Source organism: Streptomyces sp. NPDC055632 (genome assembly GCF_053618675.1).
In genome coordinates this window covers 1-49,373 of sequence record NZ_JBSHHY010000043.1, presented here as the reverse complement: position 1 = coordinate 49,373, position 49,373 = coordinate 1, and the positions used below count along the sequence as shown (strand labels likewise).

Genomic DNA, 49,373 nt, shown 5'->3' with positions numbered 1-49,373 from the left:
CCGCCGCACCGATCCGGTGCGGCGGCCTCCTGCGTGAGCGGCGGGGCGACGTCAGTGGACGTTGCCCATGAGGCTCTGGACCTTCTTGCGGTACATGAAGACCGCGATGCCGGCCAGGACGGCGAGGGACGCCTGCATGGCGATGATGCCCGTGCCGTTGAGGTCGACGCCCGCGATGGAGAGCAGACCCGTGGTGCAGTCACCGGCGGTGACCGCGAGGAACCACACGCCCATCATCTGGGAGGCGTACTTCTGCGGCGCCATCTTCGTGGTGACGGAGAGGCCGACCGGGGAGAGGCACAGCTCGCCGATGGTCTGGATCATGTAGATCGAGACGAGCCACATCGGGGAGACCATGGTGCCGTCGCCCGCCATGCCCATCGGGACGACGAAGACGAAGAAGGACGCGCCGACCAGGACGAGGCCCATCGCGAACTTCACGACGGTGCTCGGCTCCTGGTTCTTGCGGGCCAGCCACAGCCACAGCCAGGCGAAGACCGGGGCCAGCGTCATGACGAACAGCGGGTTCAGGGACTGGTACCAGGTGGCCGAGAAGCCCAGGCCGAAGATCTTGTCGGCGGTCTTGTCGTCCGCGAACAGCGACAGGGTCGAGCCGCCCTGGTCGTAGATCATCCAGAAGATGGCGGCGGCGACGAAGAACCAGATGTAGCCGTTCATCTTCGACTGCTCGGTCGCGCTGAGGTCCTTGTCGCGCTTGATGCGGGCGAGGACGGTGACCGGGATGGCCAGACCGGCGACGGTGAGCGGGATCAGGGCCCAGTTCAGGGTGAACAGGTCGAGGGCCACGACGACGCCGTAGAAGACGGCGACGAGGGCGGTCACCAGGGCGACCTTGGTGAGGATCGCCTTGCGCTCCTCGGCGGAGAGCGGGTTCGGGACCTCGCTGCTCTTCGGGTTCAGGCTCTTGCCGAAGCCCAGGAAGACGGCGAGGCCCAGCGCCATGCCGACCGCGGCGAGCGCGAAGCCGATGTGCCAGTTGACTTCCTTGCCGATCGTGCCGATGACGAACGGGGCGACGAAGGCGCCGAGGTTGATGCCGATGTAGAACAGCGTGAAGCCGCCGTCACGGCGCGGGTCCTCGGGACCGTCGTAGAGGTGGCCCACCATCGTCGAGATGTTGGCCTTCAGCAGACCGGAGCCGACCGCGACGAACGCGAGGCCGAGGAAGAACATCGCCTGACCGGGAACGGCCAGCAGGACGTGACCGGCGATGATCACGAAACCGGCGATGGCGACGGTCTTGCGGGCGCCCCACACGCGGTCGCCGAACCAGCCGCCCGGCATGGCCATGAGGTAGACCATCGACACGTAGACCGAGTAGATGGCCGTGGCCGTGGCCGCCTTCATCGCCAGGCCGCCGCCCTGGGCGCCCACGGCGGCTTCGGTGCCGCCGGAGACCAGGTAGTAGACCAGCAGGGCCCTCATGCCGTAGTAGGAGAAGCGCTCCCACATCTCGGTGAAGAAGAGGGTGGTCAGGCCCCGGGGGTGGCCGAGGAACGTCTTCTTGTACCGGGGGACCCCGGTCGAAGCCGTCGTCAGGCTGGACGCCATGTCGATCCTTGCTCTGTCGGGACGCTCGCCTTGTGAGCGGGGTGCGCCCGGTGGGGGAGGCCGGCACCGGTGGAATCGTGGAACTCCGCCGGGATCCACGCCCCGGGAGCGCGTCTTCGCGTCCCGGGACCCGGCCCACAGGTCATTCGCCGTCGTCGAGGCCGGCTGGGCCCACCTCACGCAGAAAAGAGGACCCCGACCCATCAAGCCGGTCAAAGGTCCCCGAATGCCGCTACAGACGTCTCGCCACCATACGACACGACAGTGCCGGATATGGAAGGACTTGAGACATGGATCACAGGCAGAAGTGCAACCGTACAACGTCATTCGAAGGTCACACACAAGATGCCCACATGATCCGCAGGGTCCACTCGGGCCCGGCGGATCGCACCCCGGGCCGGGGGCCGTGCGGACTACCATCACCCCATGACCCGTGTACTGCTCGCCGAGGACGACGCGTCCATCTCGGAACCGCTGGCCCGCGCCCTGCGGAGGGAGGGGTACGAGGTCGAGGTCCGCGAGGACGGCCCCGCCGCCCTCGACACCGGCCTCCAGGGCGGCGTCGACCTGGTCGTGCTCGACCTGGGCCTCCCCGGCATGGACGGCCTGGAGGTCGCCCGGCGGCTGCGCGCCGAGGGACACGCGGTCCCCATCCTGGTGCTCACCGCGCGCGCCGACGAGGTCGACACCGTCGTCGGGCTCGACGCGGGCGCCGACGACTACGTCACCAAGCCCTTCCGGCTCGCCGAACTCCTCGCCCGGGTCCGGGCCCTGCTCCGGCGCGGCGCCACCGAGCCCGTCGCCGCCCCCTCCACCCACGGCGTGCGCATCGACGTCGAGTCGCACCGCGCCTGGATGGGCGACGAGGAGCTCCAGCTCACCGCCAAGGAGTTCGACCTGCTCCGGGTCCTCGTCCGGGACGCCGGCCGGGTCGTCACCCGCGACCAGCTCATGCGCGAGGTCTGGGACACCACCTGGTGGTCCTCCACCAAGACCCTCGACATGCACATCTCGTGGCTGCGCAAGAAGCTCGGCGACGACGCGGCGAACCCGCGCTACATCGCCACCGTGCGCGGCGTCGGCTTCCGCTTCGAGAAGAGCTAACCCCCAGCGAAAGAGCCTCCGTGCGCCGCCGTCTGATCAACTCCACGCTCGCCGTGGTGCTCGTCGTCATCGCCGTCTTCGGCGTCTCCCTCGTCATCGTCGAGACCCGCACGATCGCCGGCAGCGCCCAGGAGAGCGTGGACTCGGAGGCGCTGCGGATCGTCTCCATCGTCGACAGCCGGCTCATCGGCGGCGAGCCGGTCAACCCGGACATCCTCGCCGAGCAGAGCGGCGCCAAGCGGTACGCGCAGATCCTCATCCCCGGCCGCGACCCGATCTCGATCGGGGAGCGGCCCGAGGGCGACGTCATCCGCGGCACCGCCGAGGGCGAGCGCGGCGAGACCGTGATCGTCGAGGAGTCCCGCTCGACCGTCACCGCCGAGGTCGGCCGCACCCTCCTGATCATCGGCGCGGTGGCCCTGCTCGCCGTCGTCGCCGCCGTCCTCCTCGCCGTACGGCAGGCCAACCGGCTCGCCTCCCCGCTCACCGACCTCGCCGAGACCGCCGAGCGCCTGGGCTCCGGCGACCCGCGCCCCCGGCACAAGCGGTACGGGGTGCCCGAGCTGGACCGGGTCGCGGACGTCCTCGACGCCTCCGCCGAGCGGATCGCCCGGATGCTCACCGCCGAGCGCCGGCTCGCCGCCGACGCCTCCCACCAGCTCCGCACGCCCCTCACCGCGCTCTCCATGCGCCTGGAGGAGGTCGCCCTCGCCGACGACCTGGACACGGTCAAGGAGGAGGCGACGATCGCCCTCACCCAGGTCGAGCGGCTCACCGACGTCGTGCAGCGGCTCCTCACCAACTCCCGCGACCCCCGCACCGGCTCCGCCGTCGCCTTCGACCTGGACGAGGTCGTCAAGCAGCAGATCGAGGAGTGGCGGCCGGCCTACCGCAGCGCGGGGCGGGCCATCGTGCACTCCGGCAAGCACGGGATGCGGGCCGTGGGCACCCCGGGCGCGGTCGCCCAGGTCCTCGCCGCCCTGATCGAGAACTCGCTCATGCACGGCGGCGGCACGGTCGCCCTGCGGACCCGGGTCACCGGCAACCAGTCCGTGATCGAGGTCACCGACGAGGGGCCGGGCGTCCCGGCCGACCTCGGCGCGCGGATCTTCGAGCGGGCCGTCAGCGGCCGCAGCTCCACCGGCATCGGCCTGGCGGTCGCCCGCGACCTCGCGGAGGCGGACGGCGGGCGCCTGGAGCTCCTCCAGCAGCAGCCGCCGGTCTTCGCGCTCTTCCTGGGCCGCGAGGTCAGGAGCGTCTCGGACCGGCCGTCGGACCGCCCCGTACGCTGAGAAACCCGGGTCAGACCCGGTCGGGCTGGCGGCGGGCCGCCTGCCGCGGCGCCTGCTCCAGGAACGATTCGGCGGTCTGCACGGCCTCCTTCGCCGGCAGGGCGCGGAAGACCCAGGTGCGGTACGACCAGAAGCGGAACAGGGTCGCGATCCCGATCCCGAAGAACTTGAAGAAGTTGCTCGCCAGCGGGCCGTCCCAGCCGAAGCCGTACGTCGCCGTGTAGAGCAGGCCGTTCTGGATCACCAGGCCGATCAGGCTGAAGACCAGGAAGAGGGACATCTCCTTGGTGCGCCTGCTCTTGTCCCGGTCCCGGTAGGTGAAGTACCGGAAGCCGACGTAGTTGAACGCGATGGCCACCACGGTGGCGATGACGCTCGCCCGCACGACGGGGAGGTCCGTGAAGTGGCGCACGAGGTTGAACACCCCGAGGTCGACGAGGACCCCCACGGCACCCACGGCACCGAACTTCGCGACCTCGCGGAAGAGCCGATCGAGTCGCGTGCGCAGCGCGCCGGGTTCACTCATGGTGATGGCTCTGTCCCGTCCGTCCGGGTGACGCCCGGGTGACGTCAACCAGTCCATGCTAACCAGGGCCTCTGGCACATGCCGGGGTACCGCGCGAACCGTGGCCGATCCTCGCCCCCGCCGCCGGGCCCTCCGGGCGCTTCTGCCCCCGGTTTCCGGGCCGACGCTTGTGCCAAGACACAGCCGGACGAGTGTTCCCCGATGGTGCGGATACCCTAAGAGGGTGACGTTTCCGGTAGTCGGCATGGTCGGTGGCGGTCAGCTCGCCCGTATGACCCACGAGGCGGGCATCCCCCTCGGCATCAAGTTCAAGCTCCTCAGTGACACTCCGCAGGACTCCGCGGCCCAGGTGGTGAGCGAGGTCGTCATCGGCGACTACCGCGACCTGGACACGCTGCGTGACTTCGCGCGCGGATGCGACGTGATCACCTTCGATCACGAGCACGTTCCCACCGAGCACCTGCGGGCCCTGGAGGCGGACGGCATCCCCGTCCGCCCGGGACCCGACGCGCTGGTGCACGCGCAGGACAAGGGGGTGATGCGCGCCCGGCTCGACGAGATCGGCGCGCCGAGCCCCCGCCACCGCATCGTCGCGGACCCGGCGGACGCGGAGGCCTTCGCGGCCGAGGTCGGGGGCTTCCCGATCATCCTCAAGACCGTGCGCGGCGGCTACGACGGCAAGGGCGTCTGGTTCGTGCGTTCGCCCGAGGACGCCCGCGACCCCTTCCTGGCCGGCGTCCCGGTCCTCGCGGAGGAGAAGGTCGACTTCGCGCGCGAGCTGGCGGCGAACATCGTCCGCTCCCCGCACGGCCAGGCCGTCGCCTACCCGGTCGTCGAGTCCCGCCAGGTCGACGGCGTCTGCGACACCGTGATCGCGCCCGCCCCCGACCTGTCCGAGGAGCTCTCCGGGCAGGCCCAGGAGCTGGCGCTGCGGATCGCCCGGGAGCTGGGCGTCGTCGGCCACCTCGCAGTGGAGCTCTTCGAGACCGCGGACGGCCGCATCCTCGTCAACGAGCTGGCGATGCGCCCGCACAACTCCGGCCACTGGACCCAGGACGGCGCGATCACCTCGCAGTTCGCCAACCACGTCCGGGCGGTCCTCGACCTCCCCCTCGGCGATCCGCGCCCCCGCGCGCGGTGGACCGTGATGTGCAACGTCCTGGGCGGCGACTACCCGGACATGTACTCCGCGTACCTGCACTGCATGGCCAGGGACCCGCAGCTCAAGATCCACATGTACGGCAAGGACGTGAAGCCCGGACGCAAGGTGGGCCACGTCAACACCTACGGCGACGACCTGGACGACGTGCTGGAGCGCGCCCGCCACGCCGCCGGCTACCTGCGAGGGACGATCACCGAATGAGCACCAGCCCCGTCGTCGGCATCGTCATGGGTTCGGACTCCGACTGGCCCGTCATGGAGGCCGCGGCCCAGGCCCTGGACGAGTTCGAGATCCCGTACGAGGTCGACGTCGTCTCCGCGCACCGGATGCCGCGCGAGATGATCGCGTACGGCGAGGAGGCGGCCGGCCGCGGTCTGAAGGCGATCGTCGCGGGCGCGGGCGGCGCCGCCCACCTGCCCGGCATGCTCGCCTCCGTCACCCCGCTGCCCGTCATCGGCGTGCCCGTGCCGCTGAAGTACCTCGACGGCATGGACTCGCTGCTCTCCATCGTGCAGATGCCGGCCGGCGTGCCGGTCGCCACGGTCTCCGTCGGCGGCGCCCGCAACGCGGGCCTGCTCGCGGCCCGGATCCTCGCCGCGCACGACCCGGCGCTGCTCGACCGGATGCGCGCCTTCCAGCAGGAGCTGAACGACCAGGCGACGGAGAAGGGCAAGCGGCTGCGCGCCAAGGTCGAGGGCGCCGAGTCCTTCGGCTTCGCCCGGTGACCGCCGCCGACCGCCTCGCCGAGGCGCGGGAGCTCCTGGCCGGCCACCCGGTGGTGGACGGCCACAACGACCTGCCGTGGGCCCTCCGCGAGCACGTCCGCTACGACCTGGACCGCATGGACATCGCGGCCGACCAGACCGGCGCGCTCCACACCGACCTGGCCCGGCTGCGGGCCGGCGGGGTCGGCGCCCAGTTCTGGTCGGTGTACGTGCCCTGCCGGTTCACCGGGGACGACGCGGTCAGCGCCACCCTGGAGCAGATCGACGTGGTCGACCAGCTCCTGGAGCGGTACGCCGCCGACCTCGCGCCCGCCCTGACGGCGGACGACATGGAGGCGGCCCGGAAGCAGGGCCGCATCGCCTCCCTCAAGGGGGCCGAGGGCGGCCACTCGATCAACAACTCCCTCGCCACCCTGCGCGCGCTGCACGCCCTGGGCGTGCGCTACATGACGCTCACCCACAACGACAACAACGACTGGGCGGACTCGGCGACCGACGACCCCGGCGTCGGCGGGCTCTCCGCCTTCGGCCGGCAGGTCGTCCGCGAGATGAACCGCTCCGGCATGCTGGTCGACCTCTCGCACGTCGCCGCGACGACCATGCGGGACGCCCTGGACGCCACCGCCGCGCCGGTGATCTTCTCGCACTCCTCGGCCCGGGCGGTCTGCGACCACCCGCGCAACGTGCCGGACGACGTCCTGGAGCGGCTGCCCGCCAACGGCGGCGTCGCGATGGCCACCTTCGTGCCCAAGTTCATCCTCCCGGCGGCCGTCGAGTGGACCGCGCGGGCGGACGAGAACCTGCGGGAGCACGGCTTCGACCACCTCGACACCACCGCCGGGGCGATGGCGCTGCACCGCGCCTTCGAGGAGGCGAACCCGCGCCCGGTGGCCACCGCCGCCACGGTCGCCGACCACCTCGACCACATGCGCGAGGCCGCCGGGATCGACCACATCGGCATCGGCGGCGACTACGACGGCACGGCCTTCACGCCCTCGGGCCTGGACGACGTCGCCGGCTATCCGAACCTGGTCGCGGAGCTGCTGCACCGCGGCTGGTCCCACCCGGACCTGGCCAAGCTGACCTGGTCCAACGCGGTCCGCGTCCTGCGCGACGCGGAGGACGTCTCCCGCGACCTGAGGGACCGCACGGCCCCGTCGAACGCGACGATCGAGTCCCTGGACGGCCGGGGGGCCTGACGGCCCCTACCGGTCCACGCAGAGGCAGAACGGGTGCCCGACCGGGTCCGCGTACACGCGGAAGTCACGGTCGGGCCCGCCCGCGTCGAGCAGCTTGGCGCCGAGCGCGAGGACCTGCTCCTCGCCCCGGTCGAGGTCGTCCACGGTCAGGTCCAGGTGGAACTGCTGCTCGCCCGTCTCCCCGGGCCAGTCCGGCGCGACGTACCCGGAGACCTCCTGGAAGGCGAGCTGGGTGCCGTCGTGCCCGGAGAGCATCACCCAGGAGTCCCCCTCCTCGGAGTCCTCGGAGGTCCGGGGGGAGCCGCCGAGGATCCCGGCGTAGAAGGTGGCGAGGGACAGTGGATCGGGGCAGTCCAGGACGACGGACCGCAGGGTGGCGACGGGCATGGCTCTCCTCGTGCTCGTACGGGTGGTGCGTTCCTACCGTCCGCCCCTACCCGCATCCGCGCACGGCAAGGCCACCCACGCGCGCGTACCTCCGCCGGGTTCCCGGGAGGGTCCGAACCCCGGTCGCCCCGCGACGGAACGCCGTCGACCGGTCAGCGCACGGCGGCGAGCACCGCGTCGGCCATGGCCTTCTCGCCCGCCGCGTTGGGGTGGAAGGGCGCCGCCGCGTTGGTGACGAGGGGTTCCATCCAGCGGGTCCCGGCCGGCTTGCAGACGTCGTGGCCGACGGACTTGGTGTACGTGTCCACGTAGACGGCCCCGTGCGCGGCGGCCTGCGCGGCGATGACGGTGTTGAGCCGCTTGTGGATGTCCCGCAGCCAGGGCGCGTCGCCCTTGGCGATGGTCGCGACCCAGGGGCAGTTGGTGCCGTCGTCGGGAAGGATCGCCGGGTAGCCGGTGACCAGGATCCTGGCCTGCGGGGCGCGTTGACGGATGCCGTCGAGGGTCGCGGCGATCTTGGGAGCGGTGGCGTCGACCGTGGCGGCGAGCCGGTCGGTGCCCGTCCAGGTGTAACTGCTCTTGCAGGGCGAGCCGCCCAGGTTGAACACCCCCAGGGTCACGCAGCGGACGATGATGCTGCCGAAGCCGACGTCGTTGCCGCCGATGGTGAGGGTCACCAGGTCCGTGTCGGCGCTCAGCGCGTCGAACTGCGGCGGCGCGGACGCGTTCTGCGCGGAGGTCATGTGGACCGTGGTGGCCCCTCCGCAGGTGACGTCCTTGTGGGCGGCGGGGGAGAGCGCGGCGTTCAGCAGGGCGGGGTAGTTGCGGCTGGAGCGCGTACAGGCGGAATCGGTCTGCTCCGGCACGCCCGCTCCCGACGCGTAGGAGTCGCCCAGGGCCACGTAACGGCCGAACGCGGTGTCGGCGGCTGCGGCGGGGCCGGCACCGAGGCCGGCGGCGGTGGTCAGCAGGGCGGTGACGGCGGTGACGGCGGCGGTGCGGGTGCGGCGGCTCGGCGGAACTGATCGCATGGCGGTGCCTCTCGTGACGGGGTGAGGGGCGGGCGCCCGCCGGCCGCCGGGAAGGCCGGAAGGCACACCGTGCCGACGGCAGGACGGTCCCGTTCGCCTGCCGCCGGAAGTGCGAGGAAGCTGCGCGCAGTGTTACCGATCGGTCTTACTCGTCCGTAATATCGGGTCGGTGTGACGAGTCGTCAAGATGTTGCGCATTGAAGGGGGTTGGCGACGGTACGCGGCCCACCGGCCGCCCGCGCTCCACCGGCCCTGCCCCGGGTGCGCCCCGGCCTCCCCGCTCCCCCGGCTCCGCGCGCCCGCCGGGCGGCCGCCCGTCGGACGGGCCGTAGGTCTCCGGTCCTCGGTCCGGCCGCCCCAAGATCGTCCGCGAGCCCGATGCCGGCCCTCGGGGGCGGGGACCACCATACGGAGGGAGATCAACGGACCCACCGAAGGAGCAGAACGTGTCGCACCCCGAGGACTTCGCGTACCCGGAGCCCCGCTACCACGGCGACAAGGGCGAGGTGAACGCGACCTTCCGTCCCGCCGACACCCCGCCGGACATCTCCTCGCCCGGCGGCACCACCCACTACCTCGCCACCCACGCCTCGACCGGCGGCGAGTTCGGCTTCTACAAGGTGGACCTCGGTCCCCGGGCCGCCGGGGCCAAGCCCCACTTCCACAAGGCCATGTCCGAGTCCTTCTACGTCCTCTCCGGCGAACTGGAGCTCTACGACGGCGACAAGTGGGTCACCGGCCGCGCGGGCGACTTCCTGTACGTACCGGTCGGAGGCCTGCACGCCTTCAAGAACGCGACCGACGAGCCCACGTCCATGCTCATGCTCTTCTCCCCGGGCGCTCCGCGCGAGGAGTACTTCGAGCGGGTCGCGGAGGTGGCGCAGCGCGGCGGCGAGGAGCTCAAGCGGTTCCGCGTCCGGCACGACAGCTACTTCGTGGAGGACTTCGAGTCCGGGGCGGAGTAGCGGGCCCGGGGCGGAGTGGCGGGCCCGGGGCGGAGTGGCGGGCCCGGGGCGGAGTGGCGGGCCCGGACCGGGCCCGGAACGAGCCCGGCAGGGCCCCGCGGGGCCCTACGCCCGCGGACGCCCCATCGCCCGGTACGTCCAGCCCGCCTCGCGCCACCGCGCCGCGTCGAGCGCGTTGCGGCCGTCGAGGACGATCCGGGCGGACACCGCCTCGCCCAGCTCCGCCGGGTCCAGCTCGCGGAACTCGCGCCACTCCGTCAGGTGCAGCACCACGTCCGCCCCGCGCACGGCCTCCAGGGCCGAGTCCGCGTACCCCAGGGTCGGGAAGAGGCGGCGGGCGTTCTCCATGCCCTTCGGGTCGTAGACGGTGACCTGGCCGCCCTGGAGGTGTATCTGCCCGGCCACGTTCAGGGCGGGGGAGTCGCGGACGTCGTCCGAGTCCGGCTTGAAGGTGGCGCCGAGGACGGCGACCCGGCGGCCCAGGAAGGAGTTCCCGCCCAGGGCCTCGCGGGCCATCTCGACCATCTGGCCGCGCCGCCGCATGTTGATGGAGTCGATCTCGCGCAGGAAGGTCAGCGCCTGGTCGGCGCCCAGCTCGCCCGCCCGGGCCATGAACGCCCGGATGTCCTTCGGCAGGCAGCCGCCGCCGAAGCCGATGCCGGCCCGCAGGAACTTTGCGCCGATCCGGTCGTCGTGGCCGATGGCCTCCGCCAGCTTGGCGACGTCGCCGTCCGCGGCCTCGCAGACCTCCGCCATCGCGTTGATGAAGGAGATCTTGGTGGCGAGGAAGGAGTTCGCTGCGGTCTTCACCAGCTCTGCCGTCGGGAAGTCGGTCACGACGAACGGCGAGCCCTCGCCGACCGGCACCGCGTACACCTCGCGCAGCAGCTTCTCGGCCCGCTCGCCGCGCACGCCGACCACGATCCGGTCCGGGTGCAGGGTGTCGTCCACGGCGAAGCCCTCCCGCAGGAACTCGGGGTTCCAGGCCAGCTCGACGCCGGCCGGGAGGAGGGCCGCGAGCCGCTCGGCCGAGCCGACCGGCACGGTCGACTTGCCGACGACCAGGGCCCCTTCCCGTACGACCCCGGCGAGGGAGGCGAAGGCGGCGTCCACGTGACTCATGTCACAGGCGTACTCGCCGTGCTTCTGCGGGGTGTTCACGCAGACGAAGTGCACGTCGCCGAAGGCGCCGACCTCCTCCCAGGAGGTGGTGAACCGCAGCCGGCCGCTCGATCCCTCGATGCCCGCCACGTGCCTCGCGAGCAGCTCTTCGAGCCCCGGCTCGTACATGGGGACCCGGCCGGAGGACAGCAGCTCGATCTTCTCGGGCACGACGTCGAGCCCGAGCACCTCGAAGCCCAGCTCCGCCATGGCCGCGGCGTGGGTGGCGCCGAGGTAGCCGGTGCCGATCACGGTGATCTTGAGGGCCATGCGGTACTCCAGTGGGGTCGGGCGGAATGCCTGCCCGAGCATAGCCGTGCCCTGGTCGGGGGCTCGGTCACGCCCTACCATTTGGGTTACTTAACGGTAGTTAGCCGACCTGGGAGTGAATGAGCGTGGCGGGTTCCAAGGACTTCGACCTGTATCGGCCTTCGGAGGAGCACGACATGCTCCGGGAGTCGGTGCGTGCGCTGGCGGAGGCGAAGATCGCGCCGTTCGCGGCGGAGGTGGACGAGGAGGGGCGTTTCCCGCAGGAGGCCCTGGACGCGCTGGTCGCCAACGACCTGCACGCGGTGCACGTGCCCGAGTCCTACGGCGGTGCGGGCGCGGACGCGCTGGCGACGGTGATCGTGATCGAGGAGGTGGCCCGGGTGTGCGGGTCGTCCTCGCTGATCCCGGCGGTCAACAAGCTGGGCTCGCTGCCGGTGATCCTGTCCGGCTCCGAGGAGCTCAAGGCGAAGTTCCTGGGCCCGCTGGCCAAGGGCGACGCGATGTTCTCCTACGCGCTGTCCGAGCCGGACGCCGGCTCGGACGCGGCCGGGATGAAGACCCGCGCGGTGCGCGACGGCGACTTCTGGGTCCTCAACGGCGTCAAGCGCTGGATCACCAACGCCGGCGTCTCGCAGTACTACACGGTGATGGCCGTCACCGACCCCGAGAAGCGCTCCAAGGGCATCAGCGCGTTCGTGGTCGACAAGGACGACGCGGGCGTCTCCTTCGGCGCGCCGGAGAAGAAGCTCGGCATCAAGGGCTCGCCCACCCGCGAGGTCTACCTCGACAACGTCCGCATCCCCGCCGACCGGATGATCGGCGCGCAGGGCACCGGGTTCGCCACCGCGATGAAGACCCTGGACCACACCCGCATCACCATCGCCGCCCAGGCCATCGGCATCGCCCAGGGCGCCCTGGACTACGCCAAGGGCTACGTCAAGGAGCGCAAGCAGTTCGGCAGGCCGATCGCCGACTTCCAGGGCGTGCAGTTCATGCTCGCCGACATGGCCATGAAGCTGGAGGCCGCCCGCCAGCTCACCTACGCCGCCGCCGCCAAGTCCGAGCGCGTCGACGGCGACCTGACCTTCTTCGGTGCGGCCGCCAAGTGCTTCGCCTCCGACGTCGCCATGGAGGTCACCACCGACGCCGTCCAGCTCCTGGGCGGCTACGGCTACACCCGCGACTACCCGGTCGAACGCATGATGCGCGACGCCAAGATCACCCAGATCTACGAAGGCACCAACCAGGTCCAGCGCATCGTCATGGCCCGCAACCTCCCGTAAGCGCGAAGAAGGGCGCCCCCGCCACAGGACGGGGGCGCCCCTTTCGTGCTGATGGTCAGCGGTTCGACTCGACCGTGACCTTCTCGTCGTTCCTGATCTGCTCGACGAGCTGCTTCACCTTCGGCATGTCCCACTTCAGGGAGCCCTGCGGCGCGGCGCCCGCGATCGGCATGTTCATCGACCTGCCGTCGCCGCCGCTGATGCCCTTCATCGCGAAGAACATCTTGCCGAGGTCGTACAGCGACATGTCCTTGTCCACGATCAGCGTGTCCAGACCGGCGCCCAGCGTCGGGTACAGCGCGAACGGGTTGAGGATCGTGCCCGGCGTCGCCGCCTGGTTGGCCAGGGCGGAGAGGAACTTCTGCTGGTTCTTCGTCCGCGCCAGGTCCGACTCGGCGAACGCGTACCGGGTGCGGACGAAGGCCAGGGCCTGCTCGCCGTTGAGGGTCTGCGTGCCGGCCTGGAAGTCGGCGCCGGACTTCTTGTCCTTGAAGCCCTTCTCGATGTTCAGCTCGACGCCGCCGAGCGCGTCCACGATGTTCGCGAAGCCGGCGAAGCCGATCTCCGCGTAGTGGTCGATGCGCAGCCCGGTGTTGTACTCCACGGTCCGCACCAGCAGCTCGGGGCCGTCCATCGCGTAGGCCGCGTTCAGCTTGGAGCCGCCGCGGGCCGGGAACGCCTTGCCCGACTCGGAGCCCACGAAGTTGGGGATCGTCACCCAGGAGTCGCGGGGCAGCGAGACCATCGTGTTCCCGCTGGAGCAGGCCGCGAGGATCATCATCGAGTCGGTCCGCTTGCCCTCGGCGGAGCCGGTGTGCAGCTTCTTCTTCTCCTCGGCCGACATGCCCTCGCGGCTGTCGGAGCCGACGATCAGGTACGTGGTGCAGTCGCCCTCGGAGGGGCGCTCGATGACCTTGGAGAGGTCGACCTCGCCCCGCATCCGCGAGCTCGCCCAGGCGTACGTGCCGATGCCCCAGGCGAGGACGGCGACGACGAGGACGACCGAGCCGACCTTGATCCGCTTGCGCCAGTCCGGGGCGGGACCGGTGCCGGAGCCGCCGGGGCCCCGGGGCGTGTACTGCGGGGGGATGCCGCCCCGGCCGTCGCCGCCTCCGCCCTGGGCGCCGCCGTAGACCTGCCCGGTGCTGTAGCCGGAGTCGTAGCCGGTGCCCTGCGCCTGCGTGAAGCTCTGGTCGTAGCCCTGGTCGTAACGGGGCGGCTGCTGCGGAACCTGCGGGCGCTGCACGTGGCTCATCCTGCGGGGACCCTCGGGCTGGGGGTTCGCGGGGCCGCGGCCGTATCCGCCGTCATCGGGCCAGTCATTCATGCGGACCAGTGTGCCGGGCGGGGGATTCCGGGCGACAGACCGGGTGGAGGATCGGGGCGGGGCTGTTGCCAAGCTGATGCAAAGCGGACCGAACGGGGGCGTCGCGGAGACCCGGCATAAGGTGGAGGGCATGACAGATCAGGGCGATATCCCGGGCAAGCCCACCTCGGCCTCCCGCACCACCCTCAGCCACATCATGACCAGCCACGACACCAATCTCCTCGGCACGGTGCACGGCGGCGTGATCATGAAGCTGGTGGACGACGCGGCGGGCGCCGTCGCGGGCCGGCACTCGGGCGGCCCCGCCGTGACCGCCTCCATGGACGAGATGGTCTTCCTGGAGCCGGTCAGGGTCGGCGACCTGGTGCACGTGAAGGCCCAGGTCAACTGGACGGGCCGGTCCTCGATGGAGGTCGGCGTGCGGGTCATGGCCGAGCGCTGGAACGAGTCGACGCCCGCCACCCAGGTCGGCTCCGCCTATCTGGTCTTCGCGGCCGTCGACGCGGAGGGCAAGCCCCGCACGGTCCCGCAGGTCGTCCCGGAGACGGAGAAGGACCGGCGCCGCAACCAGGAGGCCCAGATCCGCCGCACCCACCGCCTGGCCCGCCGCCAGGCGATCAAGGAGCTGAGGGAACGGCGCGTGGCGGAGGGGTACGAGGACTGAGGGGCACGGGGCCGGACCCCCGGCCCCGCCCCGTTCGTACGCCTCGGCTGCGGACACGAGCCCCGTCCACGTCTGCGCCCCGCCCCGACTACGGGCACACCACCTGGTCCCCCGTCACCGCCTCGAACGGCTTCTCCGGCTCCTCCACCCGCACCGCCCGCACCCCCTTGTAGTCCGCCCCCACGACCACCCGCATCGTCCCGCCCCTGCCCGCCACCGCCTTCAGCTCCGTGCCCGGCAGGGCCGCCGCCAGGGACTTGGCCGAGCGGTCCCAGCGCGGGTCGTACTCCACGACCGTGCGCTCCCGCTCCGCCCCCGCCGCCGTCCTCGGGGCCCCGGTGGTGGCGAAGCCGGTCCCGCGCAGCGCGTCGTCGACCTTCCGGCCGAGGCCGTCCCTCCGGGTCCCGTTGTAGACCTGCACCCGGATCGTGTCCGGCGCCACGTCCACCACGACCTCCTTCGGCGCCTTCGCCGGGGCCGGCGGCTTCGCCGAGGCGATCGGCCGGTCCTCCCGCAGCGCCTGGAAGAGCCGCTGCGCCCTGGCCGCGTCCCACTTCACCGTCGAACCGATGCCCTTCACCGGGAAGCTCATGTCCCCGACCGGCACGGACATGAACTCCGACGACGCGGGCGTGAAGCCGCGCATCGCCTTGGAGAGCGAGAGCATCTGGTCCGTGCCGAAGCCCTCGTCGGCCCGCACGGAGCTCAGCATGCTCGTCGCCACCGCCCGGAACCGCACCGGGTTCAGCAGCACCCCGCCGCTCGTCACCCGCTCGACGAGCGCCGCCACGAACCTCTGCTGCCGCTGCATCCGCCCGATGTCGGCGGCCCCGTCGATGTGCCGGGAGCGCACGTACTGCAGGGCCCGCCCGCCGTCCAGCTCATGGGTGCCGGGGGCCAGGTCGAGCCCGGTGTACGCGTCCTTCAGCCGCTTCGTCGTACAGATCCGCACCCCGCCGACCGCGTCCACGGTCCGCATGAAGCTGGTGAAGTCGACCTCCAGGTAGTGGTCGATCTTGACGCCGGTCATCGACTCCACGGTCCGCACGGTCAGCGCGGGCCCGCCCTCCGCGTAGGCCGCGTTCAGCTTCACCGGGTGCGCCTGGTGCTTCTCGCCGCTGACGAGGTCGGTGTGCTCGGGCATCTCGGTGTACGAGTCGCGGGGCAGGCTCACCACGCTCGCCCGGTCCCGGTCCTGGGAGATGTGCACCAGCATCACCGTGTCGGTGCAGTTGCAGGGCGCGCCGCCGAGCCGGTACTTCGCCCGCTCCTCGGGGGTGATCCGGTCCCGGCCGTCCGTGCCGACGACGAGGACGTTCATCCCGTGCCCGGCCTGCGGCCGGTTCTTCATGTCCTTGAAGGGGTCGACCCGGGTGAGCCCGGTGTCCAGTCCGGTCACGAGCGCGTGCCCGATCCCGCCCGCCGCGAGGACCGTCACCGAGAGCGCCGTCGCCATCCGCATCCCCCACCGGGGCCGCCTCCGCGGCCGGCGCGCCGGTACGCGGCGGGCGGCGGGCCGGGGACGGGGCGTGCGGGGCGGTGTGGGCACGGACGGACACCTTCGCGGGTGGGACAAGGGGGCCGTGAGCACCGTAGGCCCATACGATCAGCGCAAGGGGGCGCCACCCGTGCGGCGCGCACCCGTGTCCCCCGTTCGCGGTAACGTGGCGGACGAAAACACCGTCTCCGTCTCGCGGGGGACGCCCCCCGCACCGCCGAGGAACCATGCTGCCCCCCGTCTCCGTGATCATGCCGGTCCTCAACGAGGAGCGGCACCTGCGCAACTCCGTCCGCCACATCCTGGAGCAGGAGTACGACGGCGAGATGGAGGTGGTGATCGCGCTCGGCCCGTCCACGGACCGCACCGACGAGATCGCCGCCGAACTCGTCCGCGAAGACCCCCGCGTCAAGACCGTGCCGAACCCCACCGGCCGTACGCCCGCCGCCCTCAACGCGGCGATCGGCGCCTCGCGCCACCCGATCGTGGTGCGCGTCGACGGCCACGGGATGCTCTCCCCGAACTACATCGCCACCGCCGTGCGGCTCCTGGAGGAGACCGGCGCGCAGAACGTCGGCGGCATCATGCACGCCGAGGGCGAGAACGCCTGGGAGGACGCGGTCGCCGCCGCGATGACCTCGAAGATCGGCGTCGGCAACGCCGCCTTCCACACGGGCGGCGAGGCGGGCCCCGCCGAGACCGTGTACCTGGGCGTCTTCCGCCGCGAGGCCCTGGAGCGGCAGGGCGGCTACAACGTGGAGTTCATCCGCGCCCAGGACTGGGAGCTGAACTTCCGCATCCGCGAGGCGGGCGGCCTGATCTGGTTCTCGCCGGAGCTGCGCGTCCAGTACCGCCCCCGGCCCTCGGTGAGGGCCCTCGCCAAGCAGTACAAGGACTACGGGCGTTGGCGCCACGTGGTGGCCCGCTACCACCAGGGCTCCATCAACCTCCGCTACCTGGCCCCGCCGACCGCCGTCTGCGCCATCGCCGCCGGCGTGCTCGTGGGCGCCCTCGTCACCCCGCTCGGCTTCGTGGTCCCGGCCGGCTACCTCGCCGCGATCACCGCCGGCTCGGTCCCGGCGGGCAGGGGCCTGCCCCTCAAGGCCCGCCTCCGGATCCCGGTCGCCCTCGCCACCATGCACATGTCCTGGGGCTACGGCTTCCTCACCAGCCCCCGCTCCCTCGCGAAGAAGGTCATCGCGAGCCGCCGCCCGGCGGTGCCGGCGGGGGAGGCGGAGACGGTCTGACGACCGCACGCGTCCGTGTGAACGGCGACGGCCGGACCCCGGAAGGGGCCCGGCCGTCGCCGCGTTCGGGGGAGCGGGGTCAGCTCTTGCCGTCCCACTGGTAGACCGAGTAGACGTCCATGCAGTCCGCCTTGTCGTCGGCGCCCTCGGGCAGGTCGCCCGCGGTGTGCGTCGGCCTCTTGTAGACCGCGCCCTCGCGCCAGTCGGCGCCGACGATGAGCTTGATGCCCTCGGCCTTCGCGTCGATCCGGACCGCGGACTCGGGCAGCCCGAGGGCCACGGCCACCGCCTGGGCGTTCGCCTTGCCCTTGTCGCCGTCGGCCTTGGGGTAGACGACCACGGTGTCCTTGCGGGGGCCGCCCTCCGCGGAGGAGTCGGCCTGCGTGAAGCCCTTGCCCCGGAGGGTCTCGGTCAGCGTGCGGGCGCGGCCCTCGACGGCCGGATCGCCGTTGCCGTCGGTGCCGTTGACGATCGTCACGCCGTAGGAGGCGGGGGCGTCGGCGGGCACCGCGGGCTTCGCGGAGGCCGTCGGCTTCGGCTTGCCGCCGTTCTTGTCGTAGGCGACGTCGTCACGGATCATCGTCCACATCTTGTCGGCGGACGCCGGGACCATCTCCAGCCACGCCTTGGGGTTGGCGGGGTAGGGCTTCGTCGGGACCGTCGCCGTCGTCAGACGGTCGATCTTGACGTTCTTGAGCTGCATCGACAGGTCGAAGAGCTTCTTCACGCTCTTGATCTCGTCGGAGACCTGGAGGGCCCGCGTGGCGGTGTCGGCCAGGCCCATCAGACGGCCGGTGTCGGTCCAGGCGTTCTGGCTCTGGAGCTTCTTCATCATGCCGTTCATGTACATGTGCTGGGCCTTGGCGCGGTTCTGGTCGCTGCCGAACGCGTGCCGGGTGCGCAGCCACTGGAGGGCCTGCTCGCCCTGGACCTCGGTGGTGCCCTGCTTCAGCTTCAGGCCGGAGCCGCCCTTCACCTCCCGGGTCGACTTGTCGTGGACGCCGGTCTTCACGCAGACCGGGACGCCGCCGACCTCGTCGGCCATCGCCACGACACCGGCGAAGTCGACCATCATCCAGTGGTCGACGTAGACCCCGGTGAGGTTCTCCCAGGTGGTGAGGGTGCAGCCGGGGCCGCCGCGCTGGAGGCTCTCGTTGATCGGCCGGTTGGTCGTGGCCGGGAAGGTCGTGCCCTTCTCGTCCTTGCACTCGGGGATCGGGACGACCGTGTCGCGCGGGATGGAGACGATCGAGGCGTTCTCCCGGTCCGCCGAGATGTGCAGCAGCATCTGCACGTCGGCCAGCGGCTTCCGGTCCCTGTCGTTCTTGCCGCCGCCCAGGGCGACGTTCTTCTCGTTGCTCCGGTCGTCCGAGCCGATCATGAGGATGTTCAGCGGGGTGTCGCCCAGCGCGTTCGGCGCGGCCTTCTTGACGCCGCTGTTGCCGCCCGCGCGGCTGCCGCCGCGGATGTTGCCGTTCAGGTACTCGTAGTACAGGTATCCGGCGCCGGCCGTCCCGAGTATCAGCACCGCCAGGGTGATCGCCACCCAGCGCAGCGCCTTGCGCTTGCCGGTCTTCTTGCCGGTGCCCTTCCGGGGGCGCCGCCGCGAGCCGCCGCGGCGGTGGCCGCTACGCGCGTCACCGCCCGCCGCCGCGCCCCGCCGCCGTTCCGCGCGGGTCTCCCCGCCGGAGGAGCCGTCGGAGGAGCCGTCGGCGGACTCCGTCTTCCCGGAGGGCGCGGCGCCGGTCGCCTCGCCGGCTCCGTGCAGGTCGTCGTCCCAGCCCAGTTCCCGGGCGCGCGGCACGCCTCCCCGCGTTCCCTCCCCACGCACGCTCTTCTGTCCCACCCCAGGTCCCCTCATGAATCAGGTGTGTGCCGAATCCCGGTGTTCCCGGGTCACTTGGCGCACACCTGCTGGTCGGCTGCTACCTTCTCGACGTCCGGCGCCTTTACCGGTCCGCTGACGGGCACCCCCGCGCCCTTGAAGTCGGCGCCGAGGACGAGCGTCATGGGCTCGCGTTCCCCGGCGTCCTGCGTGCCAGGCTTGAGAGCCGTGGCGGGCAGACCCATCATGTCCGCGAGCGCGCGGGCCTGATCGGCCTGGTTCGGTGCGTAGGTGAGCGTGGTCTTCGCCGCCTTCTCGGGGGCGTTGCTCTTGTTGGTCGAGCGGAGCACGCCCCGCTCGTTCTGCAGCCAGCTGAGGGTCGACTGGGCCGCCCCCTGGACGCCGCTGCCGTTGTAGACGTCGACGCGCACGTCGGCGGCGGTGGCCCGCGCGCCCTGGAGGAGCGCGGCCTGCGCCTGCGTCTGCGCGTTCTTGGCGTCCTGCTCCTTCTTCTTCACCTCGGTGAGCGAGGTGTCGGACTGGAGGACGGCGAAGAGCTGCGGCGCCAGCGTCGGGTGCGGCACCACGGTGATCGGCTTGGGCTCGTCCGGGTTGTCGATGACCGGCAGGGTCGTGAACGCGATGTTCTTCGCGTCGATCCCGGAGAGTTCCCCGGCCAGGCCCTGGAGCTTGGAGAGGGACCCTATGCCCTTGTCGACGGTGAGCGCCTTGGTCGCCGCCTCGGCGAGGTTCAGCAGCTTCGTCGGGCTGGTGAGCGTCTCGTCCGACTTCATCTGCCGGATCATCGACCCCAGGAACTGCTGCTGGACCTTGATCCGGTCCAGGTCGCTCTTGTTGCCGAAGCTGGAGCGGGTGCGGACGAAGGCGAGCGCCTGCTCGCCCTCGATGAGCGACTCGCCGGCCGGGAGCTTCAGGTGCGACTTGGGGTCGTTCACCGGCTTCTCGACGCAGACCTTCACGCCGCCGACGGCCGAGGTCAGCTCCTTGACGGCGTTGAAGTCGACCATCATGAAGTGGTCGACGTCGACGCCCGTCAGCTCCTTGACCGTGCGCATGGTGCAGCCGGGGTCGCGGCCGTCCTGGCCGAGGCTCACGTTGAAGCGGGCCTTCCGCTGGCCGGGGATGGTGAGGATCGTCCCGTCGGGCTGCCGGGTCTGGCACTCGGGGATCGTCGTCACCAGGTCGCGCGGGATGGAGAGCGCCGTGGCGTTCGTCCGGTCCTTGGCGACGTGGAAGAGGATCGTGGTGTCCGCGTGGCCGGGGCTGTTGGCGTCGCCGTAGCCGCCGTTGCCCGCGCCGGTCCGCTTGTCGGTGCCGATGATCAGGACGTTGAAGGCCTCGCCCTTGCGGAAGCCCTTGCCCTCGACGCCGATCGGGTCGACGACGCTGATGTTGCCGTCGAGCTTGTTGTAGAGCAGGTACGCGCCGGTGGCGCCGCCCACGAGGACGAAGGCCATCGCGCCGCCGGTCCACAGCAGGACCTTCTTCTTGCGGGAGGCGCTCCGCTTGGGCCTGCGGCGGCTCGCGGGCGCCTGCCGGCCGCCCCGGCTCTGCTCGGGGACCCGGCGCCGGCGCTGGCCGGGGACGGGCGTCTCGGTGGCGGTGGCGGTGCCGCCCTCGGAGGCCCCGGCCCCGGCCGCGGCGGGAGCGGAGGGGCCGTGAGATCGGGACGGGGTCGCCGACTGCCCAGCGGAGCGGTCCAGTCGCAGTTCGTAGTTGCCCGTCTGCGGGTTGAGCACCCACTGGTCGGCGGGGTCGATCTCGTCCGCCCGTCCACGGCTGTGCGCGTCCACGGTTACTCGAGTCCTCCGTCGGTGCCACGCGAGGCGCCCTCCCCCTGGGCGCCGCTTTCTCGGTCGTTCGATCCCTGGTGAGTGTGACGACCACGTGGTCGGGGTACACCGGATCGGGTCACACTATCCGCCCAGTTCAGCGCGGGGCGACGTCCGTGACAAATTCCACGCGCCTTACAACCGGGCAATCCGCTCAAACCGCATCCCTCTTGCCCCTCCCCTTGGTTCACCCTTTACCCGTCCGCCCCGCGCCCCGCCGCGCCCCCGGTCAGGAGCACACGCCCTCCGCCGCGTTCCGTCCGGTGAACGTCGGCGTCGGGGCCGGGCTCGGCGCCACCCCCGCGTTCTCGGGCTCCCGCTCCTCGTCCTTCGCCCCGGGCTCCACCGCCACGGGCCCGTCCTCCCGCAGCTGCTCGAAGAGCTGGTCCGCGGCGGGCTGCACCAGTTCGTCCCGGTTCGCGTTGTACGTGTACGGGCGGCGGGGGACCGTGAGGAACTGCACCCGCTCGGTCGGGATCGCCCGCATCGAGCGCGCCAGGTCGTACAGGTCCCGCAGCGAGTCGAGCCCCGCGTCGGTCGTGATCGACTTCGTGGCCGCGTCCAGGACCGGATAGAGCCTGGCCGGGTTCAGCAGCACCCCGTTGCTCTGCACCTTGTTGACGAGGGCGCCGAGGAACTGCTGCTGGCGGTCCATGCGTTCGGTGTCGCTGCCGTTGCCGAGCGACTTCCGGGCGCGTACGAAACCGAGGGCCTGCTCCCCGTGGAGCGTCTGGCGTCCCGCCGGCAGCTTCAGGTGCGCGTCGGCGTCGTCCACGGGCTCCTTGAGGCAGACCTCCACCCCGTCCACGGCGTCCACCATCTTCTTGAAGCCCTGGAAGTCGATCACCATGTGGTGGTCGATCCGCGTCCCGGTCAGCTTCTCGACGGTACGGATCGTGCACGCCGTGCCGCCGACCTCGAAGGCCAGGTTGAACTGCGCGAACTGCTCCCGGGTGCGGGACCCGTCGGGCTTGCGGCAGCCCGGGACCGTCACCATCAGGTCGCGGGGCAGGGAGACGGCGGTCGCGCTCCGCTTCCCCGCCGCGAGGTGCAGCAGGATCACCGTGTCGGAGCGCTGGGTGCCCTTGTCCCTGCCGTACCGCTCGTTCCCCTCGCCGGACCGGGTGTCCGAGCCGATGAGCAGGATGTTCCGGGCGGCCGAGGAGTTGGCGGGCGGCCGCTCCTTCTCGTACCTGCGCAGCTCGTCGGCGGCGGTGGTGTCCGTGGTGATGTTGCCGTCGAGCTTCCGGTAGAACCACCAGCCCGCCCCGGCCGCGCCGAGCAGGACGACCGAGACGCCGAGGGCCGTCCAGCGCAGCCAGTGGCGCCGGCGGGGCTTCCCGGGGGCGGGCCCCTCCGGGGTGCCGGCCGCCGCGTCCTCCGCGCCCGTGGCCCCGGTCGCCCCGTCCCCGGCCCCGTCCCCGGGCGCCGGGGGGTCCGGTTCGGCGGGCGTGCCTGCGCGGTCCGTCACGTCTGCGTCCGTCCTTCGTGGCGTCGGCGGCGCGTCGGACGGCCGCCGGTCGTGGAGGAGGACGGCCGGGCCCGACGCGTGGTGGTGCGGAAGGAGAGGACTCCCCCCGGCCGATCATCCACCGGACCGGGCGCGCGAACCCGGGGACCCGGCCCGTCGCTGGGCCGAACGGGTGCGGTTCGGCGGGCGCCGCGGAGCGTCGGGGCCCGGGAGGCGGCGGGTCCCGTGGAGCGGCCGGGGCGGGTTCACGGAGCGGCCGGGGTCATGGCGCGGCCGGGGTCATGGCGCGGCCGGGTTCACGGAGCGGCCGGGGTCATGGCGCGGCCGGGTTCACGAGCCGGCCGGGTTCAGGAGGCGGTGTCCGTCACCCGCTCGCTCTCCACCCGCTTCTCGAACGCCTCGGGCGCGAGCCGGTCCAGGTTCCGGCAGAGGACCACCGAGCCGCCGGCGGCGAGCGGCGCGTACAGACCGGTCGAGACGCCGGTCCAGTCCCCGTAGCCGAGCCCGGAGAGCAGCCGGGAGCCGGGGCCGAGGCCGAGCGTCGCCGCGTCCACGCGGGCCTGCTCGACGAGCTGGACGCCACTGCGTTCCTCACCGTCGACGACCAGGGCGGGAGCGTCCGGATCGACCGGTACGAACGGGGCGAACCGGTCGCCCTGGCTCGGCACCTCGACCGCGTAGTCCGCGTAACCGGCGGGCGCGACGGGGAACCGGCGGCCCAGCGGCGCCAGGGAGAGCGCGATCCGCTCCCCGGAACAGGCGAGACCCGCCTCCAGCGTCTCCGGACCCGCGACCACGACGTCCGCGCCCGAGGGGTCGCCGCCGAGTTCGACGGTCACGCCCACCGAGGAGCAGGCGAGCAGCCAGACGGCGGTCTGCCAGTGCGCGGGCAGCAGCAGCGCGACCCGGTCGCCGGGTCCGGCGGACAGCTCGCCCTGGATCAGGTTCGCCGTCTTGGCCACCCAATTGGCGAAGGTGGCGACGGACAATTCCACCCGTTCACCGGTGGCGTCGTCGTAGAAGGTGACCAAGGGGCGGGCGGGGTCCGCGGCGAGCGCGGATCGCAGCAGGTCGGCGGGGGTGCGGTCGCTGGCGTTCACGCCCGACAGCGTACGCGGGAGGGCCCGCCGCGGTCCGCCGTACCGGTGACGGCGTCCACCGGTCGGACCGATCGGCCGCCGCTTTCCGGGCGGTGTCCCGCCGCGCGGAACGCCCCGGCGGTACGCACGATCGGCCCATGCGTGCCTCACTCGCCTCCTCGATCGCCGTCACCTGCGCGGCGGTACTCGCCCTGCCGGTCTCCTCCGCCGCGCCCGCGGCGGCCGAGGTGCTCGGGCAGCCACCGGCGGCCTCCGCGCTGCCCCCCGCGCCCGACCTGTCGGGCTCCACCCAGTCCCTGCCGCTCGCCCCGCTGGGCCCCTCCTCGCGGGCCGGCGGCTCGGGGGAGCAGGGACTCCCCCGACGCGACGTCAAGCCCTTCTCGCTCGTGGGCGTGGTCTGGGACGACCCCAAGGCCCCGCTGCACGGCACCGTGCAGGTCCGCACCCGGGCCACCGGCACGGACACCTGGTCGGAGTGGCAGGACGTGGAGACCCACAACGACGAGCACGGGGCCGACCCGGACAGCGCGGAGGGCACCTCCCGGGCGCTCCGCGGCTCCACGGCCCCGCTGTGGGTGGGCGACTCGGACGGCGTCGAGATCCGCGTACGGGCGGACGCGGGCCGGACGGGCGGCGCGGCGCCGCTCCCGGCCGGCCTGCGCCTGGAACTCGTGGACCCGGGGGAGGGCCCGGAGACGGCGCCGGACACGGAACCGGTCCTGGAGACGGAGCCGGGCCCGGAGACCGAGCAGGCCGCGGACACCGGTCCGGTCGCCGACGGGACCGCGGAGACGGTCGCGGACACCGGTCCGGTCGCCGACGGGACCGCGGAGACGGTCGCGGACACCGGTCCGGCCGCCGACGGGACCGCGGAACCGGTCGCGGTCGCGGAGGCCGCCCCGCCGAGGACCCGTACGGCCGTGGCTCCGGAGGCCCCGCTGCCCCCGGCCGTCACCGTCCCGGCCACCGCCCTCTCGCTCGCTCCGTACGCCGGGCCCTGGCTCACGGCCCTGTCGAAGGAGGCGGCCGAGGCCGTGGCCCCGTACCTGCCCCCGTTCCTGCCCCGCACCCCGGCGTCCGGGTCCGAGGCGCAGGAACCGGCCCAGGCCGCGGCCGCGCCGTACATCGGCCCCCGCCCCGCGATCGTCACCCGCAAGGGCTGGGGCGCGGACGAGTCGATCCGCGAGAAGACCTTCGTCTACACGAACACGATCAAGGCGGCCTTCGTCCACCACAGCGCCACCGGCAACAACTACACCTGCGCCCAGGCGCCCTCCGTCCTGCGGAGCATCTACCGCTACCACGTCCTGAGCAGCGGGTGGCGTGACTTCGGCTACAACTTCGCCGTCGACAAGTGCGGGAACATCTACGAGGGCCGGGCGGGCGGCGTGGACAAGCCGGTGCTCGGCGCCCACACCCTCGGGTTCAACACCAGCACCATGGGCATCGCCGTCCTCGGCACCTTCAGCACGTCCGCCCCGCCGGCCGCCTCCGTGACCGCCGTCGCCCGTCTGACGGCCTGGAAGCTCGGCCTCCACGGCATCAACCCGGTGGGATCGGTCACCCTGACCTCGGGCGGCGGGAACCTGTACGCGAAGGGCACGAAGGTCAAGTTCCACGCCATCGCCGGACACCGTGACGGATTCGCCACGGACTGTCCCGGATCCCTTCTGTACGGCAAGCTCGGCACGGCCCGGACGAGCGCGGCGTCGTACCAGGGGAGGTAGAGGGGACCGCCGGGGCAACCCTCTGCATAAACTGACCGGTCATATCGCAGGGACGACCGAAAACGGACGTGCCGACGGCCCCGGACAGGAAGCAGAGACGACAAGGTGACAGAAGCGATCCTCCTGGTCGGTGGCAAGGGAACACGGCTGCGGCCCCTCACGGTCAACACGCCCAAGCCCATGGTCCCGGCGGCGGGCGTCCCCTTCCTGACGCACCAGCTCGCCCGCGCCCGCGCCGCCGGCGTCGAGCACATCGTGCTCGCCACCTCCTACCTGGCCGAGGTCTTCGAGCCGCACTTCGGCGACGGCTCCGAGCTGGGCCTGAGCCTGGAGTACGTCACCGAGGAGGAGCCGCTGGGCACCGGCGGCGCGATACGCAACGTGGCCTCGCGGCTGCGCTCGGGCCCCGACGACCCGGTCCTCATCTTCAACGGGGACATCCTCACGGGCCTCGACATCGGGGCCCTCGTCGACACCCACTCCTCCTCCGGCGCGGACGTCTCGCTCCACCTCACCCGTGTCGACGACCCGCGGGCCTTCGGCCTCGTCCCCACGGACCCCACCGGCCGCGTCACGGCCTTCCTGGAGAAGCCGCAGACGCCCGAGGAGATCGTCACCGACCAGATCAACGCGGGCGCGTACGTCTTCCGCCGCTCGGTCATCGACACCATCCCCACCGGCCGGCCGGTCTCGGTGGAGCGCGAGACCTTCCCGGAGCTCCTGGCCTCCGGCGCCCACCTCCAGGGCATGGTCGACTCCACGTACTGGCTGGACCTCGGCACCCCGCAGGCCTTCGTGCGCGGCTCCGCCGACCTGGTCCTTGGCCGCGCGCCCTCCCCGGCCGTCCCGGGCCGCTGCGGCGACCGCCTGGTGCTGCCGTCGGCGCGCGTCGCCCCGGACGCCAAGCTGACCGGCGGCACGGTCGTCGGCGCGGACGCGGTGGTCGGCGAGGGCGCCCGCATCACGGGCTCCACGCTCCTCGCGGGCGCGGTCGTCGAACCGGGCGCGGTGATCACCGACTCCCTGATCGGCGCGGGCGCCCGCATAGGCGCGCGGACGGTCCTCAGCGGGGCGGTCATCGGCGACGGCGCCCGGATCGGCGCCGACAACGAACTCCGCGACGGCATCCGCGTCTGGTGCGACGCCACCCTCCCGGCGGGCACGGTCCGCTTCTCGTCGGACCAGTAGCTTCTCGCCGGACCAGTGGGGGACGGGCGGGGGAACGGCGGGGGCCGCACCGGGCCCCGTCCACCGGACGGCTTCCGCCCGGGACGCCATTACGCTCGTCCCATGGCCGGCCGCTTCCCGCAGAGACCCACCGCACCCGCACGGGCGACCGGCCGCACCCCTGGGCCCCCGCCCCGCGTCCGCTCCCTCCCCCTCCCCGCGGGGACGGACCTCGGCCTCACCCTCGGCCCCCTCCGCCGGGGCCCGGCGGACCCCGCCTTCCGGGCGGCCCGGGACGGCTCGTTCTGGCGGGCCTGCCGGACGCCCGAGGGCCCGGGGACCCTCCGCGTCACCGCACGGGACGGCGTCGCGGAGGCGCAGGCGTGGGGCGGGGGCGCCGCGTGGCTCCTGGACCGCCTCCCCGCGCTGCTCGGCGCCGAGGACGACCCGGCCGCCTTCACGCCCCGCCACGGGCTCCTCGCCGCCGTCCACCGCCGCCGCCCCGGCCTGCGCCTCGTCCGCACCGGCCTGGTCCTGGAGTCGCTGATCCCGTCGATCCTGGAGCAGAAGGTCACGACGGACGAGGCGTACCGGGCCTGGCGGCTCCTGGTGCGGAAGTACGGGGAGCCGGCGCCGGGCCCGGTCCCCGACGGCATGCACGTCATGCCGGACGCGCGCGCGTGGAGCCTGATTCCGTCCTGGGAGTGGCACCGTGCGGGCGTGGACGACAAACGGGCCGCGACGGTCCTGCGCGTGTGCCGGGTGGCCCGCCGCATGGAGGAGGCCGCGGACATGGACCCGGCCGGGGCCCGCAGGCGCCTGGAGCTGATCCCGGGCGTCGGCCCCTGGACGAGCGCCGAGGTGGTCCAGCGCAGCCACGGCGCCCCCGACGAGGTCACCACCGGCGACTACCACCTGCCCGGCATCGTCGGCTGGGCCCTCGGGGGCGACCGCACGGCCGACGACGCGGCCATGCTCGACCTCCTGGCCCCCTACGAGGGCCAGCGCCACCGGGCCGCCCGCCTGATCCTCCTCAGCGGCCGGATCCCGCCCCGCAGGGCGCCCCGGATGACCCCGGGGAACATCGCGGCCCTCTGACCCCGGCCCGGCCGGCGGGATCAGCGCACCTCGACGAACTCCGAAGCCGTCCGCGCCGCCCGCTCCCGCGGCGCGGCCGCCGGATGCCCGATCGCCACCGCGCCGAGCGGGTCCCAGTCGTCCGGCAGGCCGAGGACCTCCCGTACGACGTCCCGGCAGAACATCGTCGAGGACACCCACGCCGAGCCGAGCCGCTCGCCCGCGAGCGCCACCAGAAAGTTCTGGACGCCCGCGCCCGCCGCGACCAGGAACATCTCGCGCTCGGCGGTGTCCCGGCGCGGGTCGCCGTAGTGGTGGGAGCCGTCCATGACCAGACAGGGCACGGCCAGGTAGGGCGCGTCGCGCAGGACGTCCCCGCGCCGGACCCGCTTCGCGATCGACTCCTCGGACTTCCCGTCGCGCCGCAGGTCCGCGATCCACGCCTCCCGCATCGCGTCGAGCAGCCGCGTCCGCGACCCCGCCGACTCCAGGAGCACGAACCGCCAGGGGGTGGTGTGGTGCGGGGCGGGCGCCGTCACGGCCGCGGCGACCGCGCGCCGCACCGCCCCCGGGTCGACCGGCTCGGCCGTGAACTCCCGTACGGTCCGCCGCAGCGTCACCGCCTCCCGCACGGCCTCGGAGGTGCCCAGCCGGAACATGTCGTCGGCCGCGCTCCGCACGAGCGCGCGTGCCCCCGGCTCCCCGTCCCCGCCCACCACGTGCGGCAGGCCCCGGACGACGGCCACCGGCAGCCCGGCCGCCTTGCCCTTCACCAGGTCCCCGGCGGCGGCGAGTTCGTCGGCGGTGGCGACCACGGTCGCGCTCAGCGGGTTGCCGTGCGCGTCGGTCCCGCCGCGCAGGTCGTCCAGGACCCGCACCCCGGCGGCCCCGATCGCCACGTCCGTGAGCCCGCCGCGCCAGGGACGCCCGAAGGTGTCCGTGACGACGACGCCCACGTCCACGCCGAGCGCCTCGCGCAGCCCCGCGCGGATCCGGCGGGCCGAGGCGTCCGGGTCCTCGGGCAGCAGGAGGACCGTCCCGGCGGGGGTGTTGGAGGCGTCGACCCCGGCGGCGGCCATGACGAGCCCCTGCCGGTTCTCGACGATCCGCAGGGTCCCGCGCCGCGCCACCACCCGGACGGTCTCGGCGTCGATGGCCTCCTCGCGGTCGTCGGCGGCGACCACCCGCCCCTCCGCCTTGCTCACGATCTTGGAGGTGACGAGCAGCACGTCCCCGTCGGCCAGTTCCGGGGAGACGGAGGCGATCAGCTTGGCCAGGTCGTCCCCGGCCGCCACCTCGGGCAGCCCGGGCAGCGCCCAGACCCGGTACGAGGGGGCGGCGGTCACCCCCGTACCTCCTCGGCAAGCGCGAGGGCCTCGCGGGCCATCGCCGCCGTCGCGTCCACGTCCGTCATCATCAGCGGCACCGCCCGGCAGGCGATGCCCGCCGCCTCGACGTCCGCCACCGCGCCCGCGTCCACGGTGTCCACGAGCCAGCCGTCGAGCAGCTCGGAGCCGTAGTGCCGGGCCACCGCCGCCGCCGTGGACTCCACGCCCACCGCCGCGAGGACCTTGTCGGCCATGCCGCGCACGGGCGCGTCCCCGACGATGGGGGAGAGGCCCACGACCGGCGCCCCGGCCGCGGCGACCGCCTCGCGGATCCCGGGCACGGCCAGGATCGTGCCGACGGACACGACCGGGTTGGACGGCGGGAAGAGGATCAGGTCCGCCTCGGCGATCGCCTCCAGGACGCCCGGCGCCGGCTTCGCGGCCTCCGCGCCGACCGGCACGACGGCCTTCGCGTCGACGGAGGCGCGCAGCTTCACCCAGTACTCCTGGAAGTGCACCGCCCGCCGCTCGCCGTCGACCTCGATGGCCACGTGGGTCTCGACGCGGTCGTCGGACATGGGGAGCAGGCGGACGCCCGGCCGCCAGCGGGCGCACAGCGCCTCGGTGACGGCGCTCAGCGGGTAGCCCGCGCCGAGCATCTGGGTGCGGACGATGTGGGTCGCGAAGTCCCGGTCGCCGAGGCCGAACCACTCGGGCCCGACGCCGTACGCCGCGAGCTCCTCCTTGACGGTGAAGGACTCGTCCGTACGCCCCCAGCCCTGCTCCTCGTTGATGCCCCCGCCGAGGGTGTACATCACCGTGTCCAGGTCGGGGCAGACCTTCAGCCCGAAGAGATGGATGTCGTCACCGGTGTTGCCGACGACCGTGATCTCCGCGTCCGGCACGGCCTGCTTGAGGCCGCGAAGGAAACGGGCACCACCGATGCCGCCGGCCAGAACCACAATGCGCATGTACGGCAGTGTGTCAGGCGACGATCACTCCCGGCGCGACCGGGGCGGGGGCCACCGGGGCGCACTGCGCGCGGAGCGACTCGTGCATGGGCATCTCGGTGAGGCCCGGGAAGTAGACGTGCAGGCTGACGGCCGGCTCCAGGGAGTCGTTGACGACCTCGTGGACGTACCCGGGCGCGAACACGCGCTGCGCGCCGCCCGCGAGCGTCCGCACGCCCCGGTCCGTGCGCTCCGTCAGCTCGCCCTCCAGGACGGTGAGGACGCCGGAGGAGACGCCGTGGTCGTGGAGCCCGCTGCCCTGTCCGGGCACCCAGGAGAGCAGCCAGACCTCGTAGCCCGGCCCGGTGCGCAGGCGGTGGTACCAGCGGGTGGTGGCGTCGTACTCGACGTGCGGGGCCCACTGGGAGCGGTCCTCGGCGATCGAGCGCGCGAGGCCGACGAAATCGGCCACGGTCACGGGGTGGACGCGCTCGGGCTGGAGGAGGTGGGGGACCTCCATGATGTCGCCGGCGATCTGGAGGTCGCTGTCCATGTTCATGGGGTGGGGTGGTTCCTCAGCAGAAACAGAAGCGGTGGGGGGTCACGAGAAGAGCGGTGACACGGATGACGCGGGTGACGCTGGGGGAAGAAGCTGGAGCTCTGCGGCATCAACAGCTGGGACAGCAACAGCAACAGCGCGCCTGGACAGCGCGGCGGAACCCACGGATGCGGGTCGCGGAGGGCGCTGCGGTCGCTGGCATGCCACCAAAGGTGGCCGGAGGGGCACCCGACTGTCAACTCAATGCCCGATTTGGCGGTAATGTTTCACCTCATCCGGTTGCCCTCTCTGGAGAAAGGTTTGCTCATGCGCGGACCAGGAGAGATGGCGCTTCGACCATGTCCGTGAACGTGGCGGCGCGCGCGTGTCGGTCCCTGACGGGGGCGGCTCGTGACCCGACTGTGATCCGGATCGCTTCCGTGGCTGGATGGCAACAAGATCCAAGTCCCGGACGTCCTCCTTCACGAAGGCCGTGCCGCGTGGTTGCGCCGTTGGCATGTGTCACGGTTTTTGGTGATTTGAACACTTAGTGCATACGCTTGGTTCCGCAGAGTGAATACGGGGCCCAATAGCAGATCTCAGCTTGACTCGCACAGAGCACGAACTTGTAATTTCACTCGTGTCGTTCGGCCGTGCCCGCACGGCAACTCCACGGGGACGCACAGAACAGACGAGGGGCGCACATGACCGAGTTGTTCCAGGAACTGCTGGTCGAGGACGCGGACGAGGAACTCGGCTGGCAGGAGCGCGCGCTGTGCGCCCAGACCGATCCCGAGTCCTTCTTCCCCGAGAAGGGCGGCTCGACCCGCGAGGCCAAGAAGGTCTGCCTCGCCTGCGAGGTCCGCTCCGAATGCCTCGAATACGCCTTGCAGAACGACGAGCGCTTCGGCATCTGGGGCGGCCTCTCCGAGCGCGAGCGGCGCCGCCTGAAGAAGGCCGCCGTCTGAACCGCCGCCGGCCGGAAAGCAGCCCCGGCCGCCGCCCGCACCGCCGGCACCCGACCGCGTCCGGACCCCCGAGCCGGGACGCGTCCACCGGGACCGCGCCGAGACGCGCGCATCAGGACGACCCGAACGGTCCGCCCCCGTGCACATGAGCACGGAAGGCGGACCGTTCGGCGTTCCCGCGGTCATCGCTTCCCCGCGTGCTCCGGGCCCTCCGCGGTCCTCGCTTCCCCGCCCTCCCCGGGCGCCCCGCCCCGCCCCCTCCCCACGACCGTTCCGTCCCCTCTGTCCACAGGGGCCCGGGAGCTCTGTCCACAGGGCGGCGGACCGCTCCGCGCACAGCCGTTAGTGTGGGCCTCCGTCCGAGACGCTCCCACGCCCCCCGCGGGCGACCCCCGGCCGGAGGGCCCGTAGCTCGATGTCCTCAACTCCTGAGTTCCCGCGACACGTCGTCACCGCCGTGCTCGTCACCCACGACGGCGCCCGCTGGCTGCCCGACGCCCTCGCCGGCCTGCTCGCCCAGGAACGCCCCGTGCAGAACGTGGTCGCGGCCGACACCGGCAGCGCCGACGACTCCGCACAGCTCGTCGCCGACGCCGTCGGCGCCGACCGCGTCCTGCACCTCGCGCGCCGCACCGGCTTCGGCGCCGCCGTCGAGGAGGCGGCCCGCACCGCGCCCGTGCTCGGACCCGAGGACCTGCCCTACCTGAAGCGCCCCAGCGGCTGGGACCCCGTCAACCGCACCTGGAACGACGAGGCCTACGACCTCCCCGAACTCCCGCACGGCGAACCGGTCCAGTGGCTCTGGCTCCTCCACGACGACTGCGCGCCCGAGCCCGACGCCCTCGCCGAACTCCTGCGCGTCGCCGACTCCGACGCGTACGCCGCCGTCGTCGGCCCCAAGCTGCGCGGCTGGTACGACCGGAAGCAGCTCCTGGAGACCGGCGTCTCCATCGCCCGCAGCGGCCGCCGCTGGACCGGCCTCGACCGCCGCGAGCAGGACCAGGGCCAGCACGACCAGGTCCGCTCCGTCCTCTCCGTCTCCACCGCCGGCATGCTGATCCGCCGCGACGTCTTCGAGGAGCTCGGCGGCTTCGACCGCCGTCTGCCCCTCATGCGCGACGACGTCGACCTGTGCTGGCGCGCCCACGCCGCCGGCCACCGCGTCCTCATCGCCCCCGACGCCGTCCTGCGGCACGCCGAGGCCGCCGCCCGCGAGCGCCGCACCGTCGACTGCGCCGGCCGCACCGCCGCCAACCCGCACCGCGTCGACAAGGCCGGAGCCGTCTACACGCTCCTCGCCAACACCCGCGGCGCCGCCCTCCCGTACGTCTTCGTGCGGCTCGTCCTCAGCACCCTGCTCCGCACCCTCGCCTACCTCGTCGGCAAGGTCCCCGGGCAGGCCGTCGACGAGGTCATGGGCCTCCTCGCCACCCTGCTGCGCCCCGAGAAGATCCTCGCCGCCCGCAAGCGGCGCAAGAACCCCGCCGTCGCCGCGGGCGAACTCCGCCCGCTGTTCCCGCCGCCCGGCGCCACCGTCCGCGCCGCCGTCGAACAGCTCACCGCCAACTTCGGCGGCAACGAGGCCGACTCCGGCGGCTCCCGCCACGGCGTCGTCGAGTCGGGCCCCGGCGGCGACGACGCCGACTACCTGGAGATCGAGCAGTTCGCCCGGCTCAAGAAGATCGCCCGCAGACCCGGCCCGGTCCTCTTCGCCCTCCTCCTCGTCGTCTCCCTCGTCGCCTGCCGCAACCTCTTCTCCGGCGGCTCGCTGGCCGGCGGCGCCCTGCTGCCCGCCCCCGACACCGTCTCCGGACTCTGGTCCCGCTACGCCGACACCTGGCACCCCCTCGGCACCGGCGGCACCCAGTCCGCCCCGCCCTACCTCGCCGTCCTGGCCGCGCTCTCCGCGCTGTTCCTCGGCTCCACCTCCACCGCGCTGACCCTGCTGCTCGTCTGCTCGGTCCCGCTCGCCGGCCTCACCGCGTACTTCGCCTCCCGGGGCATCGTCGAGTCCCGCCTCCTGCGCGCCTGGGGCGCCGTCGCGTACGCCTTCCTGCCCGCCGCCACCGGCGCCCTCGCCACCGGCCGGCTCGGCACCGCCGTCCTCGCGATCCTGCTCCCGCTGATCGGCCGCGCCGCCGTCGCCGCCCACGGCTTCAACCGGCCCGACCGGGGCAGCTGGCGCGCCACCTGGGCGTACGCCCTCCTGCTCACCTTCACGACCGCGTTCACCCCGGTCGTCTGGCCCCTCGCCGTCCTCCTCGGCCTCGGCGTCCTCGCCGTCCGCCGCTCCGACGCCACCGCGTACGGGCTCCGCTTCCTCGCCGCCGTCGGCACCCCCCTGCTCGTCCTCGCCCCCTGGTCGCTCACCCTCCTGACCGACCCCTCCGCCCTCCTGCGCGAGGCCGGCGTCGACCTGCGCACGGGCACCGCCACCGCGCTCGACCTGCTCGGCACCAGCCCCGGCGGCCCCGGCACCACCGGCGGCCTCCTCCTGATCGGCCTCGTCCTCGCCGGCCTGGCCGGACTGCTGCGCGAGGAGCGCCGGCTCGCCGTCCACGCCGCCTGGGCCGCCGCCCTCGCCGGCCTCCTCCTCGCCGTCCTGACCAACGGCGCGGGCGGCACCGGCTGGGCCGGCCCCGCCACCCTCGTCTACGGCGCCGCCCTCATCGCCGCCGGCCTGATCGGCGCCGAGGGCGGACGCACCCGCGTCGCCGCCCACGGCTTCGGCTGGCGCCAGCCCGTCGCCGCCCTCGTCGCCCTCGCCTGCGCCGCCGGCCCCGCCCTCGCCGCCGCCGGCTGGATGATCGGCGGCGCCGACGGCCCGCTGACCCGCCGCGACCCGGTCCAGGTCCCGGCCTTCGTCGCCGAGGAGAGCACCACCCGCGACCAGCCCCGCACCCTCGTCCTCGGCGGCTCCACCCCCGGCGAGGTCGCCTACACCCTGGTCCGCGGCTCCGGCGCCCGCCTCGGCGACGCCGAGCTCACCGCCACCGCCGAGGGCGACCCGCACCTCGACCGGACCGTCGCCCTCCTCGTCGCCGGCTCCGGCGCCGACCAGACCGAGCAGCTCAGCGGCTACGCGATCCGCTACGTCCTCGTACGGGACGGGGCGCCCCGCCAGATGAGCCGCGTCCTCGACGCCACCCCCGGCCTCAGCCGCCTCAGCCAGATCGACGGCAGCGCGCTCTGGCGCGTGGACCGCGAGATCGCCCGCGTCATGATCGTGCCGCCCGCCGCCGAGGAGACCGCCAAGGCCGTCCCCGTCGCCGCCGGCCCCGTCGAGGTCCACACCGAGGTCCCCGCGGGCCCCGCGGGCCGCGTCCTGCGCCTCGCCGACCGCGCCGCCGAGGGCTGGACCGCCACCCTCGACGGCAAGGAGCTGAAGGGGACCACCGTCGACGGCTGGGCCCAGGGCTTCGAACTCCCCGCCCAGGGCGGCCGCCTCGACGTCACGTACGACGAGCCGCTCACCCACACCGCGTGGATCTGGACCCAGGTCGCCCTCGGCGTCGTCCTCCTCGTCCTCGCCCTGCCCGGCCGCCGCCGCGAGATCGACGACGACCTGCCCGACGAGGAGCTCGCGATCCCCGCCCAGGCCGCCGAGGGCGACGGCCGCCGCGCCCGCCGCCTGCGCGCCGCCGCCGAGGCGGAGGCCGCGGAGCAGGCACTCGCCGACGCGCCCGGGCACGAGCCGGTCCCGATCCCCGGGCAGCAGTCCCACGAGCCCGGCGACCGGGAGGCGGAATGGGACGGCGCGTACGACCCCGCCTACGCCCAGGCCCCTGCCCCCGCCCAGGAGCAGACCGGGGAGCAGCCCTACGCCGACCAGGTCCCCTACCAGGAGTACGCGGCCGACCCGTACCAGCAGCAGCCCTACGCGTACCCCCAGCAGGGCTACGAGCAGCAGCAGTACGACCCGCAGGGGTACGAGCAGCAGCAGTACGGCGGACAGGGCTACGAGCAGCAGCAGGGCTACGACCCGCAGCAGTACGACCCGTACGGCTACGGATACGGGCACCCCCAGGGCCACGAGACCGAGCAGCGTGACGGAAGCGGCAACCAGTGAAGCGCACGACCCTCTCCCTGATCGCGGGCGCCACGGCCCTCGCCGCCGTCACCGGCTTCGCCGCCCTCACCGCTCCCGACGGCACCGCCGCCCCCGGGACGACGAAGGCCACCACCCGGCTGCCGGTCGAGCGGGTCGGCCTGGCCTGCCCGGTCCCCAGCTCCTCCGAGGTCGCCGAGACCGTCTACACCTCGTACACCCCGACGGGCGCGGCGGCCGGCAAGGGCACGGGCGCCGGCAAGGACGGGGCCGGGCGGTCCACGGCCCTCCTGAGGCCCGCCGCGGGCGCGACCGCCGACGGCGGGACCGGCGGCAAGAAGCCGCCCGCGACCGCCAAGGCCCCCGCCACCGTCACGGCCCCCGGCAAGCCCGTCACCGCCCGGGCTGACGGCGCGGCCGTGCCCGCCCTCACCGGCTCGGCCACCGGCGCCCTCGCCTCCGGCTGGACCGTCCAGCAGACCACCGTCGTCCCGGCGGGCGGCCCGCGCGGCCTCCTCGGCCTCACCTGCGGCGCCCCCGACACCGACTTCTGGTTCCCGGCGGCCTCCACCGCCCAGGCCCGCCACGACTACGTCCACCTCACCAACCCGGACGACACCGCCGCCGTCGCCGACATCGAGCTGTACGGCCCCGAGGGCGTCCTGAAGTCCCAGTTCACCGAGGGCATCCCGGTCCCCGCCCACTCCACGGTCCCGGTCCTCCTCCCCACCCTCACCCAGGAGGCCGCCCAGCGGGACGTCACCGTCCACGTCACCACCCGCAGCGGGCGCGTCGGCGCGGCCGTCGGCGTCGCCGACGACAAGCTCGGCAGCGACTGGATCTCCGCCTCGGCCGACCCGTCGGGCAGCGTCGTGCTCCCCGGCATCCCGGCCGACGCGGCCTCGGTGCGGCTGGTGGTCTTCGCCCCCGGCGAGGACGACGCCGACCTGAAGGTCAAGCTGTCCACCGCGAGCGGCGCGATCGTCCCGGCGGGCGCCGACACCCTGCACGTGAAGTCCGGGATGACGGCCTCCATCGACCTGCCGGACCTCACCCGGGGCTCGGCGGCCTCCCTGTTCCTCGGCCCGGAGGACCCGAAGCGGCCCGTCCCGGTCGTGGCCGCCCTCCAGGTCGTCCGGGGCAAGGGCGACAAGAGCGAGATCGCCTTCATCCCGGCGGCGGGGGCGATCTCCGCCCGCGCGACCGCCGCCGACAACCGCGCCGGGGCCTCGACGCTCTCCCTGACCGCCCCCGAGGCCGACGCGCAGGTCAGGATCACGGCCTCGGCCGGCTCCGAGGCGGGCGCGCCGGTGACGAAGACGGTCACGGTCAAGGCGGGCACGACGGCGGCCTTCACCGACATCGCCCCGCAGGGCCTCAAGGGCTCCTACGCGCTGACCGTCGAACCGGTCTCGGGCGGCAAGGTGTACGCGTCGCGGACGCTCACCGTGCCGCAGGACGGCATCCCGATGTTCACCGTCCAGGCCCTCGCCGACGACCGGGGCACGGTCGAGGTCCCGTCGGCCCACCAGGACCTGGGGGTACTGGACTGAGGCCCGGGGCCCTACGGGTGGGACCGCCCCCTACGGGTGAAACCGGAGGGGGCGGGCCGTACGACGGGAAGCGGAGCCGTACGACCACGGGCCCGGCCCGTGAGGCCGTCGCGTGCGGCCCCGGTCCGACTCGGCCCGGCCCGACCTAGTCCGGCCCGGCCCGTGAGGCCGTCCCTCAAGGCCCCGGCCCCCGGCCCCGCCCGCCTCAGTCCCGCCCGCCTCAGTCCCGCCCGCCTCAGTCCTGCCCGTACCGGGGATCGACCGACTCGGGGGAGAGCCCGAGGAGCTCGGCGACCTGCTCCACGACCACCTCGTGGACCAGGAGCGCCCGCTCGTCCCGGTTCTTCGAGCGGATCTCGACCGGTCGCCGGTAGACGACCACCCGGGCGGGCTCGCCCTTCTCCGCCGGGAGCGAACCGCCCAGCGGCACCGTCTCGCCCGGCACGGGCGGCGGCACCTCCAGGACCAGGAACTCGACGTCGGCCAGCTGCGGCCAGCGCCGTTCGAGGCGCTCCACCGAGTCGAGGACCAGATCGCGGAAGGTGTCGGCCCGGCTCGCGGAGAGCGGTACCTGCGGCGGCGCGACGGGTCCCCGCATCCCGCGGCCGTGCCGGTCGCGGCGGCGGACCCGGGGCTCCGCCGGGGGCTCCGCGGGACGGTGCGGGGGGCTCGGCGGCACAGGACTGTCCATCACCGACGCAGCGTAACCCCCATCGGTCCTCCGTACCGTGGCGTGTCCTCGCCACCTCCTGCCGAGCCCCGGACCCGTTCCCGTCCCCTCTCCGCCCCGCACCCGCCCCTCCTGTCGAAACCTGAACATTCCGGCCAATCGCGCGCCCGATTCGGTGGTCCGTCGCGATCGGCCATCTGGCCCCGATTGACCGGATTCGTATCCCAGACTGTCCGAATCTCCACCTGCCCCGGGACCCCTGCGAGACCTCCCCCGCAGGTCGGAACGGCCGCCCCGGACAGGGGTATGGCGCGGTTCACACCGCGACACGGTGGAGTGACCTGAGGGAGAGTCGTCGCGGCCCGCTCAAGAGTGCGGTACCGTCCAACGTCGTGAGCCCTGTACGTCGCTGTTCGCGCACCGCGTGCGGCCGCCCTGCCGTCGCGACACTGACGTACGTCTATGCCGACTCGACTGCGGTCCTCGGCCCGCTCGCCACCTACGCCGAGCCCCACTGCTACGACCTGTGCGCCGAGCACAGTGAGCGCCTCACCGCCCCGCGCGGCTGGGAGGTCGTGCGGCTCTCCGACGGATCCGCCCCCACCCGCCCCAGCGGCGACGACCTCGAAGCCCTGGCCAACGCGGTACGGGAGGCGGCCCGCCCCCAGGAGCGCGCGGCCGGAGCCGGCGGCAAGGGCGGCGGAGGCCGCGGCGGCGATCCCATGGAGGTCGGGCGCCGCGGGCACCTCAGGGTGCTCCGTTCCCCCGACAACTGAGCGCAACCGGCCACCGTCCGCATCCCCCCGCCCCACTCCGGGTAGTTTTGGCGTTCCGTACACGCGCCGCACACGCGTGCCCAGAACTCAGGAGGGTGGATCCGTGACTGCCGATCTGTCGCAGATCGTGAAGGCGTACGACATCCGCGGAGTGGTACCCGACCAGTGGGACGAGACGCTCGCCGAGCTCTTCGGCGCCGCCTTCGTCCGGGTGACGGACGCGGACGCGATCGTCGTCGGCCACGACATGCGCCCTTCGTCGCCCGGCCTCGCGGGAGCCTTCGCGCGCGGCGCGGCCCGCCTCGGCGCCGACGTCACCCTCATCGGCCTCTGCTCCACCGACCAGCTGTACTTCGCCTCCGGCAGCCTCGGCCTGCCCGGCGCGATGTTCACCGCCTCCCACAACCCGGCGCAGTACAACGGCATCAAGATGTGCCGCGCCGGAGCCGCCCCCGTCGGCCAGGACACCGGCCTCGCCGACATCCGCGCGCTGGCCGAGGAGTGGTCGGAGAAGGGCGCCCCCGAGGCCGCCGCCACCCCCGGCGCCATCACCGAGCGGGACACCCTCGACGACTACGCGGCCCACCTCAAGGGCCTCGTCGACCTCGCCGGCATCCGCCCGCTCAAGGTCGTCGTCGACGCGGGCAACGGCATGGGCGGCCACACCGTCCCCACCGTCTTCGCGGGCCTCCCGCTCGACACCGTCCCGATGTACTTCGAGCTGGACGGCACCTTCCCGAACCACGAGGCCAACCCGCTCGACCCGAAGAACATCGTGGACCTCCAGGCCCGCGTCCTCGCCGAGGGCGCCGACATCGGCCTCGCCTTCGACGGCGACGCCGACCGCTGCTTCGTCGTCGACGAGCGCGGCGAGCCGGTCTCCCCGTCCGCGATCACGGCCCTCGTCGCCGCCCGCGAACTCGCCAAGCACCCTGGCGGAACGATCATCCACAACCTGATCACCTCCTGGTCCGTGCCCGAGGTCGTCCGCGAGCAGGGCGGCGAGGCCGTCCGCACCCGCGTCGGCCACTCCTTCATCAAGGAGGAGATGGCGAAGACCGGCGCGATCTTCGGCGGCGAGCACTCGGCGCACTACTACTTCCGGGACTTCTGGAACGCGGACACCGGCATGCTCGCCGCGCTCCACGTCCTCGCGGCCCTCGGTGGCCAGGCGGGCACCCTCTCGGAGCTGGTCGCCGCCTACGACCGCTACGCCTCCTCCGGCGAGATCAACTCCACCGTCACCGACCAGGCCGCCAGCACGGCCCGCGTCCGGGCGGCGTACGAGGGCGGGGACGGGATCACCCTCGACGAGCTCGACGGCCTCACCGTCACCGCCGCCGACTGGTGGTTCAACCTCCGCGCCTCCAACACCGAGCCGCTGCTGCGCCTCAACGTCGAGGCCCGCGACGAGGCCACCGCGGCCCGCGTCCGCGACGAGGTCCTCGCCCTGGTCCGGGCGACGGACTGACCCCGCGCCCACCGCCGGGGAACGGGGCGACCCCCGTTCCCCGGCGGTAGGCTGACCTGGCCCGACGGCCGATCCGAGGCCCCGGCCCGAAGACCCGGCCCCGAGGCCGGTCCGAGGACCGGGTCCGAAGACCCGGCCCCGGGGCACGGTCCGAGAGCCGGGTCCGAAGACCCGGCCCGAGGGCAGCACCACCACCGTCCGTCCGCAGTTCGTCCGAAGGGACCACCCCATGCCGCTCGAAGCCGGCCTCCTGGAGATCCTGGCCTGCCCCGCGTGCCACGCCCCGCTCAACGACCGCACGGCGGACGAGGCCCCGGAGCTGGTCTGCACGGGCACCGACTGCGGCCTCGCCTACCCGGTCCGCGACGGCATCCCCGTCCTCCTCACGGACGAGGCCCGCCGCCCGGCGTAAGGCCCGTCGGGCGGATCACGGCCGGACAGGCACCGACCGCCCCCGAGGACGACGGCCGCCGACCGGCTCCGGGACCACCACGAGCGACGGACGCCGACGGCGGGTACCACTTACGGGAAGACCCGCACCTCCGCGCACTCGGTGGTACGGATGGTGCGAGCGGGACCGAGAAGTCCGGCCGGAGGCCGGGCGCACCCGAAGACACCGCCCCGCTCCCCGCCCGAGGCGCCCCACCGAACCCGCTCACCCGGGAGGCACCAGATGCTCGACGAGACCCTCCTCGACAGCCCGGACGACCTCGCCCTGGCCGACCGCCGGGGCCTCCTCCGCGGCGCCGCCGAAGCCGGCGCGCGGGTGCGGACCGCCACCCGCCACGCCGCCGACGCCGGCATCGCCGACCTCCGCCCCGAGGGCCGCCCCCGCGCGGTCCTCGTCGCGGGCCCCGGCACCGCCGCCACCGGCGTCGCCGACCTGATCGGCGCCCTCGCCGGAGCCTCCGCCCCCGTCGTACGCCTCCGCCCCACCGGCGTGGCCCCCGCCGCAGGAGCCCTGCGCTGGGCGCTGCCCGGCTGGGCCGGTTCGGTGGACCTGCTGCTGCTCCCCACCACCGACGGCTCCGAACCGGGCCTCGCGCTCCTGGCCGAGCAGGCCTACCGCCGCGGCATCACGGTCGTCGCCGTCGCCCCCCAGGGCTCCCCGCTCGTGGAGGCGGTCGGCGGCTCGCACGGACTGTTCGTGCCGATGGCCGTCGCCCCCAACGAGGCACCCGACGAGTACGCCGAGAACATCGCGGCCAGCCCCGGCGCCCTCTGGGCCCTGTTCACCCCGCTGCTCGCCCTCCTCGACCGCGTCGGCCTCCTGGAGGCGCCGCCCGAGGCCCTGGAGAAGGTCGCCGACCGCCTGGACCGCACGGCCGAACGCTGCGGCCCGGCCGTCGCCACGTACAGCAACCCGGCGAAGACCCTCGCCGCCGAACTGGCGGACTCGCTCCCGCTGATCTGGACCGAGGGCAGCGCCGCGGGCCCGGCCGGCCGCCGTTTCGCCGCCGTACTGGCGGAGCTCGCCGGACTGCCCGCCCTCGCCGCCGAACTCCCCGAGGCCCTGCCCGCGCACGGCGTCCTGCTCGCCGGCGACTACGCGGCGGGCGCCGACCCCGACGACTTCTTCCGCGACCGGGTCGACGAGCCGCAGGCCCTGCGGGCCCGGGTGGTCCTCCTCCGCGACCGGCCCGCCGGCGGCCTCAGCGCGGCCCCCGCCGCCCGGGAACTGGCCCTCGGCCACGACACCGCCGTCAGCGAGCTGGAGCTGGAGGAGGGCGGCGACCTGGAGACGCTCGCGGAACTCCTCGCCGTGACCGACTTCGCGGCCGTCTACCTGGCCCTGGCCACCCGGCCCGCCCCGGCCCCGTAGCCGCCGGACCGCACCGGACGCCGCGGCGCGCGGCGCCGACCCCGCACCGACCCCGTACCGTCCACCACCCGGTCACCCACCCGTCACCCGCCCCCTGTCATCTGTCTCCCGTGTCCCCGGACACCCGCACATCCGTCACCCACCCGAGGAGCTGGCAGGCCCCATGGACCGCCTCGTCAACACCGTCCGCCCCTACGCCTGGGGATCCACGACGGCCATCCCGGAACTCCTGGGCACCGCCCCCACCGGCGAGCCGCAGGCCGAGATGTGGATGGGCGCCCACCCCGGTGCCCCCTCCCGCACCGGGCGCGGCCCGCTGAACGAGCTCATCGACGCCGACCCCGTACGCGAACTGGGCGAGCGGACCGTCGAGAGGTTCGGCCCGCGCCTCCCCTTCCTCTTCAAGGTCCTCGCCGCCGGCGCCCCGCTCTCCCTCCAGGTCCACCCCGACCTCGACCGGGCGCGCTCCGGATTCGCAGCCGAGGAGGCTGCGGGCATCCCGGTCGACGCCCCGCACCGCACCTACAAGGACGCCCACCACAAGCCCGAGCTGATCTGCGCCCTCACCCCCTTCGAGGGCTTCTGCGGCTTCCGCACCCCCGTCGACGCCGCCGACCTGATCGCCGCGCTCGGCGTCGACTCCCTCAAGCCGTACGTCGACCTGCTGCACGCCCACCCCGAGGAGGCCGCGCTCCGCGAGGTCCTGACGGCCCTCCTCACCGCCGACCCCGAGGAGATGGCGCACACCGTCGCCGAGGCCACCGCCGCCGCCGACCGCCTCGGCGGCGCGCACGCCCCGTACGCGCGCCTCGCCCACCACTACCCGAGCGACCCCGGCGTCGTCGCCGCCATGCTCCTGCACCACGTACGGCTTCAGCCCGGCGAGGCCCTCTACCTCGGCGCGGGCGTCCCGCACGCCTACCTCGACGGCCTCGGCGTCGAGATCATGGCCAACTCGGACAACGTGCTGCGCTGCGGACTCACCCCCAAGCACGTCGACGTCCCCGAACTCCTCAAGGTCGTCCGCTTCGACCCGGCCGACCCGGCCGTCCTGCGCCCCGAGGCCTCCCCGTCCGGCGAGGAGGTCTACGAGACCCCGACCGACGAGTTCCGCCTCTCCCGCTTCGTCCGCGCGGAGGGCGCCGCCCCCAACGACCTCACCGTCCCCACCCCCCAGATCCTGCTGGCCGTCGCCGGCCGCCCGACTGCGGGCGAACTCTCCCTCGCCCCCGGCGAATCCGTCTTCGTCCCGGCGGGCGAGCGCATCCAACTGACCGGAGCGGGTACGGTCTTCCGCGCCACCGTGGCGGCCTGATGCGACAATGACCGGCCGAACCGCGGCGATCGAGCCGGAGCACCGACGAAGGGAACCCGTACACCCATGAGCGCGTCAGGCGGAACCAAGGCGATCGTGGCGGCGCTCGCCGCGAATCTCGCGATCGCCGCAGCCAAGTTCGTGGCGTTCCTCTTCAGTGGTTCGTCCTCGATGCTCGCGGAGAGCGTCCACTCGCTCGCCGACTCCGGCAACCAGGGCCTGCTGCTCCTCGGCGGCAAGAAGGCCCGGCGCGAGGCCACTCCGCAACACCCCTTCGGCTACGGCCGCGAGCGGTACATCTACGCGTTCCTCGTCTCCATCGTGCTCTTCTCCGTCGGCGGCATGTTCGCCATCTACGAGGGCTACGAGAAGATCAAGCACCCGCACGAGATCGAGGCCTGGTACTGGCCGGTCGGCGTCCTCGTCTTCGCGATCATCGCCGAGACCTTCTCCTTCCGCACCGCCATCAAGGAGTCGAACCCGCTCCGCGGCAACCTCTCCTGGAAGGAGTTCGTCCGCCGCGCCAAGGCCCCCGAGCTCCCCGTCGTCCTCCTGGAGGACCTCGGCGCCCTCGTCGGCCTCATCCTGGCCCTCGGCGGCGTCGGCCTCGCCCTGCTCACCGGCAACGGCGTCTGGGACGGCATCGGCACCCTCTGCATCGGCGTCCTGCTCATCCTGATCGCGCTCGTCCTCGCCGTCGAGACCAAGTCGCTGCTCCTGGGCGAGTCCGCCGGCATCGACGAGGTCAAGAAGATCGAGGCCGCCGTGGTCGACGGCAGGACGGTCACCCGCCTCATCCACATGCGCACGCTCCACCTCGGCCCCGAGGAGCTCCTCGTCGCCGCCAAGATCGCCGTCGCGCACGACGACACCGCGACCGAGGTCGCGCAGGCCATCAACGCCGCCGAGGAGCGCATCCGCGCCGCCGTCCCGATCGCCCGGGTCATCTACCTGGAGCCCGACATCTACAGCGAGAAGGAGGCCGCGGCGGGCCCGGACCCGGCCGCGACCCCGGGCGGTCCGAGCCACTGACCCGCGGGGCCACCGACACGCGGGGCCACCGACACGCGGGGCCACCGACCCGCCGGGCCGCTGATCCGGCTCGCGGCCCCATGGCACCGGCCCCTTCCGAGGCCACCTTTCTTCCGGGCCGCCTCCTTCCGATTCCGAAGTCGCTCCTCTCCGGTGATCAGCCCGTGAGACGGGCCGCCGGTCCAACGACTGAATCCGGCCATCGAGCCCGCCCCGCCGAGCCCCCGGTCCGTACGCGCGGACCGGGGGCCCGGCGCGTTCGACCCGGCTCCGGGGCTGTCCGGGAGGCACCCCGGGGCCCGATACGGACTGTGGCCCGCCGTGCCGATCGGTGTAGATTCGTGACCAGCCAGACGTCGCTGCTGATGGCGGTCGGGCGGTCCCCGTTGACCGGCCGAGGGAGAGAGGGCCTCCGACGACGGCACCATGGAAGTCCCGGGCATTCCTGTGCCCAGGGACCACCGCCGTGGTGCCCGGCGCCCCGAACGACCCTCGCACCCGACCCATGAGGAGCAGCCCCGTCATGACGACCGCAGCCCACCAGGACTTCAAGGTCGCCGACCTCTCCCTGGCCGCCTTCGGCCGCAAGGAGATCACCCTCGCCGAGCATGAGATGCCCGGCCTGATGTCGATCCGCCGCGAGTACGCCGAGCAGCAGCCCCTCGCCGGCGCCCGCGTCACCGGCTCCCTGCACATGACCGTGCAGACCGCCGTCCTCATCGAGACCCTGGTCGCCCTCGGCGCCGAGGTCCGCTGGGCCTCCTGCAACATCTTCTCCACCCAGGACCACGCCGCCGCGGCCATCGCCGTCGGCCCGAACGGCACCCCGGAGAACCCCCAGGGCGTCCCGGTCTTCGCCTGGAAGGGCGAGACCCTGGAGGAGTACTGGTGGTGCACCGAGCAGGCCCTCACCTGGCCGAACTCGCCCACCGGCGGCCCGAACATGATCCTGGACGACGGCGGTGACGCCACCCTCCTCGTCCACAAGGGCGTCGAGTTCGAGAAGGCCGGCTCCGCCCCGGACCCGGCCACCGCGGACAGCGAGGAGTACGCCCACATCCTGCGTCTCCTCAACCGCACCCTCGGCGAGAACCCGCAGAAGTGGACCCAGCTGGCGTCCGAGATCCGCGGTGTCACCGAGGAGACCACGACGGGCGTGCACCGTCTGTACGAGATGCACCGTGACGGCACGCTGCTGTTCCCGGCGATCAACGTGAACGACGCGGTGACGAAGTCGAAGTTCGACAACAAGTACGGCTGCCGTCACTCGCTGATCGACGGCATCAACCGTGCCACCGATGTCCTGATCGGTGGCAAGACCGCCGTGGTCTTCGGTTACGGCGACGTGGGCAAGGGCTGTGCGGAGTCGCTGCGCGGCCAGGGCGCGCGGGTGATCGTCACGGAGATCGACCCGATCTGCGCGCTGCAGGCGGCGATGGACGGCTACCAGGTGACGACGCTGGACGAGGTGGTGGAGACGGCGGACATCTTCATCACCACGACCGGCAACAAGGACATCATCATGGCCGGTGACATGGCCCGGATGAAGCACCAGGCCATCGTGGGCAACATCGGTCACTTCGACAACGAGATCGACATGGCCGGGCTCGCGCGGATCCCGGGGATCGTCAAGGACGAGGTGAAGCCGCAGGTCCACACCTGGACCTTCGAGGACGGCAAGGTCCTGATCGTGCTGTCCGAGGGGCGTCTGCTGAACCTGGGCAACGCGACCGGTCACCCCTCCTTCGTGATGTCGAACTCCTTCGCGGACCAGACCCTGGCCCAGATCGAGCTCTTCACCAAGCCGCAGGAGTACCCGACCGACGTCTACGTCCTGCCGAAGCACCTGGACGAGAAGGTCGCCCGCCTCCACCTGGACGCGCTGGGCGTCAAGCTCACGACCCTGCGTCCGGAGCAGGCCGCCTACATCGGCGTCGAGGTCGAGGGCCCGTACAAGGCGGACCACTACCGCTACTGACGGACTCCGCGGAGAAGATCCGCGGAAGACGTCCGCAGAGGATCAAGGCAGGCCCCCCGCACCCCCGTGTCGGGGGGCCTGCCCCGTCCCGCCCCCTGCTACCGCTCCTGGAAGTCACCCGAGGACCCATGCCCCGCGGCCGTTATTCGCTCCATGACCCGCACGATCACACCCCCCTCGGCGAAGAACACTTCCACTGCGCGCCGGGCCCCTCCGGCTGGCGCTACGTCGCCCAGACCACCACCCCCTCCGGTGATCACCGGGGCTCCGTCGACCTGGCCGTCGACGAACTGGGCCGCCCCATCCGCCTCGAACTGCACGCCGCCGGCTGGCAGGTCCGCGGCGCGGCCCTCGACGGCGTCACCTGGGTCCGCACGGACCCCACCGGAGCCGATGCCACCGAAGGCAATGTGCGCGCCCACGCCTTCACCGGCAGCTCCCCGGCCTTCCTCGTCGCCCTCACGCGACTCCTGCGTCTCACCCCCGATTCCCCCGAGACCCGTGTCAGGCTCGTCGCCTTCACGGACCCGGTGCTCGCCCCCCTCACGGTCGACCAGTCCTGGGCCCTGCTGAGAAGTGAAGCGCACCCCACTGACAACGGCCCCCTGACGGTGGACGAGTACCAGGTCAGCACCCTGGACACGGGCGAGCGCCACACCGTCCACATAGCCGGGGACGTGGTCCTCGCGGCCCCCGGCATCGAACTCGAAGACCTCGACACCCCGCCCTCGTCCTTCCTCTGACCCGAGGGACCGCCGGTGACCCGAGGGACCGCCGGACCGGGCGTCAGGCGGGCGGGGCGAACCCGGTGGCGGGCGGCCCGTCCTCCCGGGAGGACCCGGCGGCCGGGGGCGCACTCGCGGGAGGAGCGACCGGCGGGGCGCCCGACGGAGCGGCCGGAGGAACGGACACCGGCGCAACAGCCACCGACGGAACGGCCGCGGCCGGAGCGCCGAAGGCACCACCGCCCCCGAAGCCGGCCCCAGCCCCCGTACCGGTCCCCGCCCCCGTCACAACTCCAGGCCCGGTCCCGCGTCCGGGTCCGGATCCGTGTCCGGATCCGGCCTCCGCGAACGCCCGCCGCGCGTCCCGCGCCTGCCGCTCGGCCACCACACCCGCCAGATACGCCTCCGCCGGCACCCCCGCGGGCGGCGGCGTCCCCGTCCGGGCCACCAGCTCGCCGGCCAGACGCTCGGCGAGCTGCCGCCCCACGGCCGGATCCAGTTCACGCGCCCGCGTGAGGTACTGCCGCACCTCCAGCCACAGGGCCTCCGGCACCGCCGAGAGGTCGAGCCCGGCGAACCGGCCCACCAGCCACGGCGGTGGCGGGGGCACGGGCCGGACCCTTGCCGCAGGCATCCGCTCCCGCACGACCAGCGTCCCCGCGAACACGTCCCCGAGCCGCCGCCCGCGCTCGGACACCAGCGACGCGATGCAGGCGACGACACCGAGGGTCATCAGGATCTCCACGACTCCCATGGCCCCCCGCACCAGCGCGTGCCGGAACCGGATCGGCCCGCCGTCGTCCCGCACGACCCGCAGCCCGCAGGCCATCTTCCCGAGCGACCGCCCGTGGGACAGCGTCTCCACCGCGATCGGCGCCCCCACGAGGACCAGCAGGAAGGCCGCGATGGACACGGCCGTCACCGCCGCCTCGTCCAACGAGGCCGTGGCGACCGCGAGCCCGATCATGACCAACAGGTACGCGGCCCACACCACGACCAGGTCGATGAGCACCGCGAGCGCCCGGCTCGGCAGCCGCGCGGGCTGCAGTCCCAGTACGACGGCGTCGCCCGTCACCACACCACTCACGGCACCCACCCTTCTCCGGCCTTCCCGACCCCTCCGAACGCCAGTCTGCCAAGCTGACCCCCAGCGCGCCGCAGTAGTACGGACCCGCCCGAAGCCAGTCCTGGAGCAGCAGCCGATCATGGACCTCGACGTCTACGTCACCGCCCACCGCGCGGAGTGGGAACGCCTCGACCACCTCCTGCGCCGGGGCGGGAAGCTCACGGGCGCGGAGGCGGACGAACTCGTCGCCCTGTACCAGCGCGCGGCCACCCACCTCTCGATCGTGCAGTCCAGCGCCCCGGACCCCATGCTCACGGCCCGGCTCACCCAGCTCGTGGCCCGCGCCCGCGCCACGGTGACCGGCACCCGCCGCTCCTCGTGGCGCGACGCGGCCCGCTTCTTCACGGCCGGCTTCCCGGCGGCCGTCTACCGCTCCCGCCACTGGTGGATCCCCACGGCCGTCCTCTCCACCCTGCTCGCGGTCCTCATCGGCTGGTGGATCGGAACGCACCCGGAGGTCCAGGCCTCGATCGGCGCCCCCGCCGAACTCCGCGAGATGACCCGCCCCGGCGGGCAGTACGAGACGTACTACTCCAGCCACCCGGCGGCCTCCTTCGCCGCCCAGGTCTGGACGAACAACGCCCAGGCCGCCGCCATGTGCCTGGTCCTGGGCGCCTTCCTGGGGATCCCGGTCCTCTGGATCCTCTTCCTGAACATGCTGAACCTCGGCGTCGGCATCGGCCTGATGTCCTCCGCCGGCCGCCTCGACGTGTTCCTGGGCCTGATCCTTCCGCACGGCCTGCTCGAACTGACCGCCGTCTTCGTGGCCGCCGGTACGGGCCTCCGCCTCGGCTGGACCGTCATCGAACCGGGCCCCACCACGCGTCGCGCGGCGCTCGCGGAACGGGGCCGCGCGGCCGTCGGCATGGCCATCGGCCTGGCTGTGGTCCTCTTCGTCTCGGGCCTGATCGAAGGCTTCGTCACCCCCTCCGGCCTGCCGACCTGGGCCCGCATCACCATCGGCATCGCCGCCGAACTGGCATTCCTCGCGTACGTCTACGTCCTCGGCGGCCGCGCCTCCCGCGCCGGCGACCGGGGCGACCTGGAGGAGCCCGACCGCAGCGCCGCGCTCCCCACCGCGGCCTGATGTGCGTACGGCCCTGCTGAGCTGCTAGTCTCCTCCGGTGCCCGCAAAAGCTGTTGACACAGCGATTGTGGGGAGGTAGATTTGAACAGTTGCCTGGAGCTGGACAGCTCGGCAGCAACCAAGTAAAGTCTGACTCACTCCGGTCGGGAATTTCGATTCCCCGGAGTCACTTCGATTCTTATCCGAATCACGAAAGCCACCGATTAGGTCGGCCGAAATGAATCTGATAAAGTCGGAACCGCCGGAAGGGCCCGGAGTGAAAGCGAAAGGGACCGGAAAGCACCGGGGAAATCGGATCGGAAAGATCTGATAGAGTCGGAAACGCAAGACCGAAGGGAAAAGCCCGGAGGAAA

The 49,373-nt window shown here is 73.1% G+C and carries 40 protein-coding genes; 24 read left to right on the top strand and 16 right to left on the bottom strand.

The features are described from left to right. Window positions 1-51: 51 nt before the first annotated feature. A complete protein-coding gene (locus ACWGSR_RS33380; RefSeq protein ID WP_376246540.1) occupies window positions 52-1,572 on the bottom strand; it encodes a peptide MFS transporter in 1,521 nt (506 codons plus the stop codon). A 426-nt stretch (window positions 1,573-1,998) separates the two neighbouring features. Here ACWGSR_RS33380 and ACWGSR_RS33375 point away from each other — a divergent pair, with 426 nt between their 5' ends. Next, entirely contained in the window at window positions 1,999-2,676 is a 678-nt protein-coding gene (locus ACWGSR_RS33375) for a response regulator transcription factor (protein WP_366376948.1), read from the top strand. A 20-nt stretch (window positions 2,677-2,696) separates the two neighbouring features. Further along, on the top strand, window positions 2,697-3,968 hold the full coding sequence (locus ACWGSR_RS33370) for an ATP-binding protein (protein ID WP_376246544.1): 1,272 nt from the start codon (window positions 2,697-2,699) through the stop codon (window positions 3,966-3,968). 10 nt (window positions 3,969-3,978) lie between these two features. On the opposite strand, the gene ACWGSR_RS33365 is transcribed toward ACWGSR_RS33370, so the two are convergent. After that, entirely contained in the window at window positions 3,979-4,494 is a 516-nt protein-coding gene (locus tag ACWGSR_RS33365; RefSeq protein ID WP_376246547.1) for a GtrA family protein, read from the bottom strand. A gap of 223 nt (window positions 4,495-4,717) precedes the next feature. On the opposite strand from ACWGSR_RS33365, the gene ACWGSR_RS33360 reads away from it, so the two are divergent. Genes ACWGSR_RS33360 through ACWGSR_RS33350 form a run of 3 tightly spaced genes read left to right on the top strand, consistent with a single transcriptional unit; the run spans window position 4,718 to window position 7,580 of the window. Continuing rightward, on the top strand, window positions 4,718-5,857 hold the full coding sequence (locus ACWGSR_RS33360) for a 5-(carboxyamino)imidazole ribonucleotide synthase (RefSeq protein ID WP_376246550.1): 1,140 nt from the start codon (window positions 4,718-4,720) through the stop codon (window positions 5,855-5,857). After that, window positions 5,854-6,381: a 5-(carboxyamino)imidazole ribonucleotide mutase gene (gene purE / locus ACWGSR_RS33355; protein WP_062755045.1), complete on the top strand. Its 528-nt coding sequence runs from the start codon at window positions 5,854-5,856 to the stop codon at window positions 6,379-6,381. Before ACWGSR_RS33360 ends, purE begins: the two co-directional genes overlap by 4 nt. Further along, a complete protein-coding gene (locus ACWGSR_RS33350) occupies window positions 6,378-7,580 on the top strand; it encodes a dipeptidase (protein WP_453572364.1) in 1,203 nt (400 codons plus the stop codon). The genes purE and ACWGSR_RS33350 overlap by 4 nt, the downstream gene beginning before the upstream one ends. Before the next feature lie 6 nt (window positions 7,581-7,586). Here ACWGSR_RS33350 and ACWGSR_RS33345 read toward each other — a convergent pair whose 3' ends face one another. Both ACWGSR_RS33345 and ACWGSR_RS33340 read right to left on the bottom strand, forming a co-directional pair. Further along, on the bottom strand, window positions 7,587-7,967 hold the full coding sequence (locus ACWGSR_RS33345) for a VOC family protein (RefSeq protein WP_376246557.1): 381 nt from the start codon (window positions 7,965-7,967) through the stop codon (window positions 7,587-7,589). Between the two features lie 152 nt (window positions 7,968-8,119). Then, a complete protein-coding gene (locus tag ACWGSR_RS33340; RefSeq protein ID WP_453572361.1) occupies window positions 8,120-8,998 on the bottom strand; it encodes an SGNH/GDSL hydrolase family protein in 879 nt (292 codons plus the stop codon). A gap of 446 nt (window positions 8,999-9,444) precedes the next feature. Here ACWGSR_RS33340 and ACWGSR_RS33335 point away from each other — a divergent pair, with 446 nt between their 5' ends. After that, window positions 9,445-9,963, top strand: a complete 519-nt coding sequence (locus ACWGSR_RS33335; RefSeq protein WP_376246562.1) for a cupin domain-containing protein — start codon at window positions 9,445-9,447, stop codon at window positions 9,961-9,963. Window positions 9,964-10,068: 105 nt separating this feature from the next. Here ACWGSR_RS33335 and ACWGSR_RS33330 read toward each other — a convergent pair whose 3' ends face one another. Then, window positions 10,069-11,394, bottom strand: coding sequence for a UDP-glucose dehydrogenase family protein (locus ACWGSR_RS33330; protein WP_453572358.1), 1,326 nt, complete (start codon window positions 11,392-11,394; stop codon window positions 10,069-10,071). A gap of 125 nt (window positions 11,395-11,519) precedes the next feature. Here ACWGSR_RS33330 and ACWGSR_RS33325 point away from each other — a divergent pair, with 125 nt between their 5' ends. Beyond that, the gene (locus ACWGSR_RS33325) at window positions 11,520-12,677 is read left to right on the top strand and encodes an acyl-CoA dehydrogenase family protein (RefSeq protein ID WP_453572355.1); all 1,158 of its coding nucleotides are present in this window, start codon (window positions 11,520-11,522) and stop codon (window positions 12,675-12,677) included. A 55-nt stretch (window positions 12,678-12,732) separates the two neighbouring features. On the opposite strand, the gene ACWGSR_RS33320 is transcribed toward ACWGSR_RS33325, so the two are convergent. Further along, window positions 12,733-14,004, bottom strand: a complete 1,272-nt coding sequence (locus ACWGSR_RS33320; RefSeq protein ID WP_453572353.1) for an LCP family protein — start codon at window positions 14,002-14,004, stop codon at window positions 12,733-12,735. A 130-nt stretch (window positions 14,005-14,134) separates the two neighbouring features. Here ACWGSR_RS33320 and ACWGSR_RS33315 point away from each other — a divergent pair, with 130 nt between their 5' ends. After that, complete coding sequence (locus ACWGSR_RS33315) at window positions 14,135-14,668, top strand: acyl-CoA thioesterase (protein ID WP_453572350.1); 534 nt, start codon at window positions 14,135-14,137, stop codon at window positions 14,666-14,668. A gap of 88 nt (window positions 14,669-14,756) precedes the next feature. Here ACWGSR_RS33315 and ACWGSR_RS33310 read toward each other — a convergent pair whose 3' ends face one another. After that, window positions 14,757-16,217, bottom strand: a complete 1,461-nt coding sequence (locus ACWGSR_RS33310; protein ID WP_453572347.1) for an LCP family protein — start codon at window positions 16,215-16,217, stop codon at window positions 14,757-14,759. A 176-nt stretch (window positions 16,218-16,393) separates the two neighbouring features. Between ACWGSR_RS33310 and ACWGSR_RS33305 the strand changes: the two genes are divergently transcribed. Then, window positions 16,394-17,413: a glycosyltransferase family 2 protein gene (locus ACWGSR_RS33305; RefSeq protein ID WP_376247175.1), complete on the top strand. Its 1,020-nt coding sequence runs from the start codon at window positions 16,394-16,396 to the stop codon at window positions 17,411-17,413. 79 nt (window positions 17,414-17,492) lie between these two features. Here the strand turns inward: ACWGSR_RS33305 and ACWGSR_RS33300 are convergent, their stop codons facing one another. The 4 genes from ACWGSR_RS33300 to ACWGSR_RS33285 form a co-directional block, all read right to left on the bottom strand. Continuing rightward, complete coding sequence (locus ACWGSR_RS33300; protein WP_453572344.1) at window positions 17,493-19,274, bottom strand: LCP family protein; 1,782 nt, start codon at window positions 19,272-19,274, stop codon at window positions 17,493-17,495. A 35-nt stretch (window positions 19,275-19,309) separates the two neighbouring features. After that, window positions 19,310-21,052: an LCP family protein gene (locus ACWGSR_RS33295; RefSeq protein ID WP_453572341.1), complete on the bottom strand. Its 1,743-nt coding sequence runs from the start codon at window positions 21,050-21,052 to the stop codon at window positions 19,310-19,312. A gap of 268 nt (window positions 21,053-21,320) precedes the next feature. Then, window positions 21,321-22,562, bottom strand: a complete 1,242-nt coding sequence (locus ACWGSR_RS33290; protein ID WP_453572338.1) for an LCP family glycopolymer transferase — start codon at window positions 22,560-22,562, stop codon at window positions 21,321-21,323. A 347-nt stretch (window positions 22,563-22,909) separates the two neighbouring features. Continuing rightward, window positions 22,910-23,662, bottom strand: coding sequence for a TIGR03089 family protein (locus ACWGSR_RS33285; RefSeq protein WP_453572335.1), 753 nt, complete (start codon window positions 23,660-23,662; stop codon window positions 22,910-22,912). 137 nt (window positions 23,663-23,799) lie between these two features. Here ACWGSR_RS33285 and ACWGSR_RS33280 point away from each other — a divergent pair, with 137 nt between their 5' ends. The 3 genes from ACWGSR_RS33280 to ACWGSR_RS33270 all read left to right on the top strand — a co-directional run bounded on the left by ACWGSR_RS33280 (window position 23,800) and on the right by ACWGSR_RS33270 (window position 27,654). After that, a complete protein-coding gene (locus ACWGSR_RS33280) occupies window positions 23,800-25,389 on the top strand; it encodes an N-acetylmuramoyl-L-alanine amidase (protein ID WP_453572332.1) in 1,590 nt (529 codons plus the stop codon). A gap of 105 nt (window positions 25,390-25,494) precedes the next feature. Further along, window positions 25,495-26,577: a mannose-1-phosphate guanylyltransferase gene (locus tag ACWGSR_RS33275; protein ID WP_376242777.1), complete on the top strand. Its 1,083-nt coding sequence runs from the start codon at window positions 25,495-25,497 to the stop codon at window positions 26,575-26,577. Between the two features lie 102 nt (window positions 26,578-26,679). Next, window positions 26,680-27,654, top strand: a complete 975-nt coding sequence (locus ACWGSR_RS33270) for a DNA-3-methyladenine glycosylase family protein (protein WP_453572329.1) — start codon at window positions 26,680-26,682, stop codon at window positions 27,652-27,654. 20 nt (window positions 27,655-27,674) lie between these two features. Here the strand turns inward: ACWGSR_RS33270 and ACWGSR_RS33265 are convergent, their stop codons facing one another. From ACWGSR_RS33265 to ACWGSR_RS33255, 3 genes are read right to left on the bottom strand one after another with little or no spacing between them, the layout of a single operon-like run. Then, complete coding sequence (locus ACWGSR_RS33265; RefSeq protein WP_453572326.1) at window positions 27,675-28,979, bottom strand: coenzyme F420-0:L-glutamate ligase; 1,305 nt, start codon at window positions 28,977-28,979, stop codon at window positions 27,675-27,677. Then, window positions 28,976-29,932, bottom strand: coding sequence for a 2-phospho-L-lactate transferase (gene cofD / locus ACWGSR_RS33260; protein WP_366379317.1), 957 nt, complete (start codon window positions 29,930-29,932; stop codon window positions 28,976-28,978). Before cofD ends, ACWGSR_RS33265 begins: the two co-directional genes overlap by 4 nt. Before the next feature lie 13 nt (window positions 29,933-29,945). After that, on the bottom strand, window positions 29,946-30,470 hold the full coding sequence (locus ACWGSR_RS33255; protein WP_376242784.1) for a cysteine dioxygenase: 525 nt from the start codon (window positions 30,468-30,470) through the stop codon (window positions 29,946-29,948). A gap of 683 nt (window positions 30,471-31,153) precedes the next feature. Between ACWGSR_RS33255 and ACWGSR_RS33250 the strand changes: the two genes are divergently transcribed. The 3 genes from ACWGSR_RS33250 (at window position 31,154) to ACWGSR_RS33240 (ending at window position 37,018) form a co-directional block, all read left to right on the top strand. Further along, window positions 31,154-31,417, top strand: a complete 264-nt coding sequence (locus tag ACWGSR_RS33250) for a WhiB family transcriptional regulator (protein WP_015033978.1) — start codon at window positions 31,154-31,156, stop codon at window positions 31,415-31,417. A gap of 415 nt (window positions 31,418-31,832) precedes the next feature. After that, window positions 31,833-35,486 carry a glycosyltransferase family 2 protein gene (locus ACWGSR_RS33245; protein WP_453572323.1) on the top strand — a complete coding sequence of 1,218 codons (3,654 nt, stop codon included), beginning with the start codon at window positions 31,833-31,835 and terminating at the stop codon, window positions 35,484-35,486. After that, on the top strand, window positions 35,483-37,018 hold the full coding sequence (locus ACWGSR_RS33240) for a DUF5719 family protein (protein WP_376242789.1): 1,536 nt from the start codon (window positions 35,483-35,485) through the stop codon (window positions 37,016-37,018). Before ACWGSR_RS33245 ends, ACWGSR_RS33240 begins: the two co-directional genes overlap by 4 nt. A gap of 235 nt (window positions 37,019-37,253) precedes the next feature. Here the strand turns inward: ACWGSR_RS33240 and ACWGSR_RS33235 are convergent, their stop codons facing one another. Then, window positions 37,254-37,709 (bottom strand): metallopeptidase family protein, encoded by a 456-nt coding sequence (locus ACWGSR_RS33235; RefSeq protein ID WP_376242809.1) that lies wholly within the window; start codon window positions 37,707-37,709, stop codon window positions 37,254-37,256. Window positions 37,710-38,029: 320 nt separating this feature from the next. Between ACWGSR_RS33235 and ACWGSR_RS33230 the strand changes: the two genes are divergently transcribed. The 8 genes from ACWGSR_RS33230 (at window position 38,030) to ACWGSR_RS33195 (ending at window position 46,825) form a co-directional block, all read left to right on the top strand. Then, entirely contained in the window at window positions 38,030-38,464 is a 435-nt protein-coding gene (locus tag ACWGSR_RS33230; RefSeq protein WP_376242811.1) for a DUF3499 domain-containing protein, read from the top strand. Window positions 38,465-38,567: 103 nt separating this feature from the next. Then, window positions 38,568-39,935 carry a phosphomannomutase/phosphoglucomutase gene (locus ACWGSR_RS33225; RefSeq protein WP_435191839.1) on the top strand — a complete coding sequence of 456 codons (1,368 nt, stop codon included), beginning with the start codon at window positions 38,568-38,570 and terminating at the stop codon, window positions 39,933-39,935. 229 nt (window positions 39,936-40,164) lie between these two features. Continuing rightward, window positions 40,165-40,347: a Trm112 family protein gene (locus ACWGSR_RS33220; RefSeq protein ID WP_376242793.1), complete on the top strand. Its 183-nt coding sequence runs from the start codon at window positions 40,165-40,167 to the stop codon at window positions 40,345-40,347. A gap of 261 nt (window positions 40,348-40,608) precedes the next feature. After that, window positions 40,609-41,757 carry an SIS domain-containing protein gene (locus tag ACWGSR_RS33215; RefSeq protein ID WP_376242795.1) on the top strand — a complete coding sequence of 383 codons (1,149 nt, stop codon included), beginning with the start codon at window positions 40,609-40,611 and terminating at the stop codon, window positions 41,755-41,757. Window positions 41,758-41,920: 163 nt separating this feature from the next. After that, complete coding sequence (gene manA / locus ACWGSR_RS33210; protein ID WP_453572319.1) at window positions 41,921-43,072, top strand: mannose-6-phosphate isomerase, class I; 1,152 nt, start codon at window positions 41,921-41,923, stop codon at window positions 43,070-43,072. 66 nt (window positions 43,073-43,138) lie between these two features. Further along, window positions 43,139-44,104 (top strand): cation diffusion facilitator family transporter, encoded by a 966-nt coding sequence (locus ACWGSR_RS33205; RefSeq protein ID WP_376242799.1) that lies wholly within the window; start codon window positions 43,139-43,141, stop codon window positions 44,102-44,104. A gap of 523 nt (window positions 44,105-44,627) precedes the next feature. Continuing rightward, window positions 44,628-46,082, top strand: coding sequence for an adenosylhomocysteinase (gene ahcY / locus ACWGSR_RS33200; RefSeq protein ID WP_453572316.1), 1,455 nt, complete (start codon window positions 44,628-44,630; stop codon window positions 46,080-46,082). A gap of 128 nt (window positions 46,083-46,210) precedes the next feature. Next, window positions 46,211-46,825 carry a hypothetical protein gene (locus ACWGSR_RS33195; RefSeq protein WP_376242803.1) on the top strand — a complete coding sequence of 205 codons (615 nt, stop codon included), beginning with the start codon at window positions 46,211-46,213 and terminating at the stop codon, window positions 46,823-46,825. A 43-nt stretch (window positions 46,826-46,868) separates the two neighbouring features. On the opposite strand, the gene ACWGSR_RS33190 is transcribed toward ACWGSR_RS33195, so the two are convergent. Continuing rightward, complete coding sequence (locus tag ACWGSR_RS33190; protein WP_453572313.1) at window positions 46,869-47,894, bottom strand: RDD family protein; 1,026 nt, start codon at window positions 47,892-47,894, stop codon at window positions 46,869-46,871. Between the two features lie 118 nt (window positions 47,895-48,012). Here ACWGSR_RS33190 and ACWGSR_RS33185 point away from each other — a divergent pair, with 118 nt between their 5' ends. Then, window positions 48,013-49,020 carry a stage II sporulation protein M gene (locus ACWGSR_RS33185; protein ID WP_453572310.1) on the top strand — a complete coding sequence of 336 codons (1,008 nt, stop codon included), beginning with the start codon at window positions 48,013-48,015 and terminating at the stop codon, window positions 49,018-49,020. Window positions 49,021-49,373: the final 353 nt, after the last annotated feature.

What these genes read in the sequence shown, in the direction of transcription:
- ACWGSR_RS33380 (WP_376246540.1), bottom strand. Translation starts at nt 1,572, where the DNA reads ATGGCGTCCAGCCTGACGACGGCTTCGACCGGGGTCCCCCGGTACAAG.
- ACWGSR_RS33375 (WP_366376948.1), top strand. Translation starts at nt 1,999, where the DNA reads ATGACCCGTGTACTGCTCGCCGAGGACGACGCGTCCATCTCGGAACCG.
- ACWGSR_RS33365 (WP_376246547.1), bottom strand. Translation starts at nt 4,494, where the DNA reads ATGAGTGAACCCGGCGCGCTGCGCACGCGACTCGATCGGCTCTTCCGC.
- purE (WP_062755045.1), top strand. Translation starts at nt 5,854, where the DNA reads ATGAGCACCAGCCCCGTCGTCGGCATCGTCATGGGTTCGGACTCCGAC.
- ACWGSR_RS33345 (WP_376246557.1), bottom strand. Translation starts at nt 7,967, where the DNA reads ATGCCCGTCGCCACCCTGCGGTCCGTCGTCCTGGACTGCCCCGATCCA.
- ACWGSR_RS33340 (WP_453572361.1), bottom strand. Translation starts at nt 8,998, where the DNA reads ATGCGATCAGTTCCGCCGAGCCGCCGCACCCGCACCGCCGCCGTCACC.
- ACWGSR_RS33330 (WP_453572358.1), bottom strand. Translation starts at nt 11,394, where the DNA reads ATGGCCCTCAAGATCACCGTGATCGGCACCGGCTACCTCGGCGCCACC.
- ACWGSR_RS33320 (WP_453572353.1), bottom strand. Translation starts at nt 14,004, where the DNA reads ATGAATGACTGGCCCGATGACGGCGGATACGGCCGCGGCCCCGCGAAC.
- ACWGSR_RS33315 (WP_453572350.1), top strand. Translation starts at nt 14,135, where the DNA reads ATGACAGATCAGGGCGATATCCCGGGCAAGCCCACCTCGGCCTCCCGC.
- ACWGSR_RS33305 (WP_376247175.1), top strand. Translation starts at nt 16,394, where the DNA reads ATGCTGCCCCCCGTCTCCGTGATCATGCCGGTCCTCAACGAGGAGCGG.
- ACWGSR_RS33300 (WP_453572344.1), bottom strand. Translation starts at nt 19,274, where the DNA reads ATGAGGGGACCTGGGGTGGGACAGAAGAGCGTGCGTGGGGAGGGAACG.
- ACWGSR_RS33280 (WP_453572332.1), top strand. Translation starts at nt 23,800, where the DNA reads ATGCGTGCCTCACTCGCCTCCTCGATCGCCGTCACCTGCGCGGCGGTA.
- ACWGSR_RS33270 (WP_453572329.1), top strand. Translation starts at nt 26,680, where the DNA reads ATGGCCGGCCGCTTCCCGCAGAGACCCACCGCACCCGCACGGGCGACC.
- cofD (WP_366379317.1), bottom strand. Translation starts at nt 29,932, where the DNA reads ATGCGCATTGTGGTTCTGGCCGGCGGCATCGGTGGTGCCCGTTTCCTT.
- ACWGSR_RS33255 (WP_376242784.1), bottom strand. Translation starts at nt 30,470, where the DNA reads ATGAACATGGACAGCGACCTCCAGATCGCCGGCGACATCATGGAGGTC.
- ACWGSR_RS33250 (WP_015033978.1), top strand. Translation starts at nt 31,154, where the DNA reads ATGACCGAGTTGTTCCAGGAACTGCTGGTCGAGGACGCGGACGAGGAA.
- ACWGSR_RS33245 (WP_453572323.1), top strand. Translation starts at nt 31,833, where the DNA reads ATGTCCTCAACTCCTGAGTTCCCGCGACACGTCGTCACCGCCGTGCTC.
- ACWGSR_RS33235 (WP_376242809.1), bottom strand. Translation starts at nt 37,709, where the DNA reads ATGGACAGTCCTGTGCCGCCGAGCCCCCCGCACCGTCCCGCGGAGCCC.
- ACWGSR_RS33220 (WP_376242793.1), top strand. Translation starts at nt 40,165, where the DNA reads ATGCCGCTCGAAGCCGGCCTCCTGGAGATCCTGGCCTGCCCCGCGTGC.
- ACWGSR_RS33215 (WP_376242795.1), top strand. Translation starts at nt 40,609, where the DNA reads ATGCTCGACGAGACCCTCCTCGACAGCCCGGACGACCTCGCCCTGGCC.
- manA (WP_453572319.1), top strand. Translation starts at nt 41,921, where the DNA reads ATGGACCGCCTCGTCAACACCGTCCGCCCCTACGCCTGGGGATCCACG.
- ACWGSR_RS33205 (WP_376242799.1), top strand. Translation starts at nt 43,139, where the DNA reads ATGAGCGCGTCAGGCGGAACCAAGGCGATCGTGGCGGCGCTCGCCGCG.
- ahcY (WP_453572316.1), top strand. Translation starts at nt 44,628, where the DNA reads ATGACGACCGCAGCCCACCAGGACTTCAAGGTCGCCGACCTCTCCCTG.
- ACWGSR_RS33195 (WP_376242803.1), top strand. Translation starts at nt 46,211, where the DNA reads ATGCCCCGCGGCCGTTATTCGCTCCATGACCCGCACGATCACACCCCC.
- ACWGSR_RS33185 (WP_453572310.1), top strand. Translation starts at nt 48,013, where the DNA reads ATGGACCTCGACGTCTACGTCACCGCCCACCGCGCGGAGTGGGAACGC.